This window comes from Kiloniella litopenaei, from assembly GCF_000982415.1.
Classification (GTDB): Bacteria; Pseudomonadota; Alphaproteobacteria; order Kiloniellales; family Kiloniellaceae; genus Kiloniella; species Kiloniella litopenaei.
This window is the reverse complement of record NZ_LANI01000019.1, coordinates 113,392-154,210: the sequence shown is the minus strand read 5'-3', so window position 1 is coordinate 154,210 and position 40,819 is coordinate 113,392. Positions and strand designations below refer to the sequence as shown.

General features: G+C 46.0%; 38 protein-coding genes (1 of these 38 cut by a window edge). 17 read left to right on the top strand and 21 right to left on the bottom strand.

Annotation, left to right across the window (positions count from 1 at the left end):
• Positions 1–166: 166 nt before the first annotated feature.
• The 4 genes from WH95_RS13490 to WH95_RS20985 form a co-directional block, all read right to left on the bottom strand.
• Positions 167–433 (bottom strand): hypothetical protein, encoded by a 267-nt coding sequence (locus WH95_RS13490; RefSeq protein ID WP_046508119.1) that lies wholly within the window; start codon positions 431–433, stop codon positions 167–169.
• A 168-nt stretch (positions 434–601) separates the two neighbouring features.
• Positions 602–1,672, bottom strand: coding sequence for a trypsin-like serine peptidase (locus WH95_RS13485; RefSeq protein ID WP_046508117.1), 1,071 nt, complete (start codon positions 1,670–1,672; stop codon positions 602–604).
• 10 nt (positions 1,673–1,682) lie between these two features.
• A complete protein-coding gene (locus tag WH95_RS13480) occupies positions 1,683–3,776 on the bottom strand; it encodes an HD-GYP domain-containing protein (RefSeq protein WP_052742022.1) in 2,094 nt (697 codons plus the stop codon).
• Between the two features lie 68 nt (positions 3,777–3,844).
• Entirely contained in the window at positions 3,845–4,318 is a 474-nt protein-coding gene (locus WH95_RS20985) for a transglutaminase-like cysteine peptidase (protein WP_245622974.1), read from the bottom strand.
• Here WH95_RS20985 and WH95_RS21710 point away from each other — a divergent pair.
• The gene (locus WH95_RS21710) at positions 4,224–4,619 is read left to right on the top strand and encodes a hypothetical protein (protein ID WP_052742020.1); all 396 of its coding nucleotides are present in this window, start codon (positions 4,224–4,226) and stop codon (positions 4,617–4,619) included. The genes WH95_RS20985 and WH95_RS21710 overlap by 95 nt on opposite strands.
• Positions 4,620–4,727: 108 nt before the next feature.
• On the opposite strand, the gene WH95_RS13470 is transcribed toward WH95_RS21710, so the two are convergent.
• From WH95_RS13470 to WH95_RS13455, 4 genes are all read right to left on the bottom strand, one after another.
• Positions 4,728–6,056, bottom strand: a complete 1,329-nt coding sequence (locus WH95_RS13470; protein ID WP_046508115.1) for an HlyD family type I secretion periplasmic adaptor subunit — start codon at positions 6,054–6,056, stop codon at positions 4,728–4,730.
• Positions 6,057–6,120: 64 nt separating this feature from the next.
• Positions 6,121–8,388: a type I secretion system permease/ATPase gene (locus WH95_RS13465; protein WP_052742019.1), complete on the bottom strand. Its 2,268-nt coding sequence runs from the start codon at positions 8,386–8,388 to the stop codon at positions 6,121–6,123.
• A gap of 477 nt (positions 8,389–8,865) precedes the next feature.
• Positions 8,866–9,243 carry a c-type cytochrome gene (locus tag WH95_RS13460; RefSeq protein WP_046508114.1) on the bottom strand — a complete coding sequence of 126 codons (378 nt, stop codon included), beginning with the start codon at positions 9,241–9,243 and terminating at the stop codon, positions 8,866–8,868.
• A 219-nt stretch (positions 9,244–9,462) separates the two neighbouring features.
• Positions 9,463–10,131, bottom strand: coding sequence for an HAD family hydrolase (locus tag WH95_RS13455; protein ID WP_046508111.1), 669 nt, complete (start codon positions 10,129–10,131; stop codon positions 9,463–9,465).
• Positions 10,132–10,518: 387 nt separating this feature from the next.
• On the opposite strand from WH95_RS13455, the gene glmU reads away from it, so the two are divergent.
• The 5 genes from glmU to WH95_RS13430 all read left to right on the top strand — a co-directional run bounded on the left by glmU (position 10,519) and on the right by WH95_RS13430 (position 15,549).
• A complete protein-coding gene (gene glmU / locus WH95_RS13450) occupies positions 10,519–11,889 on the top strand; it encodes a bifunctional UDP-N-acetylglucosamine diphosphorylase/glucosamine-1-phosphate N-acetyltransferase GlmU (RefSeq protein ID WP_046508110.1) in 1,371 nt (456 codons plus the stop codon).
• Positions 11,890–11,895: 6 nt separating this feature from the next.
• On the top strand, positions 11,896–13,719 hold the full coding sequence (gene glmS, locus WH95_RS13445; RefSeq protein ID WP_046508107.1) for a glutamine--fructose-6-phosphate transaminase (isomerizing): 1,824 nt from the start codon (positions 11,896–11,898) through the stop codon (positions 13,717–13,719).
• A 15-nt stretch (positions 13,720–13,734) separates the two neighbouring features.
• Complete coding sequence (locus tag WH95_RS13440; RefSeq protein WP_046508106.1) at positions 13,735–14,202, top strand: NUDIX domain-containing protein; 468 nt, start codon at positions 13,735–13,737, stop codon at positions 14,200–14,202.
• 133 nt (positions 14,203–14,335) lie between these two features.
• The gene (locus WH95_RS13435) at positions 14,336–14,785 is read left to right on the top strand and encodes a GNAT family N-acetyltransferase (RefSeq protein WP_204247788.1); all 450 of its coding nucleotides are present in this window, start codon (positions 14,336–14,338) and stop codon (positions 14,783–14,785) included.
• A gap of 227 nt (positions 14,786–15,012) precedes the next feature.
• Positions 15,013–15,549 carry a shikimate kinase gene (locus WH95_RS13430; RefSeq protein ID WP_046508168.1) on the top strand — a complete coding sequence of 179 codons (537 nt, stop codon included), beginning with the start codon at positions 15,013–15,015 and terminating at the stop codon, positions 15,547–15,549.
• 63 nt (positions 15,550–15,612) lie between these two features.
• On the opposite strand, the gene WH95_RS13425 is transcribed toward WH95_RS13430, so the two are convergent.
• From WH95_RS13425 to WH95_RS13400, 6 genes are all read right to left on the bottom strand, one after another.
• Positions 15,613–16,470, bottom strand: a complete 858-nt coding sequence (locus WH95_RS13425; protein WP_046508104.1) for an endonuclease/exonuclease/phosphatase family protein — start codon at positions 16,468–16,470, stop codon at positions 15,613–15,615.
• Complete coding sequence (locus WH95_RS13420; RefSeq protein WP_046508102.1) at positions 16,467–17,294, bottom strand: carbohydrate ABC transporter permease; 828 nt, start codon at positions 17,292–17,294, stop codon at positions 16,467–16,469. Before WH95_RS13420 ends, WH95_RS13425 begins: the two co-directional genes overlap by 4 nt.
• Positions 17,291–18,172, bottom strand: a complete 882-nt coding sequence (locus WH95_RS13415) for a carbohydrate ABC transporter permease (protein ID WP_046508100.1) — start codon at positions 18,170–18,172, stop codon at positions 17,291–17,293. The genes WH95_RS13420 and WH95_RS13415 overlap by 4 nt, the downstream gene beginning before the upstream one ends.
• A 96-nt stretch (positions 18,173–18,268) precedes the next feature.
• The gene (locus WH95_RS13410; RefSeq protein WP_046508098.1) at positions 18,269–19,543 is read right to left on the bottom strand and encodes an ABC transporter substrate-binding protein; all 1,275 of its coding nucleotides are present in this window, start codon (positions 19,541–19,543) and stop codon (positions 18,269–18,271) included.
• Between the two features lie 91 nt (positions 19,544–19,634).
• On the bottom strand, positions 19,635–20,678 hold the full coding sequence (locus WH95_RS13405) for an ABC transporter ATP-binding protein (protein ID WP_046508096.1): 1,044 nt from the start codon (positions 20,676–20,678) through the stop codon (positions 19,635–19,637).
• A 192-nt stretch (positions 20,679–20,870) separates the two neighbouring features.
• A complete protein-coding gene (locus WH95_RS13400) occupies positions 20,871–21,653 on the bottom strand; it encodes a DeoR/GlpR family DNA-binding transcription regulator (RefSeq protein ID WP_052742018.1) in 783 nt (260 codons plus the stop codon).
• A 328-nt stretch (positions 21,654–21,981) separates the two neighbouring features.
• Here WH95_RS13400 and WH95_RS13395 point away from each other — a divergent pair, with 328 nt between their 5' ends.
• Complete coding sequence (locus WH95_RS13395) at positions 21,982–22,890, top strand: LysR family transcriptional regulator (RefSeq protein ID WP_046508092.1); 909 nt, start codon at positions 21,982–21,984, stop codon at positions 22,888–22,890.
• A gap of 61 nt (positions 22,891–22,951) precedes the next feature.
• Here WH95_RS13395 and WH95_RS13390 read toward each other — a convergent pair whose 3' ends face one another.
• Both WH95_RS13390 and WH95_RS13385 read right to left on the bottom strand, forming a co-directional pair.
• Positions 22,952–23,560: a helix-turn-helix transcriptional regulator gene (locus tag WH95_RS13390; RefSeq protein ID WP_046508090.1), complete on the bottom strand. Its 609-nt coding sequence runs from the start codon at positions 23,558–23,560 to the stop codon at positions 22,952–22,954.
• Positions 23,561–23,805: 245 nt separating this feature from the next.
• Positions 23,806–24,855 carry a porin gene (locus tag WH95_RS13385; protein WP_046508088.1) on the bottom strand — a complete coding sequence of 350 codons (1,050 nt, stop codon included), beginning with the start codon at positions 24,853–24,855 and terminating at the stop codon, positions 23,806–23,808.
• Between the two features lie 397 nt (positions 24,856–25,252).
• Here WH95_RS13385 and WH95_RS13375 point away from each other — a divergent pair, with 397 nt between their 5' ends.
• From WH95_RS13375 to WH95_RS13365, 3 genes are all read left to right on the top strand, one after another.
• Entirely contained in the window at positions 25,253–26,713 is a 1,461-nt protein-coding gene (locus tag WH95_RS13375; RefSeq protein ID WP_046508084.1) for an NAD-dependent succinate-semialdehyde dehydrogenase, read from the top strand.
• 85 nt (positions 26,714–26,798) lie between these two features.
• Positions 26,799–27,395, top strand: a complete 597-nt coding sequence (locus tag WH95_RS13370) for a YceI family protein (protein ID WP_046508082.1) — start codon at positions 26,799–26,801, stop codon at positions 27,393–27,395.
• Between the two features lie 135 nt (positions 27,396–27,530).
• A complete protein-coding gene (locus tag WH95_RS13365; protein ID WP_052742017.1) occupies positions 27,531–28,526 on the top strand; it encodes an NADP-dependent oxidoreductase in 996 nt (331 codons plus the stop codon).
• Positions 28,527–28,550: 24 nt separating this feature from the next.
• Here the strand turns inward: WH95_RS13365 and WH95_RS20670 are convergent, their stop codons facing one another.
• On the bottom strand, positions 28,551–28,913 hold the full coding sequence (locus WH95_RS20670) for a hypothetical protein (protein ID WP_052742016.1): 363 nt from the start codon (positions 28,911–28,913) through the stop codon (positions 28,551–28,553).
• A 362-nt stretch (positions 28,914–29,275) separates the two neighbouring features.
• On the opposite strand from WH95_RS20670, the gene gor reads away from it, so the two are divergent.
• Positions 29,276–30,652, top strand: a complete 1,377-nt coding sequence (gene gor / locus WH95_RS13355; protein ID WP_046508078.1) for a glutathione-disulfide reductase — start codon at positions 29,276–29,278, stop codon at positions 30,650–30,652.
• Between the two features lie 94 nt (positions 30,653–30,746).
• Here the strand turns inward: gor and WH95_RS13350 are convergent, their stop codons facing one another.
• Positions 30,747–31,541, bottom strand: coding sequence for an aspartyl/asparaginyl beta-hydroxylase domain-containing protein (locus WH95_RS13350; RefSeq protein WP_046508076.1), 795 nt, complete (start codon positions 31,539–31,541; stop codon positions 30,747–30,749).
• Positions 31,542–31,934: 393 nt separating this feature from the next.
• Between WH95_RS13350 and WH95_RS13345 the strand changes: the two genes are divergently transcribed.
• The 3 genes from WH95_RS13345 to WH95_RS13335 are packed head-to-tail and all read left to right on the top strand — an operon-like array spanning position 31,935 to position 34,989.
• Positions 31,935–33,320: a class II 3-deoxy-7-phosphoheptulonate synthase gene (locus tag WH95_RS13345; protein ID WP_046508074.1), complete on the top strand. Its 1,386-nt coding sequence runs from the start codon at positions 31,935–31,937 to the stop codon at positions 33,318–33,320.
• A gap of 27 nt (positions 33,321–33,347) precedes the next feature.
• The gene (locus WH95_RS13340; RefSeq protein WP_046508072.1) at positions 33,348–34,547 is read left to right on the top strand and encodes a nicotinate phosphoribosyltransferase; all 1,200 of its coding nucleotides are present in this window, start codon (positions 33,348–33,350) and stop codon (positions 34,545–34,547) included.
• 10 nt (positions 34,548–34,557) lie between these two features.
• The gene (locus tag WH95_RS13335) at positions 34,558–34,989 is read left to right on the top strand and encodes a SufE family protein (RefSeq protein ID WP_046508070.1); all 432 of its coding nucleotides are present in this window, start codon (positions 34,558–34,560) and stop codon (positions 34,987–34,989) included.
• Positions 34,990–35,080: 91 nt separating this feature from the next.
• Here WH95_RS13335 and WH95_RS13330 read toward each other — a convergent pair whose 3' ends face one another.
• From WH95_RS13330 to WH95_RS13320, 3 genes are read right to left on the bottom strand one after another with little or no spacing between them, the layout of a single operon-like run.
• Positions 35,081–35,860 (bottom strand): SDR family oxidoreductase, encoded by a 780-nt coding sequence (locus WH95_RS13330; protein WP_046508068.1) that lies wholly within the window; start codon positions 35,858–35,860, stop codon positions 35,081–35,083.
• A gap of 36 nt (positions 35,861–35,896) precedes the next feature.
• Positions 35,897–36,583 (bottom strand): aspartate/glutamate racemase family protein, encoded by a 687-nt coding sequence (locus WH95_RS13325; protein ID WP_046508065.1) that lies wholly within the window; start codon positions 36,581–36,583, stop codon positions 35,897–35,899.
• Positions 36,580–37,239 carry a GntR family transcriptional regulator gene (locus WH95_RS13320; protein WP_046508163.1) on the bottom strand — a complete coding sequence of 220 codons (660 nt, stop codon included), beginning with the start codon at positions 37,237–37,239 and terminating at the stop codon, positions 36,580–36,582. Before WH95_RS13320 ends, WH95_RS13325 begins: the two co-directional genes overlap by 4 nt.
• Before the next feature lie 127 nt (positions 37,240–37,366).
• On the opposite strand from WH95_RS13320, the gene hydA reads away from it, so the two are divergent.
• From hydA to WH95_RS13305, 3 genes are all read left to right on the top strand, one after another.
• Positions 37,367–38,830: a dihydropyrimidinase gene (hydA, locus tag WH95_RS13315; RefSeq protein ID WP_046508063.1), complete on the top strand. Its 1,464-nt coding sequence runs from the start codon at positions 37,367–37,369 to the stop codon at positions 38,828–38,830.
• A gap of 12 nt (positions 38,831–38,842) precedes the next feature.
• Positions 38,843–39,769, top strand: a complete 927-nt coding sequence (locus tag WH95_RS13310; protein WP_046508062.1) for a dihydrodipicolinate synthase family protein — start codon at positions 38,843–38,845, stop codon at positions 39,767–39,769.
• A 177-nt stretch (positions 39,770–39,946) separates the two neighbouring features.
• Positions 39,947–40,819 carry the 5' portion of an NAD+ synthase gene (locus WH95_RS13305; RefSeq protein WP_046508059.1) on the top strand. The gene runs 843 nt beyond the window's last position, so the window shows 873 of its 1,716 coding nt (coding positions 1–873); the start codon lies at positions 39,947–39,949; its stop codon lies off the right edge, out of view.

Sequence of the window (40,819 nt, the reverse complement as noted above, 5' to 3'; positions counted from 1 at the left end):
GAAAATCGACGGGGTTTGTCAGCAATCTGAGGCGCCTTCGGGCGCCTTTTTTCGTAGAGGAGTTGGGTATTCGTTTCTATTCATTCATAAAAAAACCTCTTTGATTATTAATAGATCAGAGAGGTTTTTTTGTTGGATTGATGAGTAAACTTAAAATGCTTTGAACTTACAACTGCGTTAGCGCATCTTCGTCTTCGGCCTGTTTGTCCATTTGGGCTTTGGCTTTCTCGTCGGCCTGGATTTTTTCCATGGTATTGGCGAGCTTTACGGTTGCGTCTTTCAAGGATGATAGCGGCATAATGAGTGTTGTTGTCGGTTCTGAAACCAGTTTACCCGCGTTTTTGGGGTCCCGGACAATTTGGCGTAGTTCGATGCGAACATTACCATTAACAACCGTGATGGAGCCAACGCCATCTGTGAATACATGTTCCATGAGGGCTTATCCTTTAACAGTAGTACTTATTTTATTGGTCTTGATAATGCTTGTGCTTGTCGCAACTTTTTCGATATGTGTTTTGCACAAAGGGTGCTCTGGTTGAATGAATATCGGTGTTTCATCAATCTGAATGACATGAGAATTATCGGTTAAACTTAGTTCATATTACTCTAGTGACAGAATAATATCACCCAAAAGCTGTAAACTTGTTTTCAGATGTGTTTTCCCTTGCTCTTTTTTGTATCGGTTTTCAGCAGCAATGATCGCCTGCGAAGGTATCTTCATGGCATTTCCACTCAGGTAGCCCTTGCGTACAAGTAGCGCCGCGATGGTTTTCTCTGGCGATGCAGACACTTCACTTGTCTGGGCAGGCATAGCACCTTTGTCCCATAAAAAACCAAGGTTTCGAATACTTCTTTTGGTGTCTGGTTTACCATTTTCGGGGTGAAACCGCTGGGCATTTAAGGCACCTACATAGGTGTTTACCCCACGTCTTTCTGTTTCAAGTCCAATGACATTAATGCCAACAATAGAAAAAACCTGTTGATCGTAGAGGAGCAGGGGGGAGCCGCTATCACCCTTTTGCAGGAAACAGCGGTGGGCAATGCCATCGTTCTCTTTTTCTGTACCCGAGCGTTTAAATCTTCCCGGAGGCTGACAATTAAAGTCCGTCGTCTGGGCGTGGGGGGCACCTGCACGATAGCCCGACGAAATCAACACCGCTTGTTTGGCGTTTATTCTGGTTATGACTTCATTGTTCAAAGTCGTAAGCCTTAACCAACCTGTTTGTGTGCCGATGGGGTCTGTTAATTCTAATAACGCCCAATCAGTTTCTGTGTTCCGGGCCGAAGCTTCGTTTTTCGGTTTGTAGTTCGCTGACTTTTTGTAGGATTTGATTTTGGATTTGATTTTATATTCTTCGAACTGATACCCGGCGATGAAATGTAATTCCTGTGGGGCAAGCCACCGTCCGGTTTTTGCGTCATAAATACAATGAGCAGCCGTTAAAACGTGACGTTCACTGACCATGGCGCCTGTGCAATGTGCACGTCCGGCTGCGTTCAGTCTGCCTATTGTGCTCCAGGGATATTCCATGGCGTTGACAAGAATACGTTCCCGTGCGGCCAGCTTTTGGGATGCACTTGCAGGTGTTGAATACAGCCCGAGAACATACAGGACTGTTAAAAGCAATATTCCCGAAGACAGTGCTTTCAACAGCCGCGTTTTCATTTGCATCTGGTAAAGCCTATTGCTGAATAGAAGCGATAAGCTTTTCACCCTCTACAGAGTTAACCACGTCCCGCAGGGCGATAATGACATTCGTGTCATAACGGTCGTTGTTTTCCTCTAGAATATCCAAAGCACGGAGTGGTTCCAGCCCATGACGATAAGACCGAGGCTCAATCCGGGCACAGAAAACATCACAGGCCCCAAGGATACGCGCGGTAATAAGAATTTGATCACCGACCAACCCACGGGGATAGCCCTTGCCATCCAGACGTTCGTGCATTTGCATGATTGTTTCAAGAACTGGCAGGTCAAAATCAATACCGCGCAAAAGCTGTTGCGTATGTTCCGGGTGTTTTTGTATCTCGGCAATTTCTTCGGGGGTCAGGCGTTCGGGCTTGTTCAAAATACGGCGCGGAATAGCCAGTTTCCCGATCTGAGATAGATTGGATGAAATTTCCAATGTCGCAATCTCTAGCTCGCTAAGGTTCATTCGCTTGCCAACCATCAGAGCAAACAGGCAAACGCGGCGTGAATGCCCCCCAAGATAGGGATCGCGAAGCTCCACGGCACGAACCAATGCCGTCACCATCTGTTTGACAGCTTTTTCTTTCTTGCGCTGTTCTTCGACAATTTCTGTTACATCACGGAAAACAGAGACAATACCGGAAACCTGATTGTCTTCGCCAACAAAGGGCACCTTACTGATTTGCAAGTGATGTTCTTTGTTGTTGAGGAAGACGCGTTCGTTATTGGTGACCACGCCACCAGAAGAAACCGCGCGTTGATCACTGATTGACATTCTGGCCGCTGTGCCTGTGCCGAAGATGGCTGCATCATCCATACCAAGTAGTTGATCTTCTTCACGACCTACGCCTTTGGCAAAGGCCGGGTTGACGTAACGGTAACTGCCATCAACGGCTTTCAGGCCAATGAAATCAGCAATAGAGCCATTGATTTTATCCAGCAGCTGTTTTTGGGCGTGAATGCGAGTGGCCAGATCCTTGAACTGTTTGGCCAGTGCGCCGTTGTGCTCACTATTCAGGCGCCACCAGAAGGCCAAGAAGACGGCGGCAACGATTAGAACAATAAATCCAGCCAGCAGGTAAGCAATGTTCCTGAATTCTATCAGGCTTTTTTCAGCACTGGTGCGATCAACTTCCTGAAAAATCCATAATTGATCCGGGATCAAGGCAGATCCAACTGAATAAACTTCTTTTGCGGCAACCCCGATTGTCGGGCGCAAGGCAAAGGCAAAAATATCCTGATTATTAGACGTCAGCTTGATGTCGCGGATAAGCTCGGCATCCTGTGGTATGATTTCCTGGAACCCCTTGTTGGTGATCTGGACCATTCTGGTGACTTCGCCTTCTTCGGACAAAGCACGTTGAGAGAGAAATTCCCCAAATTTTGTGGTGACGGGGAAGGTAAGAAGCATCAAACCCACAGGTTCTTCCTGATCGGCTTCGGACTGGGCTGGCAAGACGGGCAACAAGAGGTCCATCACTAAACCAGATGCGTCAACACGAACCGGGCCAAAGGTAACTTCCTTGCGGCCAAAGGCAGACATCGCCAGTTGTTTTTGTTGTTCTGAAACAGGATCTGCTCCGCCACTGGTCAGATAGGCAACCCCGGTTTTCCCGAACAGATAGCTGGTTGTGAAATCACTGTTGATTGTAAAGTCAGTGAGGACACGTTCCATAAACGGTAGCTGTTCAAACAGGGATACACCAAGGTTTGAATCTGGATCTTCGCCGGGTTTAGGGGGAACAATCTGAGTAAAATCACCGCCCGCAAGGTCAACTTCGTAGGCGAAAAGGCGAAAGAGTTCGTTTGTGACAAGCCTGTCAGATTGTGCCCGAATGGAATCCAGCCAGGTCAGGACAAGTTCACTTCGGCTAGAGGCAAGGATTTCCTGCCGATCCTGGACCTTGGCAATGACACTGCTTTTCCTGTCATTAATGATCACGCCGGGAATAATGATTGATAAGAGTACCAGTGCACCAATAACCAGAGCAGCAGTTACCACCGTTCGCCGATTTGCGGGACGTTCTGAACTAGCCATATCGTTTATGGCGTGAAATTCAAATTTCTCTTTACCGTTTTTCTTCATTGGTCTCCGCTCTTTCCCCCCGGGGAGCATTCGTATTTTTGGCACTTATCTGAATTGTCATTATCATCTTACTTGATATGTGCCCAACGTGTTGTCGAATTCATAGAGTATTGTGGTATGTAGTGACGATATTTTGTATGCGTCAGTATCAGATTCGACAGACTGTCCAATATAAGAATATCGTTCTTTTCGTATATTGCCAGTACTGCGTGCCCAATACCACGGATACTGTCTTTTAAAATAACTATACGCATTTCATTATCGCTAAAGCCGAGTTGCTTCAGCGCGTAAAATTTTGCAATGGAATAGTCTTCGCAATCACCGGATGTCCGCATAAACTGATTGGGCGATGCCCAATATTCGCTGACACCATAGACTTCGTGATCCAGTTTATAGGGCCAGCGGTTAAAGAACTTATTCACGGTATCCAGCTTTTGGCGTCTGGACATGTTCTTTGCGGAATGGATTATTTTCCGCCAAGATTTCTGTTGTGGTGTTTTACAGTTGGCGGCGTTGTTTGCGCAGGCGTTTAGTAATTTAATTTCAGCTTTTGATTTTTTTAGAACGCGCGCCCATTGGGGCAGTGCCTTGAAAGATTTGGACTGGAACTCAACCGTTCTGAAAAGTGCTGTTCCTTTCCCCTTCGCCGCCTTTGCCAGATCACCAAGCGATTGGGCGTGCGAATTCTCTATTGGCATCGTGTGTACAAGCACAGAAGCCAATGAAGCAATCAATACGGCCTTTTTAATAATTTGTAACGGCTTAATATGGGTCAAGGGCTGCGTCGCGTTCGCCAAAAATAATAAATTTATGCAGCCTATAAAATGGCAAAGAACCGCTTAAGAGAGTCTTAATTTTTGTGGTGTGCAGGATGTAAATTTGTCGCGTGCACGTTGTGTTGATGGTGAGCAATTGCCTGAACGCTCACCATCACAAATTTGAGCTAAATGCTTATTTTTCTCTGAGCGCGGAATCCCGGGCTTTCAGGATTGGTTTTAGCAAGTAATCCATTACGGTTTTCTTACCCGTTAGAATTTCTACGTTTGCTGTCATCCCAGGAATAATTTCCAGTTCTTTTCCTTTGCTGACAATTTTGTTGTCTTCTGTACGTAGATAAACGCGATAGAAACTTTCGCCTTCTTCATCCTTAATCGTACTGGCCGAGATACGTTCCAGTTTTCCATCTAGTCCACCGTAGATAGAGAAATCATAGGCTGTGACCTTGATGGTCGCTTTCTGACCAGAGCGAAGGAAGGCGCGATCAGAGGGACGAATTTGGGCTTCGACAAGTAAAGTGTCATCAAGCGGCACGATCTCGACAATATCTTCACCGGGGCGAATAACACCCCCAACAGTATTACGCTTGAGTTCCTTGATTGTTCCCCGAACAGGGGATCTAATATCTGTTCTTTGAACAGTATCAACCCCGGCTGCAACGCGTTCGCTAAGAGATTTCATCTCGGCGCGAGAACGGTTCAATTCGTCGGATACTTCGGCTTTTGTTGTCAGGATCATTTCATCAATACGTTGTTTTGCTTCTAGAACTGCGCCTTCAAGGCGCGGCAAGCTAGTGCGCAATGTTTTGATTTCCCCTTCCAAATCGGCAACCTGACGATCTATACGGATAAGCTCAAGACGTGGAGAAATTCCTTTGTCAACGAGAGGTTTGGTGATGTTACGTTCTTCACGGGCCAAAGCAAGGGAGTTCCTGAGCTGTCCAATACGGCTTCGGACTTCGGCAACTTCTTGGCGTTTTTGGCGTGATTGATTTTCGAGAACCTTGATTTGAGCTTCTTGCTGGAGCTTTCTGGCATTATATAGAGAGGTTTGGTCCGCTACCTGTTCCGGAGCATTTTCTTTTTCGGCTTCGGTGTATTCCAAAGGCGTATCATTTAATTCTGCTGTCAGACGTTTAACTGTTGCAGAAAGAATTTTTAATTGCTGGTTTGAATCCTTCACCGTTGATGTTGCTTGCGAGTTATCAATGCGTAGAAGGATATCGCCTTTTTCGACAACATCCCCCTCTTGAACCATTAGTTCGGTAATGATACCGCCCTCGAGGTTCTGGATAATTTGGGTTTTTTGTGCCGGAATAAACGTGCCTTCACCGCGGGTAACTTCGTCCAGTTCAGCCATACTTGCCCATGTTCCGAAGATTACGAAAAACAAGAAGGCAGTGAAGGTAAGTGTATAGGCAATGCGACGTCCTTTGCGCAGGGTTGCTGCGTGTAGATCCGGAGCAAATAATAGATCTTCGTCTTTTCTAGACATGGAAGACATGATGGCCTTTTCCTTGTGTCCTATTGTATTTGATGGTTCTTAGTTACGTCTTGTTGTCAGGGAACTATCCGGCGCTGGCGCGGATTTGTCCTTGCTTCAAGGCTTCCAGAACCTCTGCCTTTGGTCCGTCAGCAACTATGCGGCCACTGTCAACAATAACCAGACGATCAACAAGGGTTAGAAGCGAACTTCGGTGTGTAACAAGTACCAGAGTTTTCCCAACAACAGCTTTTGCAAGACGTTGTTTGAAGGCGGCTTCCGATGAATTGTCCATACCGCTGGTAGGTTCATCCATTAACAGTATGGGGGGATCAAGAAGTAATGACCGGGCAATAACAACGGCTTGCCGTTGTCCCCCCGAAAGTGACATTCCGCGTTCCCCAACCTGAAGGTCAAATCCATGCGGGTGGGTTTTTAGGAAATCAGTAACGCCAGCAAGTGATGCAGCACGAAGAATTGTCTGGTCATCTACATGTGGCGCCCCGAAAGAGATATTCTCTTTCACAGAACCAAAGAATAGATAGTTATCTTGTGATACATAGCCAATGTTCCGGCGTAAATCGGCGGGGTCAATCTGGCGAATGTCTGTACCGTCAGCCAGAACAGATCCTTCGGTTGGATCATAAAGACCCAATGACAGGCGTGCGATGGTTGATTTACCGGAACCGATGCGTCCCAGAATACCGACACGTTCGCCCGGTTTAATTTTCAGGCTAACATTATCCAGTGCTTTAACTTCCTGCCCGGGATAATTAAAGGTTACTTTTTTCAGCTCAATTTCACCACTCAGGCGCGGGCGGTGCAGATAGGTTTTATCTGCTGAACGTTCGACTTCTGAGCTCATGATATTATCAAGTGATTTCAGGGCAACACGGGATTGTTGCAGTCTGGTCAGCATGCCAGCGATGGTGCCCAATGGGGCTAATGCCCGACCGGTCAACATACTTGAGGCAACCAAAGCACCCATGGTCATTTCTTTTTCGATAATCAGGAAAACACCTACGATTACAACGACAACTGTTGTCATTTGAATCGAGAGCTGGGCAAAGGTTGTTGATATGCCGGACAAGAGTTTGGCTTTACCGGCTGAATCCGCCGTCAAACCAACGAAACGTTCCCAAGACCGTTGTATGCGGCCCTCTGCAGCGGTTGTCTTGATGGTTTCTAGTCCATCAATAGTTTCAACCAACAAGGCGTGTTTCTGACTGGATTCCTTGTGTGTTTTCTCGATCACTTTACGCAGTGGAATTTGAAGGAATACACCAACAAGAATAACCAAGGGTACAACAATCAAAGGAATAACAGCGACCTGTGGTGCCGCAACAATGGATATAATCCAGATAAAGAGGAAAATAAAAGGTAAATCGATGAGGGCAACCAAGGTCCCGGAGGTAAAGAAGTCACGAAGTGATTCAAATTCCCGGAGGTTATTTGCCATCGCCCCGGTTGAGGGAGGTTTACTGGACAGTTTCATCGCCATTAGTTGTTCGAGCAACCTGCTGGCAATGATCACATCTGCATTTTTACCCGCGACATCAACCAGATAGGTTCGCAGGTTTTTCATAATAAATTCAAACAGGAATACGGTGGTAACACCAATTGCCAATACTGCCAGAGTTGCACTTGCCCCGTTTGGTACAACGCGATCATAAACGTTCATAACAAACAGAGGGCTGGCGATGGCAAAAAGGTTAATCAGGATTGAGGCCAACATAACATGGCTGTAGATTGGCCAGAATTTAAGTAGCGTGCCCCAGAACCAGGCTTTCGGCTTTTTCAGCTGAATATCTGATGCACGAGAATCAAATTTATACTCTGTTCGCGCAAATATGGCATAGCCAGTGTATTGTTCTTGGAGTTCGGCCACGGTGATTTCTTTTTGGCCACGACCTTCCGGAATGGCAATGCTTGCTTTACCTGATTTTGTGTAGTTGAGAAGGATACAAGCGCCACCTTGTTTCAACAGAATGATACAAGGAAGTGTAACGGGCTGGATATCTTCTATCTTTGCCCGGCGTACTGTGCGTGCCGTTAAACCAGCTCGCTCGGCGGCTCGAACCGCTAGGTCCGGTGTGAAATGTGCATCACTATGTGGTAGCCCAGCTTTTAATGCTTCGACCGAAATAGGTCTCTGCATCATTGATGCGAGCATATAGACGCATTCCAAAAGTGGATCTTCGAAGTTAACTGAGCCGGGGTCAACCTGCCACTCTTCTTTTGGCGGTACGCCATCTTCGATCACGTCGGAAGCTTTAAGAGCCTCTTTTTTTTGCTCTTTTGCTGTACCCTTTTTGTTACTTTTGGGTTTGCTCGCCGTATTATCAGAATTCATTCTTTCCCCGTTTCCCCCGAAAAACAGAATCCATGACCCTAAGGGAGTTTAGGGCCTTGGCTTAAAAGTGTTTGGTCTATCTGTTAACCTTAATTTTCACTGCCTAGCTTGCCTGTTTAAGGTTAACGAATAGTTGAGTAAGACTGCCTCTTCCCTTATTTTAAAGCAAGATTACCTTAAATATTTCAAGAATTAAGCAATAAGACAAAATAATATTAAAGGCTTCATAGCATACTTCGTAGATAAGACCAAAGAATGACGTGTAGTAAAATCTACGTAGAAATACGAATAGGAATAGAGTGCTACGAGACTGTAGCTAACGTGAACCATCTTTTTTAGTAAAGTGATCGGGGGTAAATTTGGCGTGCCTGTAAAATCGGACGGGTGCGTGATGACGTGGGAGCAATTGTTATCAACGCCACAAACAAAAACCCGGGCAACAAAGGCCCGGGTTTTTTCGCGATATCGCTGTTCCGTTTAGCTGTTTTCTTTTAGGTAAGCGATCAAATCTTCGATCTGTTTATCTTTCTTCAACCCGCCAAAAGACATTTTTGTTTTAGGAACAAATTTCTTTGGCTTTTTGAAAAATTCTGCCAGATTTTCTTCGGTCCAAGTGATTCCAGAAGCCTGCATTGCTTTGGAATATTTATAACCTTCAACAGATGCCGCAGCCTTACCAACAATGCCATGCAGGTTTGGGCCGATTTTGTTTTTTCCACCAGCATCAATTGTGTGACAGGCTTTACATTTTTTGAAGACTTTTTTACCCGCAGCGGCATCGCCAGCTTGGGCGGCACTAAGACTCAGACCTAATCCAATAACGAGGCCCAGGGCCATGGTGGCGATTTTTGCCATAACTATTCTCTCCTGAATTGTGCGTGTTGTTTCATTTACAGATAAAACAACATGTCAGTAATAACTTAGCGAACCTTAAACATTAAAGAGATTCTGGCTAGCTGTCTTGTTGCAGATTATGCCAGTTGACATGCTTAAGAATTGATTGTGCTCAATTTTATCCGGCTTATTCTCTTTTTTCACCTACTTATTGTCAAAGCGTGCTGTAATGTCGCAGCTTCAAGCAAGATTGCTAATGGCACTTTCAAGCTGATGGAAACCGTCGATAATGATGTCAGGGTTCTGCGCTTTTGCAGCCTCTGTTCCGTAGCCATGGGTAAAAAGAATAGACGGTATTCCTGCATTTTTTGCGGCGAGAACGTCATTAACACCATCGCCGATCATAATAGCCTGTTCTGGATTGAAGCCTGTTTCTTCCAATAATTTAAGAATGTGATCAGGATCTGGCTTCTTGACAGTATAACTATCGCCGCCAACAGCTTTGTCGAACAAGCCGTTGAGGTTAAACCTGTTCATAATTTCCAAAGTCGGCGCATAGGGTTTGTTTGTGCAGATTAGTAGCTTCCACCCCGCAGCTTTCAGGCTTTCGAGAACTCTACGACAGTTTTCGTAAAGATGGGTTTCTACCACAAGGTTTTCTGAATAGATGTCGAGAAATTTTTTGACTTTCTCTTTCAGTTCTTCTTTTGAAAGTGCTGCCCCCGTCGCAGCGTAACCGCGCTCAACCAGCTTTGTCGCCCCGTCCCCGATCATGGACTTGACCTCAACAAGGTCTGGTTCTCTTCGTCCTTCACTCTTTAAGAGAATCTGAAGAGATAAAGCGAGGTCGGGTGCACTTTCAATAAGTGTTCCATCCAGGTCGAAGACAAGTACATTGCGTTTGGTCATGAAGATAAGCTTGCTTTGCAGGTTGATATGTTACGCGGTTTGGTAGTTGGCAAAAGCTAAACAGGATTAATCTTTTCCACAAGAGATCTTCAATCTTCATTCCGGAAAGCCTGTCGTAATGTGAAAAGGCACCCCTGTTATAAATAGGGCCTGCTGTAATAAAACGAAACATTGTGTAACACACAGAAATAAAAGGTGATTTGAGCTAAGATTTTTTCTGTGCAAATTTTTGCACGCTATATTTTTGCCTGCTTTTATTGCTAGGACATATTCTAATGGTTGATCCCAAGAGAGGCAGGGGGTAAGCACTGTGGAAAGATATAATCAACTGTGATCCTTGGATGCCCCAAGATTGATAAAACACTGATCGACGAATATTAGAGACCGATGACGAAACGTAAACTCGCTGTGATTGTCTTGGCTGCTGGCCAAGGCACCCGAATGAAATCAGATTTGCCAAAGGTTCTTCACTGTCTGGCTGAAAAACCGATGCTATCCCATGTTTTGGACGGTGTGGAGACTCTTTCGCCAGATCGTGTTGTCGTTGTTGTTGGGCCTGATGCTGCCGCTGTTGAAAAAGCGGCGGCACCTCATAAGACAGTGGTACAGGTTGAGCGCTTGGGAACGGGGCACGCGGTAAAGCAGGCCTTTATTGCGTTGGACGGCTTTTTAGGTTCAGAGGATCAGGCCGACATTATGGTGATCTTCGGGGATACACCGCTTATTCGTCCCGAAACCTACCAAGCTATGCGTGTGCAAAGATGCGAAGAAAATGGGCCAAAGCTTATCGGTCTTGCTTTTCGTCCAGAGGATGCCGGGCGTTATGGCCGCGTAAAGCAGGATAGCGATGGCCGCGTTATGGGCATTATTGAACATGCGGATGCAACGGATGAAGAGCGTGCGATTGATCTTTGCAATGCCGGGATTTTGCTGGGTGAAGGATCGACAGTATATCGCTTGATCAATCAACTGGATAACAACAATGCTCAAGGTGAATATTATCTGCCGGTGATTTTTGATTTTGCCTATGCCGAAGGTTTGGATACTCGTGCGGTTGAGGCAAGTGAAGAAGAAGTCATGGGCGTTAACTCTCGCCAGGAGCTGGCGGTTGCCGAAGGTATTTTGCAACAGCGCTTACGGGCGAAGGCTATGGCACAGGGGGTTACCTTAATGGACCCGGATACGACTTGGCTGTCAAACGATACAGTCTTTGGTCGGGATATCATCATTGAACCATCTGTGTTCATCGGTCCAAAGGTATCAATTGCAGATAACTGTCATATCAAAGCTTTCAGCCATCTTGAAGGTGCGATCATTGGTGAGGGGGCTGCAATTGGTCCCTATGCCAGATTGCGTCCGGGCACGGTGATCGGCAAAGATGGCAAGGTTGGTAACTTCGTAGAAACCAAGAATGCTGTGTTGGGTGAGGGCGCAAAGGCCAATCATTTGAGCTATATTGGTGATGCCGAAGTCGGAGCCAAGGCGAACATCGGCGCGGGAACCATTACCTGTAATTATGATGGGTTCAATAAATGGAAAACCTCTATTGGTGAGGGGGCCTTTATCGGATCGAACACGGCGCTGGTTGCCCCGGTTGATATTGGTGCTGGTGCAATTGTCGGTGCGGGATCAACAGTGACAAAATCAGTGGCAGACGATGCCATGGCTGTGGTTCGTGGGCGTTTGGTTGACAAGGCTGGTGCCGGGGCAAGTTTCCGTGCAAGTCGTAAAAAAATTAAAGAAGAGAAAAAAGGCTAAAGCATTATGTGTGGCATCATTGGTATTATCGGTACAAAGCCTGTTGTTCCTCTCTTGCTGGACGGCTTGAAACGTTTGGAATATCGCGGATATGATTCCGCGGGTATTGCAACGCTTGTGGATGGTGGTCTGGAAAGACGCCGCGCTCAGGGTAAACTAGTCAATCTGCAAAACCGTGTCGAAGAAGAGCCTATTTCCGGTATGACAGGCATTGGTCATACCCGCTGGGCAACCCATGGTAGGCCCAATGAAACCAACGCACATCCACATGCCAGTGACAAGGTTTCACTGGTTCATAATGGCATTATTGAAAACTTTCAGGAGCTACGTGCTGAACTGGATGCCAAAGGGCAGGTGTTCCAGACCGAAACCGATACCGAAGTCGTTGTGCATCTGATTACAAACTATTTGAATGATGGTTTGTCACCTGAAGAGGCCGTTCATACGACGCTCAAGCGCCTTGAGGGTGCTTTTGCTCTGGCAATTGTCTTTGCCGGACGGGAAGACCTGATGATCGGTGCACGTCGGGGCAGTCCGCTGGCTGTGGGCTATGGCGATGGCGAAATGTACCTGGGGTCGGATGCTCTGTCTCTTTCCCATCTGACCGATCAGATTTGCTATTTAGAAGAAGGGGATTGGGTCGTGCTGGATAACAATGGCGCGACCATCCGGGACCTTGCGGGAAATCTTTTAAACCGCGAAGTCGTTCAGACTGCTGTGTCGGGTGCTATGATTGGCAAAGGTCAGTACCGTCATTTTATGCAAAAGGAAATCTATGAACAGCCAGCAGTTGTTGGCGATACACTCCATACCTTCTTTAACCCGCTGGCCCGCTCCATTCAGCTACCTGACTTTCCCTTTGATCTCGCCAATATTTCCCGTCTGACCATTGTCGGGTGTGGCACGGCGTCTCTGGCGGGGATGGTGGCGAAATACTGGCTGGAACAGGAAGCTCGTCAGTTGGTTGAAGTCGATATTGCATCCGAATTCCGATACCGCGAAGCCCCTTTGCCGGATAACGGTGTCAGCCTGTTTATTTCTCAATCCGGTGAAACGATTGATACCCTGGCTGCGTTGCGCTATGCCAAGGAACAGGGACAAAAGATTATCTCTGTTGTCAATGTGCCTGAATCAACCATTGCCCGTGAATCAGATATGGTGCTGCCGACTTTGGCTGGCCCTGAAATTGGGGTGGCATCAACCAAAGCCTTTACCACACAGCTTACTGTTCTTGCCTGTTTGGCAATTGGTATTGGCCGTGCCAAAGGAACCATTACGCCGGAACGCGAAGCCGAACTGTCTTCGGCTTTGACCGAAATTCCGTCACGGATTACGGAAATCCTGAATACGGACGAAATCATCCGCAAAATCTCTGCCGATGTCAGTGAGGCACGGGATGTACTGTACCTTGGTCGCGGTAATCTCTACCCCATGGCAATGGAAGGGGCATTGAAGCTCAAGGAAATCAGTTACATTCACGCCGAAGGCTATGCAGCGGGCGAAATGAAGCATGGTCCCATTGCTTTGATCGATGAAAATGTTCCGGTTATTGCCTGTGCCCCAAGCGGCCCGATGATGGAAAAGACCATTTCCAACCTTCAGGAAGTGCACGCCCGTGGAGGACAGATTATTCTGTTCTCTGACGAAGAAGGCGTTGCCCGGGCCGGAGACATTGCCAAGCACAGCGTTGTTTTGCCAAAGGTTGACCCCTTTGTTGCGCCGATCCTCTATGCGCTTCCTATCCAGCTTTTGGCCTATCATACGGCTGTTCTTAAAGGAACGGATGTTGATCAGCCAAGGAACCTTGCAAAGTCGGTTACTGTGGAATGATTCCAGACTGATTAAATGAAAAAACGTACTGCTGTTCGGGCTGTTATTCTTTCGCCCGATAATAAAGTTTTATTGGCCCGTATGATGTATCCCAATACGGATCCGTTGTGGTTAACACCCGGAGGTGGCCTTGAGGAGAATGAAGATCCGGTTTTGGCTTTGCAACGGGAGTTAAACGAAGAGATCTTTATTGCTGATTGGAATATCGGACCGTTGGTCTGGCGTAGAGAACATCGCTTGACCTTTAATGAGCTGGATATTTGTGTCGATGAGATCTTTTATTTAATTAGATCTGTGAAATTTGATCCACCTAAGATGATGCAGGATGAAAATGAAAACCAGCATTTTCACGGTTATCGTTGGTGGGATGTTGCAGATATCAAAGTATCTGGTGAAACTTTTGTGCCTTTGAAATTGGCAAGCTACCTACCTGATTTGATCAATAGTGTTATTCCGACAGAACCGATAGATGTCGGGGTTTAGCTTTGTCTGGAAAATGCGAAAGCTTCGGCTTGTTGCATGGATGCCATTGGACGTTATTATTATCTTAGTCTTTGAAACTCTTTGAAAAGATCTTTATAAAAGTGCTCTGAAATCACAATACCAGAGCGATAAAATGACGATAGAGATCCTACAAGCAGACACGCAGACTATCCATAAGGTCGCGAATTGTTTTGATCTCTACCGCCAGTTCTATGGGCAGGAAAGTGATCGTAAGGCTTGTGAGGCTTTTCTTTCAGAGCGTCAGGAAAATTCTCAATCCGTGGTGTTTTATGCGCAAAATAATAATGGTGATGTTCTCGGCTTCACTCAACTTTACCCGACATTTTCGTCTGTGTCTCTCAGGCGGGATTTGATCCTGAATGATCTCTATGTGCATGAAAAGGCCCGGGGACAGGGCGTTGCCAGGAAGCTATTAACGGCTGCGCGTGATCACGGGAAGAAGGTAAATTCCAAAGGTATTCTGCTTGAAACAGATATCCTTAATGCGAAAGCACAGGCGCTCTATGAATCTTTCGGATTTGAGCGTGAGACGGATCACTACTTTTATTACCTGACGATTTGATTCATAAAGCTTCTTGATTTACAAGATTTACGGGTGTGATGTTTGCTATCTGTGGATGCCACACCTTTTCTGATCATGTCCGACGTAGCATTTTATTGAATGTAAACTCTGACTCGTAAAACTTCACATCTTTATCTGATTAATAAATGCACCTCGTCGCTGGGTTGTATTCCCTTTGTTGTCTGAGGATGGTCAGCTTCAAGGTGCTTTTGAGAGTTGTTGGTATTATGAAACGTATAAATGTTATTGGGACCAGCGGAAGCGGTAAGTCCACTGTTGCCCGCAATCTTGCGGATGTATTGGGGTATCCTTACGTAGAAATGGATGCGCTTTATTGGAAACCGAATTGGGGCGAGCCTACGGTGGAAGAATTTAACCGGGATATTGAGAAGGCCGTATCTGGTTCGACTTGGGTGCTTGATGGAAATTATAGCCGGACACAACCTATAAAATGGGCAAAAGTAGATACCATCGTCTGGGTTGACTATTCATGGGGGCGCACTGTTTTTCAGGCATTGAAGCGGGCCATAACCAGAATAATCGGTAAAAAAGAACTTTGGCCGGGGACGGGCAATGTCGAGAGTTTCAGGATGACGTTCTTGAGCCGTCAATCTGTTATTTTATGGACGCTGCAAAACTACAAACGGAATAAAAAGCGATATGCAAAAATGATGAGCGCAAAAGAATACACCCATATTAATTTTGTACGCTTAACCAACCCTGCCGAAACCAAGAAGTTTATTGCCTCTCTGACGGCGACCTAAAAATAAGAGTAAAAGAAAAGAACTGGCATAGTGTGTTTTGGGTGTATTTCAGCCATAGAAAAACTATGCCAGTTCAAGTATAACAGGTTGGTGATCTGACGCGTCGGTTTGCTCATCAACAAAAACATTTTTCATTTCAGACACAAGGCTCTCTGTGATGAAGAAAAAATCACGGCAATGCGGACCTTCTGGCCATTGTTCAGGGTCAAAGATGCCACAGGTCGGGGCATGGGGGGCATCTTTGTGAAAGATGGGCCATGCATCGATGTAATGCCCAGATATTTCGGGTATTTCCGAGTTTAGCAGGCGATAGGTTTTTTCACCAACAACTGCATTAAAATCACCGCAAATGACGCTGCGTTCAGGCCTCGGGATAGCCGCATAGGGACCTGTTTGTGGTGCTATCTGGAAGTAATCCAGATTAGAGATAATATCCCTTTGTACTTCGCACAGGTATTGAGCTTGCTCATAACGCTGTTTTTCGCAGTGATACTCCAGATGCGTTGTTGTGATCCGCAGAGGGCCACTTTCGAGATTAACAACAACTTCCAGAGCCTGCCGCGGCATGTTTTTACACGGCTTTTCCGGGCGAGGCTGTGGCAGTAAGTGATTAAAAACCTGAAGAACAGGCCGTCGTGACAGGATCATGTTGCCAAATTGTCGCCGATTATCTTCTCCGGGATATAAGTGATCTATGGCTGGGCCAAAAAATGGGATATGTTCAGGAAACAGTTCAGAAAGAATAGTGTATTGATCCGCAGCCTGCCCTTTGTCCGAGACAGGATCAAAGCGGGCAACTTCTTGCAGGCAAATGATATCCGGGTCGTCATGGGATTTTATGACCTTGGCTATTCTGTCAAGATTTACCAGACCATCCGTGCCCAGACCGCATTGTATATTCCAGCTAATAATACGTGTCATTTAATCCCCGCATGCATGAATGATTGTACAAATTGACGCTGGAAAAGAAGAAAGGCAACAAGTAATGGGGCAACGGCCAAGAGAGTTCCTGCGGTAATAATGGACCAATCCACACCTGATTCTGGGGCTCCAAAAATGGCCAGGCCGACAGTCAGGGGGCGTGTAGTTACTGAGTTCGTTATGACAAGAGGCCAAAGAAAGTTATTCCAATGATAGCTGATGGAAACCAATCCAAAGGCGACATAGGTAGGGCGGGCGAGGGGGACATAAACTTTCCATAAAATCTGCCACAGAGAACAGCCTTCAATTTTAGCAGCATCCTCTAATTCATGGGGGATTGTCTTAAACGTTTGCCTTAGAAGAAATATACCAAATGCACTGGCCATATAGGGCAGTCCAATCGCTAAAATACTATCAACAAGGCCCAGGTTGCTCATTGTCGTATAGTTCTCGACAATCAAGACTTCGGGCATAATCATCAGCTGGATTAATACAAGACCAAAGGCAATTGACTTTCCCGGAAACTCGAACCGGGCAAAAGAATAGGCGGCCAGAGTGCAAAGGACGAATTGCACCAACAGGATTGATGTGACCAGTAAAAAAGTATTGAGAAAATAGCGGGCAAAAGGAGCTTGCTCCCAAGCCGTGGCGAAGTTGCTTAGCGTCAAGGGGGCAAAAAGCTCGAACCGGGTTGCGTATTCCGCTGGATGGAAAGCAGCCCAGAGCGCATAGATAAGCGGTAAAACCCAGAGAAACGCGAGGAAATAGGCTGCACTGGATTCAATAGAGAACGAGATTTTTTGTCTTTTTATGATGCTTATCATTGGTAATGGACCTTTTTATCAAGAAAGACAAACTGCCCGATTGCAATAATCGCGAGAATAGCGAGTAGAATGACCGTTAGGGTTGAGGCGTAAGCTTGATCAAGGAAACTGAATGCAACCTCGTAGATATAATAAAGCAATAGTGAACTGGCGTTATCTGGACCGCCTTTTGTCAAAATGAATAAATGATCAACCAGTTTAAAAGAGTTGATGATCGCGTTAATGAGAACGAAAAGTGTCGTGGGCATTAATAAAGGGAACATAACGCGACGGAAATAATACCAGCGACTGGCACCTTCCAGGCGGGCTGCTTCTTCTAGTTCTGGTGATAGAGTTTGAAGGGCGGCCAGATAAAATATCATGAAAAAGCCAGCTTCTTTCCATATAGTGATTACTATTATACAGCCTAAAACGGTATCGGGATCCCCAAGCCAGTTTTGGCTTTCAGCCCCAAATATACTGGTGACCTGATCAATCAAGCCTATTTCCGGAGTGTAGAAAAAAAGCCATATATTTGCGACGGCGATCATGGGCAGCATAGTTGGCAGAAAGAAGCTCATGCGTGCCAAAGATTTAAACTTCAAACGGCTATTGACCCAAACGGCCATCATTAAAGCCAAAGCAATGGAAATGGGGATTGTGAACAGTGCATAAATTACGTTGTTCCAAGCGACACGCCAGAACACGTCATCCTCTAGCATGAAGGTGTAGTTTTCGAGCCCCACAAATTCTGCAGGCCTGATTGCAGTGCCCTGGGAAAAAAAGCTTTTCGCCAGGGTGGCAAGGGTAGGGTAATAGGTGAAGGCCAACAGAAATAGAGTGGCAGGCAGTAATAAAAGCCAGCCATATAACTGATGTTGTGTGGATACATGCTTCATCTATTCGCACCCGTTGTTTAGTAACAGTAATAACTAACCAGAAACAGAAAATCCCGGAGACGAATTAATCGTCTCCGGGGACTAGGGATCAAAAATTTAACGGTAACGCTTTAACAGGCGATCAGCTTGTTTTTGAGCATCTTCTAATGCTTCTGCTGGGGATTTGGACCCTGTCAGTGCAGCCTGTATCGCATCATCAAGAAGTTTGCGTACACGACCATTTTGATAAGTTGACAATTCAGCTGTTGCGAATTCCAACTGGTCACGTGCAACTGCCGCAGGTGGAAAATCAGCAACATACTTTTTCATTTCTTCTGTTTCGTAAGCCGCTGGCATTGTGGCCAGGTAACCTGTTTTCATGCTCCACTCAGCTGTCCGTTTTGGCTCTGTCAGAAAACGGATAAGCTTCATGGTCGCTTTACGTTCTTCGGCAGTCGTTTTCTCAAAGATGTAGAAGTTGCCACCGCCGGTGGGGGTGCCGCGACGTTTCTGGGCTGGTAGCATAGCAACGCCAAAATCAAACTTTGCGTTCTTTTTGACAACGCTTAGGTTCCCTGTTGAATGCCACATCATGGCTGTTTTACCTTCCAGGAAATTCTGGCGAAGTGTTCCCCACTCGATTGTTCCCTCGGGCATGATGCCATGCTTGGACCCCAGATCTTTCCAGAACTCTAACGCTTCGATAGTGGCTGGCGCGTCAAAATATGTTTCGTTGCCATCACTGTTCATCAGAACCTGATCGTTTTGCATGCTAAGCGCACCAAACATCCAGTATGGGTAGCCTGTGGACGGGATCATCGCGCCCCATTGACCGTCTTTGGTTAGTTTCTTTCCGGCAGCTACCAATTCATCCCATGTTGCAGGTGGGGTTTCCGGGTCAAGACCTGCGGCACGGAATGCATCCTTGTTGTAATACATGACGATTGTTGATCGTTGGAAAGGAATGCCCCAGGTTTTTCCCTGGGTTTGGCCATTTTCCATCAGCGCTGGATAGAAACTTTTGAGCCATTCTTTTTCTTCTTTGGTTTCGACGATATCGTCAAAAGCAACGATTGCTCCCTGTTCAATCAATTCATAGGTGTCGATTGAAAACATAACAGAAGTTTGTGCTGGTTCCCCGCTTTTAAGGGCTGCAAGCGCTTTAATACGAGCGTCGTTATAGTTTCCGGCATAGATCGCATTGACTTTGATGTCCGGGTTTTGTTCTTCAAAATCATCAACCAGCCCGTCAACAATGTTTGTTAATGGGCCGCCAACAGCTACGGGGTAATACATGGTGAGCTCGACGGCGGATGCGTTTGTTGCGAGCCCTAATCCCAAAGTCGTTGCAAGTGCTAGACTTCCGGCTTTTCTTTTTAGTGTCTTCAGCATGGTGTAGTCCTCTTGTGATTGAGGAAGACCGTACTTCCGGCTTCCTTTTGTTCCTTCTACTGTCAGCAGAAGGGATGTTTAGGGGGTGAAATCAGAAAGATTGAACCTTTACTTTGTCGTTGCGTTTACCTGTTGATTTGTCAAAAATATGTACGGCTTCTTCATGCCATTGCAGCCGGGTTGATACTGGCTCTGCAATCGTGACCTTACCGGGTGTACGTACAAGTATTTCCTGGTCATTTATTCTTGCAGTAACAACAGTATCAGCACCCAGATAGTCCGCAGAAACAAGCTCGGCTTTCAGCCCTTTTGTATCTGACAAAGTGATGTCCTCGGGCCTGATACCGATTAAAAATTCATCTTGTCCGTTCTGTGGCATTGTCTTGCCGAGATTACATGCGATTGGATCAATCAGGTTCATTGGCGGGGTGCCGATAAAGGCTGCGGCAAAGGTTGTTGCCGGTTTGTTGTATAGCTCTTCGGGTGTGCCTTCTTGTTCGACTTTGCCATTGCACATTAGAATGACTTTATCTGCCATGCTCATTGCTTCAGCTTGATCGTGGGTGACGTAAATAACTGTCATGCCCAGCCGCTGTTGTAAGGCCCTGATCTCAACACGCATGATGTGGCGAAGTTTGGCATCCAAATTAGAAAGCGGTTCATCCATAAGACAAATCGGATTTTCGGCGATAATTGCCCGAGCTAGCGCAACGCGCTGTCTTTGTCCGCCTGATAGCTGTGCTGGCTTGCGATCGAGAAGTTGTTCAAGTCCGACTTGTTGGGCAACTTTTGACAGGCGTTCATTTTGTAAATGTCTGGGTGTTTTACGTACTTTTAGGCCAAAGAGTATGTTTTCTTCTACATTTAGGTGGGGAAAGAGAGCGTAGTTCTGAAACACCATTGAAAGATGCCGCTCAGCTGGTGAAGCTGTTGTCATGTCCTTTCCATCGATGATCAATTTACCTTGGCTAATCTCTTCCAGACCAGAGATCATTCTCAACGAGGTGGACTTGCCGCAACCAGAAGGTCCCAAGAGTACCGCAAAGGTGCCTTGGTCAATTGAGAAAGAAACATTATCAACGGCTGTTGTCGCTCCCCAGATTTTACTTATGCTTTGTAGTTCTATAGCTGACATATCTCTCTTTAGCCTTTCAGGTTCCTGTTCCCTCTATGAGAGGTGTCAGCACCAAAATATGATGCCTGTATAGGGATGATTTATGTAACTATTGTGTACATAAGATTACATGAATGTAAATATTCTTACATTTTTCTCGAGAGAAAATCCAGTTTTGGTCGAGATGAGGGTAGGTAAGTTGGGGGGGAGAGGTTACTTTTGGGCAACAAAAAGCCGTGTGCCAGCCTTATCCAGTGCTTCTACAATTGGTTTTGGTGGGGCGCTATCTGTAAAAATACCATCTACTTCTGCAGCACTTGCAAAGGGCATCATGGCATCGGCGTTAAACTTTGAATGGTCCGCCGCCGCAAATTTATGTTTAGATATGGCCAAGGCTGCTCTGGATGCTTGGGCATCGCGGTAATCATAGTCTAACAACTGTCCATCATTTGTGATGGTGCCTATTCCAAAAATACCATACCCAACTCTGAAACTTTTAAGGAAATCTGTTGTTGTTTCGCCAGCTATGGCGCGGTCCTTATTGCGTACCAATCCCCCGGGTAAAATAATTTCAAAGTCAGTTTTTTCACAGAGTATTGAAACGACGCCAATGTGGTTTGTCAGTATTCTTAAGCCATCATGATGAATAAGTGCTTCGGCGACAGCTTCCATTGTGGTGCCGATATCGATGAAAAGCGAGGATCCATTCGGTATCTGCTTGGCAATTTCTCGGCCAATTGCTGCTTTTTCTTTCGCGTTCCTGACTTTACGGTTTGGATAGGCCAGACTATCTATTCCTGCGGGTAATCCTGCGCCTCCAAAATGGCGTTGAAGCAGATTTTTTTCGCTTAAATAAATAATGTCGCGTCGGATTGTCTGTTGGGAAACGCCAAATTTATCAGCGAGCATTTCGAGGGACGCAAACCCACGTTCACGGACAAGATCTATAATCTGGTCCTGTCGGCTGTTGATACCTATGCGCTTTTGCTCAATCACGAAAGTTACCTGTATTGGATGAAGGAATGTGCATTAAAGTATAAGTATTCACGATAAGATGTAAACTTTCTTACATTTATGTGTTTGTAAGTTGAAATTCTGACTCCGCCAGGGATGTTTATTCCGAAGGCTAAATAGCGTTGATATCATTTTAGGGTTTGTTTCCACGGCGAATTTTAAGTGGTTTTGCCCAAGCGCTATTGAAGCCTGCCGCTAAATGCTTATATCAGCGGCAGGTAATGTAATGAAGCTACGGAAGTTTGTTGCTTATCGATTTACTGTCCTACTCCTTTCTTCTTGATGTAAATAAATAGAGTAATGCCGGGCTATGATTGATTTAAATAAGCTTCGTACATTTACTGTCGTGGCGGATGAAGGCTCTATAACAAAGGCGGCGGAACGTCTATACAGAACTCAGCCTGCGATAAGTGCTCAACTCAAGGATGTTGAGGACGAAACGGAATTAGTACTGTTTGAGCGAAAAAATTCAAAAATTTATTTAACAAAAGAAGGCAAATGCCTGTTTGAATATGCGCGGGAACGTATTGATGAAATTGATGCCGTCGTTAATTGTTTACGTAACAATCGGCAAAATTTAGAAGGGACAATTCGTCTGGGGGTGCATTTTGAGTTAACCTCTATTTTTATTCCCGAGATTGTTCACGAGTTTAAAGCAGAGCACCCTAGAGTCAGGCTCGAGATTATAGAGCTTGATCACGATGATCTCGAGGCGGGATTGTTGACAAATGATGTTGATTTGGGACTGGTTACAGCTCTTAAAAAGAACAGTTTCTTCGAAACGCATTCCTTTTTTACGTTTGAGCGTCAGCTTGTGGCAACACGTGCTTATTTATCGACCGTTACGCCTGAACTTCGTTATGAAGATCTTTTTGATCTAGAGATTATTGCAAGCTCTAACCTTCTTTCTGATTATAAATTTTGGCTTAAAGCTAATCAGCAGAGTCAGCTTATTAAGCAGATTGAGCATATTGCGAAGCTTGTTACCGTAAAGGATGCAGGGGCAATGCGCAGCCTGATTAAAAAAGGTGCGGGTATAGGGTTTTATGATGATTTTGGTGTGAGATCAGGGGGCCTAGATCGGGAAATAGTACCTGTGTTTCCAGATTCCAATCCCATCACTATTAATATTAAAATTGCGCGTCGTAAAAGGAGAACACAAAATGTTCTCTTGGATGAGTTTTATGATTTCCTTGTGAACAAATCACTTGCTGTTTGATCACGATGAGATATGCATATAACGAATGGTTTTATGCCTTCGGGTTTAACAACCTTGATGCCTAGGATATGAACAGACTCATCGCTTCTGTTCTGCTGTGGATGTTGAGTTTTTTGTAGATTGATTTTAATTGCACTTTAACTGTGCCTTCTGATTTTTTTGTCATATTTGCAATTTCTTTATTGCTCATACCTGTTTTCAATAAGGTGAAAACCTGTGATTCTGTCGATGTTAAGCGAAAGTTTGACAAGGAATTATCATCTATTTGGTATGTCTCGATATGATTGGTTGCATCATTAAAAATTGATTGTTGTATGAGGTTAAAAAGGCCTTCAATAGGCTTGTTGATTGAGTAGGTGGCTTCTACCCCGATACTATTTAGAACTTGTTTAGGTCCAGTTTGTTCATCTGTAATAAGGATGATTTTTGAGGTTGGATTTTTTTTGATCGAAGCAATTCGTAACAAACTTTTTTTACAAAGCATGGCTGAAATATATAAAATACAATGTGGGAATTCCGTGTGATTATATGGAAGCCGTATATCGTTCCCTTGGTTGATGAAAACCTTGTTATTCGGGAAGGCCACTTCAATTTGATCCGCAATGTGTTTTTTTATCATATCGAGTTCGCCAAGGACAAAAAAAGACACCTGATCATTTATTGAAGACATAGATTTGAACCTGTTTAGAAAAAAATCATTAAATATCAGAAGATGGACTTCTCTGGCGATGCAAAGGGTATTTATGGTCTTGTCTGATATATCTTATGTATGGTCTGGTTTCGTTTTTTCTAATCAGAATTTCTTTCTGGGTTTGATAATTTTTTTTATGGTTTGATCTTTTTGTTTATATTGAAGCAAAAAAAAGAGGCTGGATTTGGCCAGCCTCTGTTCGATAGTTCGTTGATATTGATAATTTAGAAGGCGACTGAAATACCGGTTTGGAAGTTGGTGAAATCTTCTACACCACCCTCATAGTCGCCGATTGTTGCCCCAGCCCAGGTTGTCAATCCTGGCGCAATCTCGTACCCGACACCTGCAGAGTAGGCGATGCTTTCATTCTCAACACCGTTATCTTGATCAAATTCTGACCACGCCGCCCCAACAGATAGGCTCCATGCGCCAATGCCATATGACAGGCCAGTGTCGACAGTATTGATTTCACTGGTATCTTTTGTGTCTTCGTGCAGTACCCCAAGGGCGGCTTTAAAACCTGCGTATCCTAACATCACGCCGCCACCGACGGCATAATAAGTATCGTCAGATGATCCTTGGCTTGTGACTTCATGGGTGGCACCAATCAAGGCAGCATCAACTGTAAAATCATTGAAGGTACCAGAATAGTTCAGAGCCGCATCAAAATGGTTATTAAAATCGGTTTCGTTACCACTGACTGTTTGCCCGGAATCGCTATCTGGGGCAAATGAAAGACCAGCTTTGAAGCCATTAAATGTTGGCGTAAAATAGGTGATTTTGGACGAGTCAGATGAATCGCTAAAGTCAGCGGCTGTGCGTCCCAGATTGCCTTCGTCTTCAAGTGCAGACAGACCACCTGTGTAATTGCCGAACATGCCGTATTGGAAGCCAACGGAAGAACCAGAAACCATCATTCGGTCCCCTGCTGAATCCTGATCACCAAGTTCAACGCGGCCAAAATCTCCTTCGATAAAGATATGGTTTTCATCGGTGTTATTTGTGTTGCCTTGGTCGGCTTCTAGTTGAATATGAAGACCATAGGTCAAGCCATTATCAGCTGTTTGCGATGCATTTAAGTGGATTTCGGAATTAGTATTAAAATCAAGGCCGTTATTTGTATCTCCACCTGGGACATTGCCGTCGACACTGGTCGAAGAAACATTAAAGTCGGTATAGGCTGACCATTTGATTTTTGTATCTTCTGCAGAAGCGGATGCTGCATAGGAAAGGCTTGCAGCAAGAGCGGTGCTGGCCATGAGAATTTTTTTCATTTACTTAGATCTCCATCGTAAGCTGGACGTTGAAAAATAGTGCCCGTTTATCAAAAGTGTTTTTGAGATCTAGCAATGATCGTCCTTGCCCATCAATACCCCATCAGAGGTATTGAAATTTAAAAAATAATAATTATGCAAAAGGTAGTGTGAAATAGGTGTGTAATTTTGTGTCGGCATAAAGATGTTCGATTTCAATATTTTATGTTGATTTTAAAATTACACTTTAGGAATGTTTTTCTTGTCCCAAGGTTTGACAGTTTAACATTAATTGAGCCGTTCAGGATAATTGGATCTTGTGCCGTGATCTGTGCTTGTTTAGCGTTCTGTCTGTTCACGTTGAATATAATTGCCATAGCCAATGTCGCCGATCTTTCATTTATCCAGGATGTCAATGATGTCTCTATCTTTGCGAGATAAATCACTTTTCCAACAACAAGCTTTTATTGCAGGTGACTGGGTTGATGCGGATTCCAAAAGAACAGCGCCTGTATTTGATCCGGCAACAGGGCATGAGTTGGGACAAATGCCTTGGATGGGGGCAGGGGAAACACGACGGGCAATAGAAAGTGCGGAAGAGGCACTTGCAAGCTGGAAGGCTAAAACAGCGAAAGAGCGCGCTGTTGTTTTGAGGCGCTGGCATGATCTGATGTTAGAACATCAGGATGATCTGGCCCGGATCATGACGGCTGAACAGGGAAAACCGCTAGAGGAAGCCAGAGGCGAAATAAAGTCCTCTGCTGGCTATATCGAATGGTTTGCGGAAGAAGCCAAAAGGATTTATGGGGAAACAATTCCGGCTGGGCGTCGCGATCAACAGCTTTTGACAATTCGACAGGCAATTGGTGTTGTCGCAGCAATTACACCATGGAACTTCCCCGCGCAAATGATTGCGCGAAAGTGCGCGCCCGCCTTGGCTGCGGGCTGTACTGTTGTTGTGAAGCCGGCACCACAAACACCATACTCTGCGCTTGCCTTGGCTGTTCTTGCTCAGAGAGCTGGTTTACCGGATGGTGTTTTTAACGTTGTGACGGGTAAAGCTGGTGAAATCGGGGATGAAATGACATCCCATCATGCGGTTCGCAAGCTGTCGTTTACCGGGTCGACGGTTGTCGGCAAGGTCCTGATGGAAAAGTGTGCCTTGACCGTGAAACAGGTTTCCATGGAACTTGGTGGGAATGCGCCTTTTATTGTTTTTGATGATGCCAATCTTGATCTTGCGGTCAAGCATCTGCTGGCAAGCAAATTTCGCAATGCTGGGCAAACCTGTGTCTGTGCCAACCGGATCATGATTCAGAAAGGTGTTTATGATGCCTTTGCGAAAAAACTGGCCAAGGCTGTCAAAGAAATAAAGGTTGGTGCTGGCCAGGACGAAGGTGTGGAGTTGGGGCCTCTTATTGATGATCGCGCTATTGATAAAGTTGATGGTCTGGTCCGTGATGCCCTGTCTAAGGGGGCAGAAGCGCTTGTTGGGGGGACACCATTGCCTCTTGGCGATCAGTTCTATGCCCCAACGGTGTTGACGGGCGTTACTGAAAATATGCAGGTTTTTCACAAAGAGATTTTTGGCCCTATCGCACCGCTCTATTGTTTTGAGCACGAGGATGAAGCTATCGAGCTGGCAAATGCCACACGCTATGGCTTGGCGGCCTATTTCTTTTCCCGCGATGTCGGTCGTGTCTGGCGTGTGTCCGAAGCATTAGACTATGGCATGATCGGGGCTAATTCGGGAACATTATCTTCCGAAGCGACACCCTTTGGGGGCATTAAAGAGTCCGGGATTGGGCGTGAAGGGGGGCAATACGGCATTCAGGAATATCTGGAAATTAAATATATTAATATGGGTTTAGAGGATTAATTTGAAACAAAACCTCTTTAGTCATGAATAAAAGTTGCTCTTGCGTGTTTTATAATCAGGACTAACAAAATTTAAGGCTTTTATAATGTTAAAATCTACAATCAATTTTCTGTTCGCTTTAGCACTTGTCGCATTGCCTTTGAAGGCAATGGCCAGTGACTGGCAGCTTGATAACGACAGTTCGCGATTAAGCTTTGGTTCAATCAAGAAGACGTCTGTTGGCGAGAGCCATTATTTTCCTAATCTGAAGGGGCGTGTGAGTGCTGAAGGTAAGGCGCAAGTCGAGATTGAATTAAGTTCAGTACAAACAGGTATCGATATTCGGGATGATCGACTTAAGGAACATGTTTTTAATGTCGCTTCGTGGCCGCAGGCAACAGTTTCCATCGATGTCGATATTGCCTCTTTAACTGCTTTGAAACCGGGCGAGATGACGACTTTGGAAGATGTAGATACCAAGGTATCAATTGCTGGTAACAGTAGTGATGTTACAAGTTCCATTGTTGTAACACGCCTCAGTCCCACGCGGATTATGGTTCAGCCGGATTTTGTAGTGATGCTTGATGCTGAAGAGTTCAATTTGGAAAGTGGCGTTGAGATTTTACGTGAACTGGCAGAACTGAGCTCTGTTTCTACTGTGGTACCAGTTAACTATCGTTTTGTTTTTGATCGTATCGAGTAAATATATCTTGCTCTTGGCTCATGGCCTGTCACTGTTGGTTACCGTGGCAGGCTGTTTTTTTGTTTAATATCTGTGTTCTAAATTTATAGTGACTAAGACAAATCGATAAAGGCATTCCCCGATAAAGGTATTTCAATGAAGAACAATAAACTTGTTTTGGCTGACCGCCCAAATCCATCAATTTCGGCTGATATCTTCCAGTTGGCAGAAGAGCAAGTTACGCCTTTGTCTGATGGTCAATTTCTGATCAAAAATCATTACCTTTCTGTTGATCCCGCCATGCGCGGATGGGTGACGGATATGCCGAACTATATTCCCCCGGTCGAGATTGGTGCTGTTATGCGCAGCTTCGCTGTGGGTGAGGTGGTTGAGAGCAAGCACCCCGATTATACCGTTGGCGAGTTTGTTTACGGACTGTTTGGCTGGCAGGAGTTTGCGGTAAGCGATGGCTCGGATATTGAGCGCAAGGTTAATCCTTCGGATGGCCCTCTTTCCATCAATCTGCACGTTTTGGGAATGACAGGTGCAACAGCCTGGTTCGGATTGACTGAAATTGGCGATCCCCAGGAAGGGGAGACCGTTGTCGTTTCAACGGCGGCGGGCGCGGTGGGTTCTATGGTCGGGCAAATTGCCAAAGCAAGAGGTTGCCGCACCGTTGGTATTACGGGAAGTGATGAAAAAGCACGGCGTTGCCTCGAGGAATTTGGCTATGATGCCGTCTTGAATTACAAAACAGCAACAGATTTGGTGGGCGATCTGGTTAAGGCCTGTCCCGATGGTGTCGATGTCTATTTTGATAATGTCAGTGGCCCGATTACGGATGCTGTTATGAGCCTGTTTAATATTGGGGCACGGATGACTATTTGCGGCGTGATCGGCATTGCACCGGATCAAGTGAATGGTCCGCGGGTTTCGCGAACCATGTTGGTGAAACGTGCCAGAATGCAGGGTTTCCTGATTTTTGATCATATGCACCGTCTCTCCGAAGCTGTTTCTGGGCTTCAGCCTCTCTACCAAGCGGGAAAATTAAGTTTCAGTGAAGAGATTTTTGAGGGGCTTTCTTCTGCACCTAAAGGATTGGAAAGCCTGCTGGCTGGTACTAATCAAGGTAAGGTTATTGTAAGGTTATAGGCGAGCTTTACAATTGGTGGACGCTTATTGATCAACGATACGACCTTTGTAAAGTGTTCCCTCTTTGGAAATCCAGGTGATAAAGTTGCCCTGAGCCGTTATGTCATAACAGCTCCATCCAAAAGGCCCCCATTGGGAACAATATTGATCTGCTTGAACACTCCATTTTCCTTGTTCTGCTTTTCTGCCTTGGGCCTGATAGTGGGTTGTTCCCGAACTATGGAAGGTTTGCTCAAAACCATTAGCGGCACCCTGTCGATGTACAACTTTTTTATCCGCAAGGTATTGTCTGATTTCATCGCCAGATAATTCTCGTTCTTCACCGTGTGCAAGTGCTGGCCAACAGAGGAGAGAGAGAATAGCAAGGGTGTATGGATAGAAACTCATGTCATGTTACCTTACGAGCCAATACTGATAGAGATGACTTTTTATAGCGTCTTTAAAAAACATCACCTTGTCACGATCTTGTGATCTTTTTAAAATATATAAAAAACAGTAAGTTATGAGGTCGCGCGGTTCATTGTCAGCAGCTTCTGTCGGCAATGTGATTGGTAAATCTTTAAATTCGTTCCTTTTATTTCCATCTAGTCTGTCCTAAGTATTTATAGTCGTTTAGCATATCTCTTTCTCGTCGTTGTTTCATCGTTCATGTAGAGAAATCTACACTTTACTCTTCACGCCTAGAGCAAAAGTTATGCTAAGCAACTATAGTATCAATAATATAGCTTTATCTTTCAGGAGCCTGTTGCATGCCGACCTATCACGATGATGATGTTCAATATGATTACGATCTGTTTGTGATCGGTGGAGGTTCCGGTGGGGTACGTGGCGCACGAATGGCTGCAGCCACAGGCGCCAAAGTGGCCTTGGCAGAAGAATATCGCTATGGCGGAACATGTGTTATCCGCGGTTGTGTTCCCAAAAAACTCTTTTCTTACGCAAGCCATTTCCACGAAGAATTCGAAGATGCTGCCGGATTTGGCTGGTCCGTTGGTGATAGCTCTTTTGACTGGAAGACCTTGATTGCCAATAAAGACAAAGAGATTGACCGCCTTGAAGAGATTTACAAAGGCATTTTAAAGAATGCAAATGTGACAAGGTACGACGGGCGGGCTGTTCTTGAAGATCGTCATACCGTTCGGGTTGGGGATCAGACTTTTACGGCCAACAAGATTTTGTTGGCGCCGGGGGGGCATGTTGTTTTCCCCGAAGGAAAAGGCTGGGAACATGCGATCAGTTCAAACGAAGCGTTCCATCTGGATGAACTACCCAAGCGAGTGATTGTCTATGGTGGTGGTTATATTGCAGTCGAGTTTGCCGGTATTTTCAACGGCCTTGGTTCCGCAGTAACACAAGTTTATCGTGGCGATGCGCTCTTGCGCGGGTTTGACCGCGATGTTCGCGAATTCCTCGGTGACGAGATGGCAAAAAAAGGCATTGCGCTTGAGCTTAATCTGACGATTGAGAATATAGAAAAAACAGACGCTGGACTGGAAGTTACCTATTCTGACGGTCGCAAGGTTGAAGTGGACGCTGTTTTTGCGGCGACAGGTCGTAAACCGAATGTCGAAGGGCTTGGTCTTGAAAAAGCTGGCGTTGAGCTAAACAGCAAAGGCGCGATTAAGGTTGATGAGTTTTCCCTGACCACAGCAAAAAATATTTATGCTGTTGGGGATGTGACTGACCGGATCAACCTGACACCGGTTGCTATTCAGGAAGCAATGGCTTTTGTTGATACGGCCTTTAAAGGTAAACCGCGGGCGATGGATCATCATAATGTTGCAACTGCTGTTTTTAGTCATCCCCCTGTTTGTACGGTGGGCTTGAGTGAAGAACAGGCGTTGGATCGTTATAGTGATATCGACGTGTATCAATCTTCTTTCCGTCCCATGAAGCACACTTTGTCTGGTCGCGACGAAAGAGCCTTGATGAAGCTGATTGTTGAAAAACACGGCAAAAAAGTTGTCGGACTTCATATGGTTGGGGCTGATTCGCCTGAAATTGTTCAGGGGTTTGCCGTCGCAATCAAAGCCGGGGCGACAAAGGACATGTTCGATGCAACGGTGGGAATACACCCCACTGCTGCAGAGGAATTTGTGACAATGCGTGAACCTGTAAAAAAGTAAGCTTAAAGTCACGCTGACATTGATCGAATTAAAAAGGGCTGCGCGAAATTCGTGCAGCCCTTTGTTCGTGGATTTTTATGAAAACTTCTGGTCGTTACTTAAGAAAAGTCCAGTTTTTGTAAAAGATGCCATTAAATTTAATAAAGACAGTTTGCATGATTTGCATGAAGACGTTTTGCAGTCCAGTAAAGGCTGAAGGACGTAGGACGTCAACAAAGACGCAATAGCGTTCGTGATCTTCTTCATTGATGGATTGATGCTGGATCGTATCGTCAAAAATGAAAAGTGGGTCGTCGTGCCAGTAATGTTTTTTTCCATCCACCTCGATATAGATATTATCGCTTTTAATTGGCGTCAGGTTGTAAAGGACACGCAGCGTCAGGCGTAAGGGGCCAAAATGCAGCGACGTCGATTTCTTTTTATTGAAAACGGACACGCCAATGGTTTTGATATAGGTAAATTCCTTGTTAAAGGCCGGAACCGCATCATTGGTGTTTTTACCGTACCATTTGTAAAATAGCATGCCGCGGCTTTCACCACCAAGCTGGGCGCGAATGTCGCTGATGATTTCTTCTTTGTTATCGTCAAATTCTTTCAGGACACTTGCGATTTCATTGCGGTGCCCTTCGGGAAAATCATCCAGCTTGTACACATATCTGTTCCGCTCAGAAATGAGATCCAGGAACAGGTTGATCGGTGACAAGGCCCAGGTAAGCATGCCGTTGCCTGTGAAATATTTTTTTGCCAGATCTGCCGTAACCTGATGATGACGCCCCACATCCAGAAGCCCCATAATGATAAAGGCAATGGTCAAGAGAGGAATAAAGTAGAGGAGGATCGCCAGCGGAATGATTACCCGTAATAATCTGCTGATCTGTTTCTTGCTCATTTAATGACCTTTAGCTTTTGACCGCAAACTGTTTGCGTAAAATGTCTCACGCAGATTTATTGCAGTATGTTTTTAACCCGGCAAATGTTTGTTCGAGGTTTATAGCTTGCCGATTGTACTGTTTCAAATGCCCTAACTGTCTCAAGTGACCGCAGCTATAAATGCGAATCCTTATCAATTAATCATGAACGGGTCTTGCCGCAAATGAAATTCTGGTGAAATCCGAATCTTGAATGCCTATATCAAGAGTGTCTTCTGTGCTGTCTAGATGCCCGAGATATGTATTTTTGATGAATATATAAGATAAGTAAGGCTTTGTGCTGGTAAAGGACAGAAAAGACGATTAATACTGTCAAACGTGAAATTATATTGTGTAATTTAGAGGTAAAGTAAATGAGCGCGAAATGGACACCTAATTCCTGGCGCGCCAAGGATATTCGGCAAGTGCCCGAATACCCGGATTCTGCTGTTGTAGATTCCGTGGAGAAAACCTTGGCGGGTCAACCGCCACTGGTTTTTGCAGGCGAGGCACGCAGACTACGTAAACAACTTGGTGAAGTGGCCGAAGGTCGCGCCTTCCTGCTTCAGGGCGGTGATTGTGCAGAGGCATTTGCCGAGTTTCATCCCGATAATATCCGCGATACCTTTAAGGTAATGCTGCAAATGGCTGTGGCTTTGACTTTCGGGGCGGCTTGCCCTGTTGTGAAAGTCGGGCGTATGGCGGGGCAGTTCGCCAAACCGCGTTCAGCCGGAACGGAAACAATCGATGGCGTGGAACTTCCAAGCTATCGTGGTGATATCATCAATGGTATCGGCTTCACCGAAGAAGAACGTGTGCCCGATCCAGAGCGCTTGATCAAAGCCTATCATCAATCTGCTTCGACATTGAACCTGTTGCGGGCTTTTGCTCAGGGTGGTTTTGCCAACCTTCGCAAGGTTCATGACTGGAACCATGATTTTGTTCGTAATTCAGCACAGTCAGATCGCTACGAAGCCTTGGCGCAACGTATCGACGAAGCTATCGGTTTTATGGAAGCCTGTGGCTTGACCGAAGACAAGGTTCCTCAGCTCAGTGAAACGGACTTCTACACCAGCCACGAGGCTCTTCTTCTCAACTACGAAGAATCTCTGACCCGTGTCGATAGCCTGACCGGTGACTGGTACGATTGTTCTGCGCATATGCTGTGGATTGGTGATCGTACAAGGCATTTGGATGAAGCGCATGTTGAATTTATGCGTGGTATTCATAACCCGATCGGCATGAAATGTGGCCCAACGTCTAACCCGGATGATCTTCTAAAGCTTATTGATCGCTTGAACCCAAACAATGATGCGGGGCGGTTGACCCTGATCGTTCGCATGGGACATGACAAAGTGGAAGAGCATCTTCCAGCGTTGATCCGTGCGGTTGAACGTGAAGGCAAAAAAGTGGTTTGGTCATGTGATCCTATGCATGGCAATACCATCAAATCTTCTAGTGGCTATAAAACACGTCCGTTTGATCGTGTTCTGGCCGAGGTTCGCAATTTCTTTGCAGTCCATAAAGCCGAAGGCACCTATGCCGGTGGTGTTCACTTTGAAATGACGGGTAAGGATGTGACCGAGTGCATCGGTGGGGCGCAGGCGATTAAAGATGAAGATCTTTCGGCTCGTTATCACACTTATTGCGATCCACGTCTTAACGCCAGCCAGTCTCTTGAATTGGCCTTCTTGATTGCGGAGCAGTTGAAAGAAGAGCGTGAAAGCCGTTCATCTTCACCTGTTGCACAGGCGTCCTAAGGTTTTGACGATTAACGGGTAAGCTTAATGCCTGATAGTACGCAAGAAAAACGCGAACACAAAAAACGTCAACAGGATAAAGACCAGAGGGGGGAGCGATCCTCCCTCTGGCCTGTTGAAGATGGTGACATCACGGCTTGGACAGACCATTATTTCAATCGAAGCAAGAAGGTTGTTGAAAAGTTTGGCGACCAAAAGGTGACCTATGCCATCTTTATGCGTCGTCCTGTTGTGTCCGCGCCCGGCCTTGTCATCAGGTGGCTGGAAGAGATGGCGCGCAAGCGTAACTTTGATCTTGAAATAGATCTTCGTTATGCAGAAGGGCGCTGGGTCGGTGCGGGTGAACCTATTATGTACCTGACCGGATCTCTCAGGCATCTGGTTGATCTGGAAACCTTGCTGTTACAGCGGCTTGGTCCTGCCTGTGTTGCGGCTTACAATGCCTTTACAATGTGCTCCGACCTGCATTCCGTTGCTTTTCTGGCGATGGATGCCCGTCATTGTGCGGGAACAGATATGGCCGAAATTATGGCCTATGCTGCTTCTGTCGGTGCTGATCGGGCCAAGCGTAAAAACGGGGCGATTGGTTTCATTGGTAATGCAACCGATGCAACCGCACACTACTTTGGGCAGGATAGTGGCATGGGGACGATGCCACATGCCTTGATTGGCTATGCGGGATCGACTTTGAAAGCTGCGGAAATGTTCGACGAGACCTTTCCGGGTGATCCCATGACTGTTCTCGTAGATTATTTTGCGCGCGAGATTACCGATGCTTTGACAGTGTGTCGCCGTTTTCCCAAACGTGCAGCCGAGGGTCTGTTATCCGTTCGTCTGGATACAGCGGGCAGCCGTTTTGTTGAAACTCTTGATCCACCGAGTTCTTACGCGGTGCTTGAACGCAATGTGCCGCGAGCAATTAGGGGCTATAGAAACGAAGAAGAACTTCGTTATCTGGTCGGGCCGGGGGTGTCTGCCGCGGCAATCTGGACCATGCGAGAAGCATTGGATAAAGAAGGCTTTACCAAGGTCAAGATTGTTGCCTCGTCTGGCTTTAGCCCGGCCAAGTGCCGCTTGATGGCAGAGGCCGAGGCGCCACTTGATGTGGTTGGTACAGGAAGTTACCTGCCGAACCGTTGGTCAGAAACCTATGCGACGGCTGATATAGTAGAATATGACAACGTTCCCCGGGTAAAGGTGGGGCGCGAGTTCCTGATTAGAAAGTAAATACGTAACAATGACTGAAACAGTCACAGACGCATCTATTGAAGATCTTATTGATAGTTTTGAATTCCTGGAAGATTGGGAAGAGCGGTATCGCTACATCATTGAGATGGGGCGAAAGCTTCCCCCTATGGATGATGCTCTCAAGACAGAGGCATCACGTGTACAGGGATGTACCAGTCAAGTGTGGCTGGTTTGTAATGTAGATGAGAACACGCCACCAAAGTTGAGCTTTATTGCCGATAGTGATGCCCACATTGTGCGTGGACTTGTCGCTGTTCTTTTGATGATTTTTTCCAACAAAACAGCTCAAGAAATCAAGTCGATTGATATTGATGATATCCTTGAGCGCCTTGAATTTTCACAACACCTTAGCCCAAACCGTGCCAATGGTTTACACGCGATGGTCAAACGTATTCAGGCAACGGCTGAAAGTTATTGCTGATTGCGGTAATCTATTTGTGATTGTGTAAAAAAGCTCGCAGAGAATATCTGCGAGCTTTTTTGTTATCCAGCGGATTGAATGATGGAAAAAATTAGAAGGTTCCCGGATAAGATCCACCATCAAGAAGCCAGTTTTGTCCGGTAATAAAACCTGCCCGGTTACTACAGAGAAAAGCACAGGCCGCGCCAAATTCATCGGGTTTGCCAAAGCGTTTACTTGGGTTTGATGATTGGCGTTTTGCCCATTCTTCTTCAAGGGTCGTACCGTTCTTTTTGGCAGCACCCTGCAGCGTGGCGGTCAAGCGATCTGTTTCAAATGGACCAGGTAACAGGTTATTTACAGTAACGTTGTTTGCGGCAACTTCGCGGGCAAGGCCGGCTACAAATCCGGTTAAGCCAGACCGTGCACCGTTGGATAGCCCTAGAATTGAAATGGGGGCTTTTACGGCACCGGAAGTAATGTTCACGACGCGTCCGAACTTACGCTCAATCATGCCGTCGATAACAGCCTTGGTGAGCAGAATAGGGGTGACCATATTGGCCTCTAGGGCCTTGTGCCACTCATCACCGTCCCAATCGCGAAAGTTTCCCGGAGGTGGACCGCCTGCATTGTTCACCAAAATATCAGGGTTGGCACATGCGGTGAGCAGCTTTGCGCGGCCTTCTTCTGACGTGACATCACATGCAACGGCGGTAACATCAACTCCAGTGGCGTTGCGAATTTCCTGGGCTGTTTCTTCTAGTGTTTCATTGTTGCGACCATTGATGATGACATCAACGCCTTCGTTGGCCAGTTCTATGGCACAGGCTTTACCTAGGCCTTTGGATGATGCGCAGATTATGGCTTTGCGCCCTGCGATTCCGAAATCCATTTTCTTACTCCCTTTGGTTTGGGTTTTGATTTGTTGTTATTTCGATATAGTCATTAGGCTGGCAGCGGCCATTGTTATAGCTGCCCGACACGGATCAATTACGGGGATGTCTAGTTTCTCTTGAAGCCAATGTTGGTATTTACCCATGCCTGCGCAACCCAAAATAATTGATCCTGCGTACATATTGTTTTTCAATTCCGAGCCAACTTCCAGCAATCTGGGTTTTGCCTTGTCTTCGTCGGCGAGTTCCAAAACACCAAGATTCAATGCAAGGTCACCAGCAAGTCGTGTATCAATGCCTAAGTCCTGGGCTTGTTTTTGGTGACGGGGAATGGAATCAGAAAGTATCGAAATGATCCCAAAATTATCCTTGTGAAGAGCTGCGATCAGCATAGCTGTTTCTGCGATACCATAAATGTTTCTGTGATCTTTTGCTCTTAATTGTTTTACACCAGGGTCACTAAAACAGGCGATAACAAAAGCATCGGCATTGGATGCTTTAATCTCTGCGTTAATTAACTTCCCTGCAATTTCGACATCCTCATTCGTTTCAATTGCGGATGGGGCTTTGTCTAGCTGCGAACACCTGATTTCCAAGTTCATCTTTGATGAAAGATCTTGAATACTTTGCTCAATGGTATCTGTAACTTCACGCGAAGAATTGGGATTAATCACCTGTATTCTATAGGCTGTGTTTTGGGGGGAGATTTTATTGTTGTTCATTCGCCGATGCCCCAGTGTTCCAAAATACTTCGGCGCACATTGTCTATATGTTTTCCCATGGCAAAGGCCGCTGCGTCTCCATCGGCATTTTCCAAAGCGATTAAAATATCAAGGTGTTCCTGACATCCCGGTATTAATCTTGCGGGCAGACGGTCATGGTCAAACATTGCTGTACGTCTGCGCAGATCTATAATTGTTTTCGCCATTAGACGGTTCCCGCAGGATTGGGCGATGGAATTGTGAAAAAGATCATCTGTTGCCCGATGTTCTGTAGAGCTGACTGAATTTTGGTCTAACAAGTTGTGCATTGCCTGTTTCAGATCGGATATCAGCTGAATGGATATGCGGCCAACTGCATTCTTGGCGGCATCACATTCAAGTAATTTTCTGATATGTAAAACTTCCAGGAATTCCTTTAGATCGACCTTTCGAACCAGCATGCGACCGCCTTTGCGCTCTAGCATACCTTCTGTTTCGAGCCGGTTGATTGCCTCTCGCACAGGCGTTCTTGATACATTCAGTTGTTCTGCCAAACGACGTTCCATGACCGGATGACCATCGGCAAGCTCACCAGAAAGTAGCATGTCAGTCAGGCGACTATAGGTTTGATCAGCCAAGCTTTCTACCACGATCTGTCTCGCTTTCTGGTTTGTCATCAACAGGCTTTCCAAGCTTTGCTTTTGGTTAGGTTTTCTCTGTTTGTAGAATCGGTGTGCAATTGGTATACCAGTGGAATTCCAATTGCAATAATAATCTAAAATACAGGGTGTAGGAGTATTGATAATGGTGTCTTTTGACCTGGTGATCCGTAATGGAGAAACAGTGACCGCAACCGAGAAAATCCGTCAGGATGTCGGTATCAAGGATGGTCAGATTGTGGCTCTGGGCACTGGATTGGGGGTGGGCCGGAAAGAAATTGATGCTACTGGTAAGCTCATTTTACCCGGGGGGATTGATGCTCATTGTCATGTGGAGCAAATGTCTTCGTCGGGAATTATGACATCTGATGATTTTTACAGTGCGTCTGTTTCAGCGGCTTTTGGGGGGACAACAACAATTATTCCTTTTGCTGCTCAACACAGGGGGCAAAGCCTGCGTACTGTGGTTGATGATTATATGGCTTGTGCAAAACCAAAGGCCGTCATTGATTATGCCTTTCATTTGATCATTTCAGATCCGACGGATGCGGTAATGGGGCAGGAACTTCCTGCAATGATAGCGGATGGTATCTCTTCATTTAAAATCTATATGACCTATGATGCATTAAAGTTAGATGACTATGAAATTCTAGAGGTGCTATCGACGGCTCGTAAGGAAGAAGCACTTGTAATGGTGCATGCTGAAAATCACGATGTCATTAGGTGGCTGTCTGAAAAGTTACTTAGTCAGGGAAATGGCGATCCTAAATATCATGCGGTCAGTCATTCACGTATAGCCGAAAGCGAAGCAACACACAGGGCAATTGCCCTTGCCGAGTTGGTTGATACCCCTCTGTTTATCGTACATGTTTCATCCGAAGAGGCGCTTGATGAAATCAGACGGTCGCAATCGCGCGGCCTAAAGGTAATGGCGGAAACCTGTCCTCAGTATCTCTTTTTGACGGCGAAGGATCTGGATAAAGAAGGGATGGTCGGGGCTAAGTTTTGCTGCAGCCCTCCGCCACGGGATGAAAAGGCGCAAGAAGCAATCTGGGAAGGTCTTATTGATGGCTCGTTTCAGGTATTTTCTTCGGATCATGCGCCATACCGCTTTGATGAAACAGGAAAACTGGCAGCAGGACCAAACCCGAATTTCAAGCAGATCGCGAATGGAGTGCCAGGGCTCGAAATAAGAATGCCAATGCTTTTTTCAGCAGGTGTTCTGGGGAAGAGAATGGATCTTCACCGCTTCGTCGAAGTTACGGCGACAAATCCGGCCAAGATCTATGGGCTGTATCCTCGTAAGGGAACGATTGAAGTTGGGTGTGACGCAGATTTGGCGGTATGGGATCCAGAAAAAGAAGTTCGAATTTCAATAGATATGCTGCACGATAACATGGACTATACCCCCTATGAAGGCACGGAAATCACTGGATGGCCCGAAACAGTTATCAGTCGTGGCCGGATTGTCGTTGAGGATAATGATCTCAAGGTTGATCGGGGAACGGGGGTGTATCTTAAGCGAGAGCGTTCAAGTGCTGCCAAACCTTCTGGCAATCTGGTGCCCGAAGTGAATAGCCAGTTAAATTTTAACGCCAAGATACTATAGGATTTAAAGATAATGGGGCATAACATTTCAGAGAAAACCAAAGGTGTCTTCATTATTGCGGCTACGCCTTTTCAGGATAACGGCGATATTGATTTTGACAGTATTGATCGCCTTGTAGAATTCTATATTGAGAAGGGCGTGAGTGGTATTACTATTCTGGGCATGATGGGTGAGGCACAAAAGCTGAACCCGGATGAATCAACCGCTGTTATGGAGCGGGTATTGAGCCGAGTAGATAGCCGCGTTCCGGTTATTGTCGGGGTTAGTAACCCTGGCATGGGAAACCTGGTAACCCTATCCCACAATGCCATGAACCTTGGGGCTGCTGGTGTGATGGTTGCTCCTTTTGCTGCTCAGAAAACGGAAACAGCACTTTATAACTATTACGAAAGTGTTTGTCTGGCTTTGGGGCCCGATGTTCCGCTTTGCTATCAGGACTTTCCGTTGGCAACAGGGGTAAATATGTCAGTTGATTGCTTCTTGCGTATGGTGCGTGATTTTGAGCAGTTGGTTATGCTTAAACACGAGGATTGGCCCGGGCTGCCAAAGTTAAGCCAGATACGGAAAAAAGAACAAGATGATGGTAGTCGCCGAGTTAGTATTCTTTGCGGTAATGGTGGACTTTATCTTCCGCAAGAACTTGCCCGTGGAGCAGATGGTGCAATGACTGGCTTTGCTTATCCGGAAATGCTTGTTCAGGTATGCAGTCTTTTCCATAGTGGTGATGTGGACGCAGCTGAAGACCTTTTTGATCTTTATCTGCCTGTTGTTCGCCATGAACAGCAACCGGGATACGGTTTGGCCGTTCGCAAAGAGATATTGCGCCGTAGAGGTGCGATTTCAACTGCGCTGACGCGTGCACCGGGGCCCAAGCTGTCAAAGGAAGACCATGTTGATCTTGATCGGCTTTTGGCGCGTTTGGAGTCTCGCTTGAATTAGGCTGCCTTACCCCTTTTTTATCTCTGTACCTTGAAAGCAGATTTGATCAAGGCTTCATATACTCGTACTGAGCATATGTAGCCTTTTTTGTTAATAAATCCGAGAAAAAGATATCTTATCAGAATAATGAGTGCGCAGAGACTTGCCGCCTAATCTGTATAAGGGTAAGAAGCTGACATGAGCGAAAAACTAACCATTGCCTTTGCGCAAATGAACCCGACAGTCGGCGATATCCGTGGGAACGCTGATCTTATTCGTGCGGCCCGCAAGAAAGCTGCAGATGCTGGCGCAGACCTGCTGGTTACGCCGGAACTCAGTCTGGTGGGCTATCCTCCCGAAGATCTGGTTTTAAAGCCGGAGCTCTTGCTCGAGGCACAGGCTGAACTGCGTAGCTTGATGGCTGATACTGCTGATGGCGGTCCGGGGATACTGGTTGGGGCGCCAATGCCTGATGTAAAGTTACAGGAAAACCCCTTCAAGAAAGCCTTCACGACAGCCGGATCCGAGATCTATAATGCTGCTGTGCTTCTGGATGGCGGCAGCCTTGTCGGGTGGAAGGGAAAGCATTTCCTCTGTGACTATAGTGTTTTTGATGAAAAACGGGTTTTCAAGCAAGGTGCTTTGACGGGGCCGTTTTCATTTCGTGGTGTACGTATTGGTGTCTTTATATGTGAAGATATGTGGGATGCCGATGTCTGCGAAACACTTGCCGAAGCCGGTGCCGAGATGTTGATTGGCATCAATGGTTCCCAGTTTAACGCAGGAAAGGCAGATACGCGTCAGCTCTTGGCTATAGAGCGGATCAAGGAATGTGAGTTGCCCCTCGCTTATTTGAACATGGTTGGCGGACAGGATGACATTGTGTTTGATGGTGGCTCTTTTGTTCTGAATGCGGATTGCAGCCTCAAAGCACAGGCCCCCATGTTTGATGAGCATTTCATGGTAACGGAATGGCTGAAAAATGCGGATGGGGAATGGGAATGTCAGCCGGCAGAAACGGTTGCTCCGGAAGAAGAGCTTGCCGCTGTTTACCGTGCTCTGGTGGTTGGT

What these genes read in the sequence shown, in the direction of transcription:
- WH95_RS21710 (WP_052742020.1), top strand. Translation starts at nt 4,224, where the DNA reads ATGTTCTTTGCGGAATGGATTATTTTCCGCCAAGATTTCTGTTGTGGT.
- WH95_RS20670 (WP_052742016.1), bottom strand. Translation starts at nt 28,913, where the DNA reads ATGAGTTTCTATCCATACACCCTTGCTATTCTCTCTCTCCTCTGTTGG.
- WH95_RS13410 (WP_046508098.1), bottom strand. Translation starts at nt 19,543, where the DNA reads ATGCTGAAGACACTAAAAAGAAAAGCCGGAAGTCTAGCACTTGCAACG.
- WH95_RS13485 (WP_046508117.1), bottom strand. Translation starts at nt 1,672, where the DNA reads ATGCAAATGAAAACGCGGCTGTTGAAAGCACTGTCTTCGGGAATATTG.
- WH95_RS13320 (WP_046508163.1), bottom strand. Translation starts at nt 37,239, where the DNA reads ATGACAAACCAGAAAGCGAGACAGATCGTGGTAGAAAGCTTGGCTGAT.
- WH95_RS13465 (WP_052742019.1), bottom strand. Translation starts at nt 8,388, where the DNA reads ATGAATTCTGATAATACGGCGAGCAAACCCAAAAGTAACAAAAAGGGT.
- WH95_RS13435 (WP_204247788.1), top strand. Translation starts at nt 14,336, where the DNA reads ATGACGATAGAGATCCTACAAGCAGACACGCAGACTATCCATAAGGTC.
- WH95_RS13370 (WP_046508082.1), top strand. Translation starts at nt 26,799, where the DNA reads ATGTTAAAATCTACAATCAATTTTCTGTTCGCTTTAGCACTTGTCGCA.
- glmU (WP_046508110.1), top strand. Translation starts at nt 10,519, where the DNA reads ATGACGAAACGTAAACTCGCTGTGATTGTCTTGGCTGCTGGCCAAGGC.
- WH95_RS13385 (WP_046508088.1), bottom strand. Translation starts at nt 24,855, where the DNA reads ATGAAAAAAATTCTCATGGCCAGCACCGCTCTTGCTGCAAGCCTTTCC.
- WH95_RS13430 (WP_046508168.1), top strand. Translation starts at nt 15,013, where the DNA reads ATGAAACGTATAAATGTTATTGGGACCAGCGGAAGCGGTAAGTCCACT.
- WH95_RS13455 (WP_046508111.1), bottom strand. Translation starts at nt 10,131, where the DNA reads ATGACCAAACGCAATGTACTTGTCTTCGACCTGGATGGAACACTTATT.
- WH95_RS13345 (WP_046508074.1), top strand. Translation starts at nt 31,935, where the DNA reads ATGAGCGCGAAATGGACACCTAATTCCTGGCGCGCCAAGGATATTCGG.
- WH95_RS13440 (WP_046508106.1), top strand. Translation starts at nt 13,735, where the DNA reads ATGAAAAAACGTACTGCTGTTCGGGCTGTTATTCTTTCGCCCGATAAT.
- WH95_RS13480 (WP_052742022.1), bottom strand. Translation starts at nt 3,776, where the DNA reads ATGAAGAAAAACGGTAAAGAGAAATTTGAATTTCACGCCATAAACGAT.
- WH95_RS13390 (WP_046508090.1), bottom strand. Translation starts at nt 23,560, where the DNA reads ATGTCTTCAATAAATGATCAGGTGTCTTTTTTTGTCCTTGGCGAACTC.
- WH95_RS13395 (WP_046508092.1), top strand. Translation starts at nt 21,982, where the DNA reads ATGATTGATTTAAATAAGCTTCGTACATTTACTGTCGTGGCGGATGAA.
- WH95_RS13490 (WP_046508119.1), bottom strand. Translation starts at nt 433, where the DNA reads ATGGAACATGTATTCACAGATGGCGTTGGCTCCATCACGGTTGTTAAT.
- WH95_RS13415 (WP_046508100.1), bottom strand. Translation starts at nt 18,172, where the DNA reads ATGAAGCATGTATCCACACAACATCAGTTATATGGCTGGCTTTTATTA.
- hydA (WP_046508063.1), top strand. Translation starts at nt 37,367, where the DNA reads ATGGTGTCTTTTGACCTGGTGATCCGTAATGGAGAAACAGTGACCGCA.
- WH95_RS13405 (WP_046508096.1), bottom strand. Translation starts at nt 20,678, where the DNA reads ATGTCAGCTATAGAACTACAAAGCATAAGTAAAATCTGGGGAGCGACA.
- WH95_RS13310 (WP_046508062.1), top strand. Translation starts at nt 38,843, where the DNA reads ATGGGGCATAACATTTCAGAGAAAACCAAAGGTGTCTTCATTATTGCG.
- WH95_RS13325 (WP_046508065.1), bottom strand. Translation starts at nt 36,583, where the DNA reads ATGAACAACAATAAAATCTCCCCCCAAAACACAGCCTATAGAATACAG.
- WH95_RS13420 (WP_046508102.1), bottom strand. Translation starts at nt 17,294, where the DNA reads ATGATAAGCATCATAAAAAGACAAAAAATCTCGTTCTCTATTGAATCC.
- gor (WP_046508078.1), top strand. Translation starts at nt 29,276, where the DNA reads ATGCCGACCTATCACGATGATGATGTTCAATATGATTACGATCTGTTT.
- WH95_RS13330 (WP_046508068.1), bottom strand. Translation starts at nt 35,860, where the DNA reads ATGGATTTCGGAATCGCAGGGCGCAAAGCCATAATCTGCGCATCATCC.
- WH95_RS13350 (WP_046508076.1), bottom strand. Translation starts at nt 31,541, where the DNA reads ATGAGCAAGAAACAGATCAGCAGATTATTACGGGTAATCATTCCGCTG.
- glmS (WP_046508107.1), top strand. Translation starts at nt 11,896, where the DNA reads ATGTGTGGCATCATTGGTATTATCGGTACAAAGCCTGTTGTTCCTCTC.
- WH95_RS13340 (WP_046508072.1), top strand. Translation starts at nt 33,348, where the DNA reads ATGCCTGATAGTACGCAAGAAAAACGCGAACACAAAAAACGTCAACAG.
- WH95_RS13425 (WP_046508104.1), bottom strand. Translation starts at nt 16,470, where the DNA reads ATGACACGTATTATTAGCTGGAATATACAATGCGGTCTGGGCACGGAT.
- WH95_RS13375 (WP_046508084.1), top strand. Translation starts at nt 25,253, where the DNA reads ATGTCTCTATCTTTGCGAGATAAATCACTTTTCCAACAACAAGCTTTT.
- WH95_RS13335 (WP_046508070.1), top strand. Translation starts at nt 34,558, where the DNA reads ATGACTGAAACAGTCACAGACGCATCTATTGAAGATCTTATTGATAGT.
- WH95_RS13460 (WP_046508114.1), bottom strand. Translation starts at nt 9,243, where the DNA reads ATGGCAAAAATCGCCACCATGGCCCTGGGCCTCGTTATTGGATTAGGT.
- WH95_RS13470 (WP_046508115.1), bottom strand. Translation starts at nt 6,056, where the DNA reads ATGTCTTCCATGTCTAGAAAAGACGAAGATCTATTATTTGCTCCGGAT.
- WH95_RS13365 (WP_052742017.1), top strand. Translation starts at nt 27,531, where the DNA reads ATGAAGAACAATAAACTTGTTTTGGCTGACCGCCCAAATCCATCAATT.